Here is a 57,671-nt window from a genome sequence, read left to right as displayed (position 1 = left end):
CCGGAACTGGAGCGGGAAGCCTATCGCGATATTATCGGCCTGGGCATGATTGAAGCTCTGGAAAAGCTATATCCCGGTATAACGCGGGAGGAAATGACGGCGATTCGCGAAGGTTATGCCCGTTATTTTTTCTCCAAGGTGACTACGCCCCAGAATGTGTTTGCGGGCATGGCGGACGTACTGGCTGACCTTCGTACAGCGGGGCGCGGCTGCTCGGTGGCCACCGGCAAGAGCCGCCGCGGCCTGGAAGGTGCTTTGGTGTCCAGCGGGCTTGGGCCGCATTTTGATATCACTCGCTGCGCGGATGAAACCCGCTCCAAGCCCGACCCGGCAATGCTCGGAGAGATCATCCGCTTTTACGGCATTGAGCCGGCGGAAGCGGTTATGATCGGCGATACCCGGTACGATCTTGAGATGGCCCAGCGTATCGGGATGCCGTCTATTGGTGTGGAGTGGGGTGTGCATAAACGTGATGTGCTGGGGCATTACGCACCGCACGCGGTCGTCGATTCGGTAAAAGACCTGCGCGACGTACTCGGCCTCTGAGCCGCAACAGTAACAGGAAGTAGCAATGAGCGATTGGGAATCAGACAGGCATCCTGGCTGGGGGAGCGAACCAGAAAACCCGGAAAGCGGGGCGAAAAGGCCTGAGGGAAGTCGCCGCAAGCCGGCGATGCCGCCGGAGTCGGCTCGTGATTGGAAATTGATCGAAAAGTTGGTGATGTCTCTGCAGTCAGAGCAGCGAAAAAGCCGTCGCTGGGGGATATTTTTCAAGCTGCTGACGTTCGGGTATCTCTTTGCCTTGCTGCTGATGATCCAGTTCCCGCTAAGCGGTGCGCTGGAATCCGCTGCCAAGGGAAAGCATACGGCACTCGTTGAGATCGAGGGCACTATTGCGGCAGATGAGCTCGCCAGCGCCGACAACATCGTAGGTTCCCTGCGCGAAGCGTTTGAGGCAGAAAATTCGGTGGGGGTGATCCTGCGCATCAACAGTCCGGGCGGCAGTCCGGTCCAGTCCGGTTACGTCTATGACGAAATCGTTCGGTTGAGGGGTGAGTATCCGGAGAAAAAAGTGTACGCGGTGATTTCCGATATTGGTGCCTCTGGCGCCTACTATATTGCTGCGGCTGCTGATGAAATATACGCCGACAAGGCGAGTCTCGTGGGTTCCATCGGTGTGGTGGCCGGAGGTTTCGGATTTACGGGAATCATGGACAAACTGGGGGTCGACCGCCGTCTGTACACGGCGGGTGAGAACAAGGCGTTCCTGGATCCGTTCTCACCGGAGGAAGAAGAAGAGGTGCAATTCTGGCAAGACGTTCTGGAAACCACTCACAGTCAGTTTATCGAGAGTGTGCGGAAGGGGCGGGGTGATCGGCTTGCGGATGACGAGCAACTGTTCTCAGGGCTGGTCTGGAGTGGTGAGCAGGCGCTTGAGCTTGGCCTGATTGATGGTCTTGGCAGTTCTTCGCATGTGGCGAGACAGGTGATAGGCCAGGAGGATCTTGTGGACTACAGCCGCCGAGAATCGCCGTTCCAGGAAATTGTTGACCAGTTCGGCGTTTCTGTGGGCAGTGGTATTGCCCGCTACTTCGCTGAATCGCGGCTGGAGCTGCGCTGAGGGTCGTGGGGCTGATGCAGTGGATTCAGCCCCCAATTTAGCAGCATTCTGGTGAGTGCGATCAACGGCAGCCCGATCAGGCTGTTCGGATCGTCCCCTTCCAGTCGCTTGAACAGGGTGATGCCCAAGCCTTCCATTTTGAAGCTGCCTGCGCAGTCGTAGGGTGTCTCAGTGTGTAGGTAGTTGTCGATTTCGTCCGCGTCTAGCTCCCGGAAATAGGCATGGAAGTGTTCGCAGTGGCTCTGCCGTTCGTTGGTGCCGGAATCCAGCAGTACCAGGCCCGTCAGGAATGAGACTCTCTGGCCGCTGCTGCGCTTCAGCTGCTGCACGGCGCGCTCATGGTTTCCCGGCTTGTTCAGCACGGTGCCATCCTCGAGGCAGGCAATCTGGTCAGAGCCGATGATCCAGTGGTCAGGATAATCCCCGGCGAGCGCTTCGGCTTTCTTTAGCGCCAGTCGCACGGCCAGCTGTTCCGGGCCTTCACTTATCTCTGGTGATTCATCGACGTTCGGTGATGCGGCCTGGAAGGGCAGTCCCAGCCGTTCCATCAGCTGTCGCCGGTAAGGTGATGATGAGGCAAGCAGAAGTGGGCGGTGTTGCATTGGGTTCCTTATGTCATTGCTTGGTATTATCGTAGAATACACCTATCCGCAGTGTAACCCTTGCCCAAAAGCGCATGAAGTCTTTGACAGCGGGCGGTCAGGTCCCTAAAATTGCGCGCCTATGTCAAAAGCCTCAAGCACCGAGCTGCCCAAAACTGTCGATCCTTACCGATTGGCAGAGCAACAAATAGTGTTGGAGGGAGAAATTCCTCTGCAGGCATTGTCTCGTTTTGGTGATTCTGTATTTGGTTTTGAGGACGGCGCAGTGTGCCGGGTGAGCCTGTCATTCTCCATGGACGGCGAACGCCGACGCATGGTGACAGGTGAGCTGGAAGCACCGGTTACCCTGGAGTGTCAGCGCTGCATGGGGCCCATGCAAAAGACACTGGTCTCCCACTTTACATTGGGGTTGGTGACCAGCGATGAGCAGGCCCAGCAGTTGCCAAAAGAGCTTGAACCGTTTCTGACGAACGATTTCAGCGCGGATTTGTGGTCCTTGACTGAGGACGAACTGTTGCTGGTTCTGCCGCCGTTTCCGCTTCATGAGCGTGACGAATGTCCCGCCCGAGAAGAGCTGGAAGCCTTTGAACCGGATGAATCCGGGGACGAGCCGGTCAGGAAGTCTGAAGACAACCCGTTCAGCGTACTGGCGGATCTCAAGACAAAGAAACATTAATCAGGCGTCGTTTTCCCTGGAAACCGTCGCGAATTTAACGAACACACGTTTATCAGGTCAGGAGCATAATCATGGCTGTACAGAAAAATCGAAAAACCCGCTCAAAGCGCGGTATGCGTCGTTCACACGATGCTCTGAGCACGGCAGCTCTGTCCACTGACACCACGACTGGTGAAGTGCATCGTCGTCACCACGTGTCGCCGGACGGTTTTTACCGTGGCAAGCAGGTAATTGAGGCTCGCGACGAGTAAACCGTCGCGAGCAATCCACCCGCCAGTGCGAGATGGAGGAACGGTGAAGCCGGTCACCATCGCAATTGACGCCATGAGTGGTGATCGCGGAGCCGATGTTGTGGCCTCCGCTGCACTGGATGCGGTGAAAGAAAACGAAGCCTTGAGTCTCGTTCTGGTAGGAATCCGGAGTGAGCTAGAGGCTTTGTTGCATCCTGGGCACTCGCGAATTCGTATCGTCGAAGCTGCCGATGTCGTGCGGATGAATGAGCGGCCCTCCCATGCGCTTCGCCACAAACGCAATTCGTCCATGGCCGTGGCGCTGGGGCTTGTTCGCGATGGCGTTGCTCAAGGTTGTGTCAGTGCTGGCAATACCGGCGCGCTCATGGCGTTCGGCCGTTCTGTTATCCGTATGTACCCGGGTATTGAGCGCCCTGCAATCGCCAAACTGATTCCGTCGCTTCGGGGGCGTTGCCACGTGCTCGATCTGGGCGCCAACGTGGACTCCACTGCGGAAAACCTCTATCAGTACTCACTGATGGGCTCACTGATGGCATCGGCCATCTGCAATCAGCCAGAACCTCGAGTCGCTCTGCTTAATGTTGGCGAAGAGGAGATCAAGGGCAATGAGCAAGTGCGGCTTGCCTCTCACATGCTGGCCCAGTGCGATACCATCAACTACATCGGATACATCGAGGGCAGTGATCTGTTCCGCGACGTGGCGGATGTGGTGGTGTGCGACGGTTTCGTCGGGAATATTGCCCTGAAGACGGGTGAGGGCGTTGCCGGTCTGCTGATTGAGTTGCTGGAACAAGCCTTTACGAAAACGTTTTACGGCAAGTGCGTCGGCTTCTTCGCGCGGCCGATCATCGGACGGCTGCTCCGGCTTATGGACCCCTCAAGGCATAACGGTGCCAGTCTCCTTGGCCTTCAAGGGGTGGTGATAAAGAGCCATGGCAACGCCAACGAGCGCGCCATGCTGGCCGCCATACGTCAGGCGGTTCGTGAAGTTGAGCTGGAAGTGCCCAGCCGCATAAACGACCGTCTCGATGACCTGATGATCTGAGCGCTCAAGCCTTAACCTGTCCCTGAGACTAAAGTCTCTCCCCATTTTTGCTAGATTGGCTGGATCGGCCCCCAGGTTGTACTATTGGCTAATCTCCCGTAACCCCTCATTGACGGTAAGATTCCCACTATGAAATCAGCCTTTATTTTTCCCGGACAAGGATCGCAGTCTGTCGGTATGCTGGGAGCAGCAGCCGAGAACTGGCCGATCATAGAAAAAACGTTTTCCGAAGCCTCCGATGTACTGGGGTATGATCTCTGGCACCTGTGCCAGCATGGCCCTGCGGAAGAGCTTAATCAGACCACGGTTACCCAGCCAGCGCTGTTGGCGGCGAGCGTCGCGCTCTGGCGGCAGTGGTTTGTAGCAGGAGGTCAGGCGCCTGACTTTGTCGCCGGGCACAGCCTGGGTGAGTACAGTGCGCTGGTTGCAGCGGAAAGCCTGAACTTTTTTGATGCCATTAAACTGGTGCAACTGCGTGGCGAGCTCATGCAGGCCGCCGTGCCAGCCGGCGAAGGCAAGATGGCAGCCATTCTTGGTCTCGAAGACGACGACGTAACCGCCGCCTGTGCCGAGGCGGCGAATGGTGACGTGGTTGCCGCCGTCAATTTCAATGCCCCTGGGCAAGTAGTGATTGCTGGTGCTGCTGGAGCGGTTGAACGCGCCATCGAAGCCTGCAAGGCCCGAGGTGCCCGCAAGGCCATGCCATTGCCGGTGAGTGTGCCTTCCCACTGTGCCCTGATGAAGGGAGCCGCGGAGGAACTGGCAACCGCGTTGGACGAAGTAACGTTTAACGATGCTGTCATCCCGGTAGTTCAGAATGTTACCGCTTCCGTCGCCCAGGACAGTGAATCCCTCAAGGCTAATCTGGTCAAGCAGCTATACTCTCCGGTGTTGTGGACCGATACCGTTCGTAAACTGGTGGCAAATGATGTGCGGATCGCTGTAGAGTGCGGCGCCGGTAAAGTCCTTGCAGGGCTGGCGAAGCGCATTGACCGTGAATTGTCGGTTTACGGCATTGACGAGCCGGATGCGCTGGCAAAGGCGTCAGAGGCATTTGGACAGTAATAAATAGGAGCAACACATGTCTCTTGAAGGCAAAACAGCGCTGGTAACGGGTGCAACTCGCGGGATCGGAAAGGCCATTGCAAAGGCGCTGGCAGATCAGGGCGCCATGGTGGTCGGTACGGCAACCAGTGAGAATGGCGCCGAGTCGATTTCCGCTGACCTGAAAGCAGCAGGCGCGAAGGGTTTCGGTATCGTAATGAACGTCGCCGACCCAGACAGCATCGAGGCTGGCCTGAAGGAAATCAACGAGAAAGCCGGTGCGCCGGCGATCCTGGTCAACAACGCAGGGATCACTCGTGATAATCTGCTGATGCGGCTGAAGGACGATGACTGGGCGTCGGTGGTGGAAACCAACTTGTCCAGCGTCTACCGGACCAGCAAGGCCGTATTGCGGGGAATGGCCAAGGCGCGATGGGGTCGGGTGATCAATATCAGCTCGGTTGTGGCTGGTATGGGTAACCCCGGACAGGCCAACTATTGCGCTGCCAAGGCCGGAGTTGAGGGTTTTACCCGCAGCCTGGCGAAAGAAATGTCGAACCGGGGCATTACCGCCAATTGCGTAGCGCCCGGATTTATCGATACGGATATGACCCGAAAACTGGACGACAAGCAACGCGAGGCTATGATGGAAGTCATACCTGCCGGTCGTCTGGGTGAGCCGGAAGAAGTGGCTGCGGTGGTTGCCTTCCTGGCGTCGGAGGCCGCTGGTTACGTGACGGGCGAAACGATCCACGTGAACGGCGGTATGTACATGGGATAGTCCCTGCGGGGACGTGTGCGCAAACCCTTGTCGCACAACATGTTTGAATGGAACCCCTGCTTGTTTGCAGGTATGGTTTAAACTAAACTGGCAGCACTTAAGTTGCTTGGTTGACACAAAAGTGAGGACATTATGAGTACAGTTGAAGAGCGCGTGAAGAAGATCGTTTGTGAGCAGTTGGGCGTTAAAGAGTCCGAAGTTCAGAACACATCTTCTTTTGTAGAGGACCTTGGCGCTGACTCACTGGACACCGTTGAGCTGGTCATGGCACTCGAAGAAGAGTTCGAGACCGAGATTCCCGACGAGGAAGCGGAAAAGCTGGCGAGTGTCCAGGACGCGATCGACTACATCGTCGCGCACACCTGATACTCTGCACGCTTTATCGCCAGGCAAAAAGCCGTCCATGTGACTAGACATCGGACGGCTTTTTTATTGGCAGGAATTCCAGTCCATGATCAGCAAGGAACTCAGGTGAAGGGGTATGGCTAAACGACGTGTTGTAATCACAGGCATGGGAATGCTCTCGCCACTGGGTAACGATGTGGATTCGTCCTGGGACGGCATTTGTTCCGGTCGCAGCGGCATTGCCGGAATCGACCGTTTTGATACCACCGGATACAACACACGAATCGGCGGTGGCATCAAGAACCTGGATATTGAACCGTACCTGTCCACGAAGGACGCCAGAAAACTGGATGCCTTCATTCATTACGGCCTGATCGCCGCTCAACAGGCGGTAGATGCCAGTGGTCTTGATGACTACACCGATCTTGATCGTGAAAGGGTAGGGGTTGCCATCGGCTCAGGCATAGGCGGTCTTGAATACATCGAGAAGAACGTGATCACGATGGAGAAGTCCGGGCCGCGAAAAGTGTCTCCCTTCTTTGTGCCAGCCTCCGTAATCAACATGATTTCAGGAAACGTGGCTATCCGCTTTGGCTATAAGGGCCCAAACATCGCCATCGTGACAGCCTGCACGACCGGCACCCATAACATTGGCTATGCAGCGCGCACCATTGCTTACGGTGATGCCGATGTGATGTTGGCCGGCGGTTCGGAAATGGCCACCACCCGAAGCTCAATTGCCGCGTTTTCGGCAGCGCGTGCGCTGTCCACCCGCAATGACGACCCGGAAAAGGCCAGCCGGCCGTGGGATCGTGGCCGGGACGGCTTTGTGCTCAGCGACGGCGCCGGCGTGCTGGTGCTGGAGGATCTCGAGCACGCGAAACGCCGTGGTGCCACCATTCATGGCGAAGTGATCGGTTTCGGTATGAGCGACGATGCGTTCCATATAACTGCTCCCCCAGAGAACGGTGAGGGTGCCGCGCGCTCCATGAAGAATGCGATTCGCGATGCCGGGCTCGGCGCCGACGACATCGACTACATCAATGCCCATGGCACTTCGACGCTCGTGGGAGACCTGGCAGAAGTGTCTGCCGTGAAATCGGTATTTGCCGACCACGCTTACAAGTTGGCTGTCAGCAGCACCAAATCCATGACCGGGCACTTGCTTGGCGCTGCCGGGGCCGTTGAGGCGATTTTCTCGGTATTGGCGATCCGGGAAGGTATGCTGCCGCCGACCGTCAACCTTGACGATCCCGATGATGGTTGTGACCTGGATTTTGTGGCCGGTAAGAGCCGCAAAGCTGATGTCCGGGTTGCGTTGTCCAACTCTTTTGGCTTTGGTGGTACAAACGGCACCCTAATTTTCCGTCGTTACGAGGATTGACCGGGTTGTGTTGAACGTTATTCGCCCCGACGGCAATGGAGTTTCAGCGACAGACCGGGGGTTGGCCTACGGTGATGGGTTGTTTGAAACCATCCGTATGCGTGGCCGGCAAGCCGTGCTGCGCTCATACCATCTGGATCGTATGGTGGCCGATGCCGGCCGCTTGGGCATTCCGGTTGAGCGCAGTGACCTGGATGCTGAAATTAGCCGCTCGGGTTGCGATTTGGCGTCCCAATACGGCGACGACTGGGTGCTGAAGCTCGTCCTCACTCGAGGGAGTGGCGGGCGAGGTTATCGGTCTCCTGTCGAGTGTGAGCCAAGCCTGATTGTCACCTCCTCTCCGATGCCCATACTTCCCCCGCCGGGAGGAGTGGTTGCAGCGCTGTCCAAGTTTCCACTCACCGTGAATCCGAGGCTGGCGGGTATCAAGACCCTGAACCGGCTGGAGCAGGTGATGGCAAGCCGTGAGTTCAGTGGCGAGGAATTCGAACTGATCATGGCGAACGCCGACGGGCAGTTGCTTGAGGGGACGCGAACCAACCTCATTATCAGGATGGAGGGAGAGTGGGTAACCCCTCCGGTTGAGAGCCTTGCAGTGGCCGGCGTCATGCGGCAGTTCGCCCTTGAGTGTCTGCACGCATCCGGCCATACCATCCGGGAGCAGATCATCCCGCCCGAATTGCTGTCGTCGCCGGGGCTGCGCGGAGTGTATCTCGTCAACAGCGTTGTCGGTATTGTCGCGGTTCGCAGATTGGGCAGCGTTGATTTGCCAGTTGATGATGAGCTTGAGACAATCTGCGACCCTCTGAAAACTTTGGAATAAAAGCTTGTTCAAGAAGTTACTCATCTGTGTGTTGTGTCTCTCCGTCCTAGCGCTTGCCGGGGGTGGTCTCTGGTTATGGCAGGGGCTTCAGACCCTTGAGCAACCTGTAGCGTTGGATGAGCCGGTTCTGTTCAGCGTGCCCTCCGGGAGCGGTTACGGTCAGGTTGCGCGTAAACTCGAAGCGGAAGGCCTTGTGGGCGACAGTCTGTGGCTGAAGATTCATGGTCGTCTTTACCCGGAGCAGGCGCTATTAAAGGCTGGCGAATATGAGTTCACCGATGGCATGACCAGTCTCGACATGATCAATGCGATGGTCGCCGGTGACACCAAACACTGGCAGATTCAGTTTATTGAAGGCTGGACCTTCCGTGACATGCGCGCCGCGCTCGCCAGCAGTGAGCGTCTTGGGCAGGTGACCGCCGACTGGACCGACGACCGGATCATGGAAGAGATGGGTGCCAACGGGTCGCATCCTGAAGGCCGCTTCTTTCCGGATACCTATCTGTTTACCAGCAGTGAAACCGACCTTGATCTGTTACGCAGGGCCTTTGAGCGAATGGAAGAGGTGCTTGCGACGGAATGGCAGGCCAAGGCTGAAAACCTGCCTTACGATTCTCCCTATGACGCTCTGATTATGGCGTCGATCGTTGAGCGCGAAACCGGTGCGGTTCATGAGCGGGAGGAAGTGGCCGGCGTCTTTGTCCGGCGCCTGGAGAAAGGTATGAGGTTGCAGACCGATCCTACGGTCATCTATGGGATGGGAGAGAAATACCAGGGGCGTATCACTCGCAAGGATCTGCGAACCCACACTGACTACAATACCTATCGGATCGACGGACTTCCGCCCACGCCCATCGCGTTGCCCGGCCGGGAAGCGATTCATGCGGCGCTGAATCCGGCTGAAGGCGATACGCTCTACTTTGTGGCGCGTGGCGATGGTACCCACAAGTTTTCGAAAACCCTGGCGGAGCACCAGAAGGCCGTGAGGGCGTTTCAGCTCAACCGCCGTTCAGACTACCGTTCCTCTCCAGCTCCGTCTCCGGATACAACAGCGGAAGAGGGTGGCCAATGACCCGCAGAGGGCAGTTTATTACCTTTGAAGGTACGGAAGGGGTTGGTAAGTCCACTCAACTGGCGAACGCCGCAAGTACGCTGGACGCGCTTGGCGTTGAATGCGTTGTAACCCGAGAGCCCGGCGGCACCCCGATGGCGGAGTCCATCCGCGAGCTGTTGCTGGCGCCGCGTGATGAGCCCGTGAACGAAACCACCGAGCTGCTGCTGATGTTCGCCGCCAGGGCGCAACACCTTCATACGCGTATTCTTCCTGAATTGGAGGCTGGTCGCTGGGTTCTGTGTGACCGGTTCACCGACGCCACCTTTGCCTATCAGGGGGGAGGGCGTGGTGTGCCCGCCGATCGCATAGCGTTACTGGAAAGCCTGGTGCAGGGCACGGTGCGCCCGGATCACGTTATCCTGCTGGACGCACCGGTGGAAACCGGTATGACCCGTGCCCGCCATCGGGGGGATCTGGACAGGTTCGAACAGGAAGCGGTAGCGTTTTTTGAGCGAATACGCGAGACCTATCTTGCTCGCGCCGCCAGCGCGCCGGGCCGTTATCACATCGTGGACGCCTCCCAGCCGGTTGAGGCGGTTAGCGACGAGGTCGCGGGCCTGCTTCGGAGTCTGGTGAATCGGGCGTAGTCGTGCAAGTTTGCCGATGATCTGCTTTAATTGAGCTACATTCTCAGGAAATTTCCGGATCGCGGGCATGTTGGACGCACGTTTGCTCAAGCTTCCCACCGCTTCACACCATCATCGTCACGAGCATCATCAGATTGTTGTCGGTGTTCGTGGAGAGGCCGACCTGAGTGTGGATGGAACAGGTTCACACCTGGACACCTGGCGAGCCTGCCTGGTGCCCACTGAAGCGCGCCACGATTACTGTGGTGATCTGCAGAACCATGTTCTGGTTATCAACCTCGATCCCTACATGCCGGCCATCAATAGTCCTGGGCACAGTGAGTATGAAACACTCGCGCCTCTGTTTGAGCGGCCGCGCACACTGGTTCTGGACAATAAGCTGCAAGGGCTGGTTCAGTTCGTGGCGGGAGAGTTCGATCGCTCGCCGGATAATCAGGATATGCAGCGGCACATGGGGGCAAGCATCCTGCACTGCATGGCCGGGCGCATGAACGAAGGCAGGGAGGTTCGCCAGAACCGCCATGCCATCAGCCCCGACACGATCCGCCGTTACATCATGGAGAATATCCAGCGAAAGATAACGGTGAGCGATCTTGCCGGTGTGGCCTGCCTCAGTGTCAGCCGCTTCCACGAGATGTTTCGTAATGTGACGGGTATTACCCCCCACCAGTTTCTGCTCCAGACCCGGCTTGACCAGGCCGTGCAATTCCTGACCATGACATCCCTTTCGGTCTCCGAAATCAGTTACCGGACTGGATTTTCCTCCCAGAGTGCCCTCACCAACGCGCTCAGAAAACACAAGGGTACGACGCCCTCCAGGTTGCGTTTTGGTGACAAAGTCGCCTGATTTGTTAAAAAAGCCTCATTTTCGGACGAATTTACAAAAGAATCGTAGGATTTTGTAAGCCTGAAGTCCGTAGTAATACTAACTTAACAGGGTAGCTGATCACGTCACAGCGCAGTACGGTACGTACGCGTTGCCTGACCCAACCATAATAAAAGTTCGAGGGGCCCGGCCATAGACGGGAACCGTCGGCGAGGCGCTCAGATGTTCAATGCAAGCAAGGTGCTCGAGCCTGCATTTCAGGAACAGCCAAAGTCGTTCTTCTGGCAAGCGATTACTGCCAACTACGCCGTCGACGAAACACGTTACCTCAACGAACTGATCCCCCTTGCCCAAAGCGATGCTTCTGAACATCGAGACGTCACTGAAACGGCAACGAGCCTGATCAGAAAGGTCCGCGAGCAGGACGACTCCGTCCATATGGTCGACGCACTGCTGCAGGAATACAGCCTGGATACCGAAGAAGGCATTCTGCTGATGTGTCTGGCCGAGGCGTTGATGCGTATCCCCGACAAATACACCGCCGATGCGTTGATTCAGGACAAGCTGTCGGACGCTGACTGGAAGAAGCACGTGGGCCGCAGTGAGTCGACCCTGGTCAATGCCTCCACCTGGGGGCTGCTGCTGACTGGTCGTGTGGTCAAGATGGATAAACGACTGGACGGTTCCCCGTCCAGTATCTGGAAGCGTCTTATCAAGCGTAGTGGCGAGCCGGTCATTCGGAGCGCGATGTACCAGGCCATGGCCATTATGGGCAAACAGTTCGTGCTCGGACGGGATATCGACGAAGCATTGAGGAACGCCCGCGAGTACCGGGATTTGGGCTACACCTACTCCTTCGACATGCTCGGCGAAGCGGCAATGACCAGGGGCGACGCTGACCGTTACCTGAAGGACTACATGGATGCCATTGAGTCCGTGGGAACCGATACCTACCCGGACAGCCGGGCACCAGCGCCCTCAATTTCCATCAAGCTATCAGCCCTGCACCCTCGATACGAGGCGTCCCAGGAAGAGCGGGTTCTGGAAGAGCTTTACGCAACAGTCATTGACCTGCTGACGTTTGCGCGGGAAAAGAAGGTATCCATTACCATCGATGCCGAGGAAATGGATCGGCTGGAAATCTCGCTAAAGCTGTTTGAGAAGGCATTTACATCACCGGTTGCAAAGGGGTGGGGTGGTTTTGGCCTGGTTATCCAGGCCTATTCCAAGCGTGCTTTGCCGGTATTGTGCTGGTTGACCAAACTGGCGAAACAGCAGGGTGACGAGATCCCCATTCGCCTGGTCAAAGGGGCCTACTGGGACACCGAGATCAAAATCTGCCAGCAGTTGGGCCTGGAGGGCTACCCCGTATTTACGCGCAAAGAGGCTACCGACACCTCCTATCTGGCGTGTCTGCGTTATTTGCTGAGTGACTACACCGAAGGAGCGTTGTATCCGCAGCTTGCGAGCCACAACGCCCATACGGTTTCCTCGGTTCTGACCATGGCGAGGAACAAAGGGCGCAGGATCGAGTTCCAGCGCCTGCACGGTATGGGAGACGCCCTCTACAACAGCATCCTTGAGGACAACAATCTTCCGGTTCGCATCTACGCCCCTGTGGGAGCTCACAAGGATCTGTTGCCGTATCTGGTACGACGGCTGCTGGAGAATGGGGCAAATTCCTCATTTGTTCACCGGTTGGTGGACGCGGCAACGCCCATAGAGGCTCTGGTGCAGAATCCGGTTCAGGAACTGCAGGGATACGACTCACTGCCCAACGACCGAATTCCATTGCCCGTCGATATCTTTGGCAACGAGCGGCGCAACTCCAAAGGGATGAATATCCATGTAGCGGCTCATCTGGATCCGTTGCTGAATCATCTTGGCCAATGGGCAAAGAAACGCTGGGAAGCTGCACCGGTCATTGGCGGCGAAAAGCGCCGGGACGGAGCGCGGAGTGATATCCATGCGCCCTACGATCGCTCCCAACACGTTGGTCAGGTGTACTGGACGACCGAAGCCCAGGCGGAAGAAGCCCTGGTCGTTGCAACGGAAGGTTTTGTTTCCTGGCGGGAGCGTCCGGTGGAGGATCGTGCCGCCTGTCTCGAGCGATACGCCGAGCTGATGGAAGCAAATATGCAGGAGCTGATGGCGATCTGCTGCCGTGAAGCCGGGAAAACCATACAGGATGGTATCGACGAGGTGCGCGAAGCCGTCGATTTCTGTCGCTATTATGCCCTCCAGGGCAGATCCCGCTTTGGCAAGGCCTTGGCTCTACCTGGCCCCACGGGCGAGAGCAATGAGCTTTACATGGAAGGGCGGGGCGTCTTCCTCTGCATCAGCCCCTGGAATTTCCCCCTGGCTATTTTTACTGGCCAGGTGATGGCGGCGTTGGTGGCAGGAAATGCTGTTATCGCCAAGCCTGCGGAGCAGACAAGTCTGGTTGCTCAACGGGCTTTTGAGCTGATGTTGGAAGCTGGCTTCCCACCCGACGTGATTCAATTTTTACCCGGTGATGGCGCAACAATCGGCGGCAAACTGACCCCGGACCCCAGAATTGCCGGCGTCGCCTTCACCGGCTCTACACAGGTAGCGCACATACTCAATCGCACTCTGGCGCAGCGTGAGGGGGCAATTGTGCCCCTCATCGCCGAGACCGGCGGACAGAATGCCATGATTGTGGACAGCAGTGCGCTGCCGGAGCAAGTGGTCAGAGATGTCATCCAGTCCGCTTTCGCCAGTGCCGGGCAGCGTTGCTCGGCACTGCGTGTGCTCTATATCCAGAAAGAGGTCGCTGAGCGCACAGAAAGCCTGCTGGCAGGCGCCATGCAGGAACTGACGGTCGGCAACCCTGAGCGTCACAGCACCGATGTCGGACCGGTGATTGATCAAGAAGCGCGGGATGGTCTGAAAGCCCATCTGACCGAGCTTGGTAAACATGCCAGGTTGGTATCGCAGGCGCCAATACCGGAGGCCTGCCGCGACGGCTACTTTGTTCCACCGTCCGCCTACGCCATTTCAAGTATCAACGAGTTGAAAGACGAACACTTCGGCCCTGTTCTCCATATAGTCCGCTACACTGCAGAGAAGCTGGACGATGTGATCGATGAAATTAATGCGGCGGGTTATGGACTTACCCTGGGTATTCACAGCAGAAGTGAGTCCACAGCGGCCTATATCGAGCGGCGGGTAAAAGTGGGCAATACCTACGTTAACCGAAACCAGATTGGCGCGGTTGTTGGTGTTCAGCCTTTCGGGGGGCGGGGACTTTCCGGTACCGGTCCCAAAGCTGGCGGGCCGCACTACCTGCTACGGTTTGCGACGGAGAGAACCCGCACCATCAACACCACAGCGGTGGGTGGAAACGCGTCACTGTTGTCGCTTGGCATTGAAAAGGTTTGATAGGGCGCTTTGCTCACAAGGCAGTGCGGAACGAAAACCTGAACGATAGGAGGTAAGTATTGAGATGGGGAGGCAGGCGTTGTAAGCCGTAGCGCCTTAATGACGTGAGTAGTTTAGCGAGTCAAAAAAACAAAGGGTGCGACTACCGGGTTCACCGTGGTAAGCGCGCTAAACGGTCGGAGTTGATTCCGTCCATTTGAACTGGAGGAGTTTCATGGCTATTGGAGTTTGGATCAGTCTATTTGCTTACTTTGCGCTCATGATCGCCATCGGCGTTTATGCCATGCGCAGAGCTACGTCTTCATCCGAAGATTACATGTTGGGTGGGCGAGCCCTCAGTCCAAAGGTGGCGGCCCTGTCGGCTGGTGCTTCGGACATGAGTGGCTGGTTGCTTCTCGGGTTGCCCGGGGCGCTGTTTGCATCGGGCCTGGGTTCGGCCTGGATCGGTATCGGCCTGCTTGTGGGCGCGTTCTTTAACTGGACCCTGGTAGCGCCACGTCTTCGAGAACAAACGGTTCACTATGGCAATGCGATTACCATCCCGTCCTTCCTGGCCAACCGGTTCCCGACACAGGCGCTTTCCTTGCGTACCGTGTCAGCCATCGTCATCGTTGTCTTCTTCGCGGTTTACACGGCATCCGGCCTGGTTGCGGGCGGCAAGCTGTTTGAGAGTGCGTTCTCCGGCATCTTCAATTTCGGTGGTTTGAGCGACTATGCGGTTGGTATCGTCATCACGCTGGGTGTGGTGTTGGCCTACACCGTGGTCGGCGGGTTCCTGGCAGTAAGCATGACGGACTTCGTACAGGGCTGCATCATGATGCTGGCACTGGTCATCATGCCGGCGGTTGTCCTCTTTGGTGAAGGCGGCGGTGGTTTCGCCCAGGCGTCCCAAACCCTGAACGAAGTCGACCCTACGCTACTGTCGTGGACGGAAGGCCTGACGCTCATCGGTTGGTTGTCTGCGGTAACCTGGGGTTTGGGCTATTTCGGCCAGCCACACATCATTGTGCGTTTCATGGCGATCCGTACGCTGGATGAAGTACCGACTGCCCGCAACATCGGCATGTCCTGGATGCTTATCTCCCTGATTGGCGCCGTCTCCCTCGGTGTGTTTGGCCGGGCGTACGCGATTCGCAATGGTATGAATATCGAAGATCCGGAAACGATCTTTATCCTGCTCTCGGACCTGCTGTTCCATCCGCTGATCACAGGCTTCCTCTACGCGGCACTGCTTGCTGCAGTCATGAGTACCATTTCCAGCCAGCTGCTGGTGTCGTCTTCTTCACTGACCGAAGACTTCTATCGCCTGTTCCTGCGTAAAGAAGCGACCGACAAAGAATGCGTCGGCGTAGGCCGTGTGTGTGTTGTACTGGTAGGCCTGGTAGCTGCGGTTATTGCCTCCGACCCGAACTCTCAGGTTCTGGCCCTGGTCAGTAACGCCTGGGCAGGCTTCGGCGCCGCATTTGGCCCGCTGATTATCCTGTCACTGATGTGGCCGCGCACAAACGGCGCTGGCGCCATCGCAGGCATGGTTGTGGGTGCTGCGACTGTCATGATCTGGATCTCTCTGGGCTGGAACGGTGAGTTCATGGGTGGTCCTGGCGTGTACGAGATCATTCCTGGCTTCATTGCTGCTTTCATTGCCATTATGGTGGTGAGCTCGGTTACTGAAGATGCCGGTGAGTATCAGCACATCACCCGGTAAACAGGCGCGTTTTCAACGCTCTGAGTAAGAACAGGGGCTCCTTCGGGAGCCCCTTTTTTGTAGGTCTGTTTACAAGGGGCTGGGCCCGCCGCGGGGTACCTTTTCTTCTGGGAAAAAGAACTCGCTGCGCTCAGACACCTTTTCCCCGGCAGAAAAGGCACCCCACACCGTGCCCGATCTGACTCGTAACGTTTACTTCAAACAAAAAAACGCCAGCCCGAAGGCTGGCGTTTCCATGGAGCTAAACCAGAAGGTCAGGTTTTAAGCAACGTTCGCTTCAGACGCCTTCTTGGTGTAGTTCTCCATCTGGTCGAAGTTGAGATACTTGTAGATCTCTTTCGACATGCTGTTCAGGTCCTTGGCGTACTCCATGTACTCCGCCGGAGACGGGAGTTTGCCCAGTACCGCACCAACCGCTGCCAGTTCCGCAGAGGTCAGGTACACATTGGCACCATCGCCCAGACGGTTCGGGAAGTTACGGGTGGAGGTGGACAGCACCGTGCTCTTGGCTGCCACGCGGGCCTGGTTACCCATGCACAGGGAGCAGCCCGGCATTTCGGTGCGAACACCGGCGGTGCCGTAGGTGTTGAAGTAGCCTTCTTCCATCAGCTGCGCCTGGTCCATCTTGGTAGGCGGAGACATCCACAGGCGGGTCTTCAGCGGCTCCTTGTTCATCTCCAGCAGCTTGCCAGCAGCGCGGAAGTGGCCGATGTTGGTCATGCAGGAACCGATGAACACTTCGTCGACCTTGTCGCCGGCGACTTCGGACAGGAACTTGGCGTCGTCCGGGTCGTTCGGGCAGCACACGATCGGCTCTTTGATGTCAGCCAGATCGATTTCCACAACGTGGGAGTACTCGGCGTCTTTGTCGGCACGCATCAGCTTGGGATCGGCAATCCACTCTTCCATCTGCTGGGCGCGACGCTCCAGGGTGCGCGGGTCGCCATAACCTTCGGCGATCATCCAGCGCAGCATGGTGATGTTCGAACGCAGGTACTCAGCCACGGACTCTTCAGACAGGTTGATCGTACAACCGGCTGCGGAACGCTCAGCGGAAGCGTCAGACAGCTCGAACGCCTGCTCAACGGTCAGGTGCTCAAGGCCTTCGATTTCAAGGATGCGACCGGAGAACTCGTTGATCTTGCCTTTCTTCTCAACGGTCAACATGCCTTGCTTGATGCCGTACAGTGGGATCGCATGTACCAGATCGCGCAGCGTGATGCCTGGCTGCATTTCGCCCTTGAAGCGAACCAGGACGGATTCCGGCATATCCAGGGGCATAACGCCCGTCGCTGCAGCAAACGCCACCAGACCGGAACCGGCCGGGAAGGAGATGCCCATTGGGAAGCGGGTGTGAGAGTCGCCGCCGGTACCGACAGTGTCCGGCAACAGCATGCGGTTCAACCAGGAGTGGATGATGCCATCGCCCGGGCGCAGGGAAACACCGCCGCGGGTGCGGATGAAGTCCGGCATGGTGTGCTGCATTTCCACGTCAACCGGCTTCGGATAGGCGGCGGTGTGACAGAATGACTGCATCACCAGGTCGGCCTGGAAGCCCAGACAGGCCAGGTCTTTCAGTTCATCACGGGTCATCGGACCAGTGGTGTCCTGGGAGCCGACCGTAGTCATGTGCGGTTCGCAGTAAGTGCCGGGGCGAACGCCTTTGTCTTCTTCCAGACCGCAGGCCTTGCCGACCATCTTCTGACCCAGGGTAAAGCCTTTGGTGCCTTCTTCCGGATCATTCGGCAGACGGAAGATGTCTGTGGCGCCCATGCCCAGTGCTGCGCGCGCCTTGGCGGTCAGGCCACGGCCGATGATCAGCGGAATACGGCCGCCGGCCTGAACTTCGTCCAGGATAACCTCTGACTTGAAGCCGAACTCCGAGATGGTTTCACCCGCCTCGTTCAGGATCTTGCCTTCGTAGGGACGGATGTCGATAACGTCGCCCATGTTCAGGTCGTCAACCGGTGCTTCGAAAACCAGGGCGCCAGCATCTTCCATGGTGTTGAAGAAGATCGGGGCTACTTTGTTACCAATGCACACGCCACCGGCGCGCTTGTTCGGAACACCCGGAACGTCGTCACCGAAGAACCACAGTACTGAGTTGGTGGCAGACTTACGTGAGGAGCCGGTACCAACAACGTCGCCTACGAAGGCAACGGGCAGGCCCTTGGCTTTGATGTCGTCGATCTGACTCATTGGGCCAGTAACACCGGGCTCTTCCGGCTTCAGGCCATCACGCTCCATTTTATAGGCAGCGCGGGCGTGCAGCGGGATGTCCGGACGGGACCAGGCATCGGGAGCCGGTGACAGGTCGTCGGTGTTGGTTTCGCCGGTAACCTTGAAAACCACCATCTTGGTGCTTTCGGGAACCTTCTTCTTGTTGGTGAACCACTCGGCGTTGGCCCAGGATTCAACCACAGCCTTGGCGACCGCGTTGCCGGCGTCCATCTTTTCCTTCACATCGTTGAAGGCATCGAACATCAGCAGGGTGCGCTTGAGCTTTTCGCCGGCCTGTTCGGCCAGTTCAGAATCGTCCAGCAGGTCGACCAGGGTCGCGATGTTATAACCGCCCTGCATCATGCCCAGCAGATCAACGGCCTTTGGCTTGTCCAGCAGGGGAGACGTTGCTTCACCCTTAACAATGGCGGTCAGGAAAGCGGCTTTTACATAAGCGGCTTCGTCCACACCCGGCGGAACGCGGTTTTCAAGCAGATAGACCAGCGTCTCTTCCTCGCCGGCTGGCGGGTTTTTAAGGAGATCGACCAGTGCGGCGGTCTGCTCAGCGTTCAGAGGCTTCGGGGGAATGCCCAGAGCCTCGCGTTCTGCAACGTGTTCACGATAGGCTTCTAACACGATATGGACCCTCATCAGTTGGAATGTCCCGCGCCTTGGGCGTCGTTGCCTGGCGGGAGTTTTATGGCGAAAAGGCGCTAAGTTGGCGCTGCATTCTATAGGAAACCCCTTATAAAGTTAAGTTGGACTGTGGTCGGATATTGTGGTTTGTTGCGGTATACTGCCGTGCCCGAGAAGCCGACCTGCTGTAAACAATGACCGATTCCCTCGACCAGATTCACGATTTCCTGCCCTGCAAAACGCCACAGCGATGGATTGAAAACGCCCTGGCCAATCAGGACCTGATGCTGATTGATCATGCCCATTGTGAGAAAAAAGCAGCGTCCACGGCGCTGAGTTTGATGTATCGCTATGTGGATAACACCGACCTGCTCAACAGGATGTCGCGTCTTGCGCGGGAAGAGTTGCGTCATTTCGAGCAGGTGCTGGCTATCATGAAAAAGCGGGGGGTGAGTTATGGTCACCTGAGCCCGGCTCGATATGCAGCCGGGTTGCGGCAGGAAGTACGCACAGAAGATCCCGGTCGGCTGGTGGATGTGCTGATCGTGGGTGCCATTATCGAGGCCCGTTCCTGCGAGCGGTTCGCGGCGCTGGCACCGCATCTGGATGCAACACTGTCAGATTTCTACACCGGGCTGCTGAAGTCCGAAGCCCGACACTACCGTGACTACCTGACATTAGCCGAGCAGGCCGCAGGAAACTCGGTGGAGGATCGGGTTGCGACCTTCCTCGCGCTGGAGCAACAACTGATTGAGACACCGGACACCGAGTTCCGGTTCCATAGCGGGCCAGTCTGACTTTAGAGCGGAATCAAGAAGATTTCCTGTCGTACAACAGGCCGCGCTCCTCAGGAAGCGGTGGATCCTGAAGCTGTTCGCACAGGTCAATCCAGCGGTCGATGCCGGCGCTCCGATACTTCTGTTTGTGCAGTATGAAATAGAAGGTTCGGTCGAACTGTCGTTCCTCCGGAACCTTCAACGGTACGAGGCTGCCCCGCCTGAACGCATCGGCAAGGCACACCCGTGATAGGCAGCCGATCCCAAGGTTGGCTTCCACCGCGCGTTTAATCGCCTCGGTATGCTCGAGTTCCAGCAGTATGTCCAGGTCTGGCAGCAGGCCGTGCATGCCACGCTCAAAGGTCTGCCGGGTGCCGGACCCCTGCTCACGCATCACCCAGGTTGCCGAGCGAAGGTCCGCATCCGAAAGCCTACCCTTCCGGGCAAAGGGGTGGTCCGGGGAACAGAAGACCACCAGCTCGTCTCCTCGCCAGGGTATAACCTCCAGCTCAGAGGATTGCAGTTCACCTTCAATCAGCCCGATGTCGAGTTCAAAATCCTTGACGCGCTGGGCTATGGTGCGGGTGTTGGCCACTTCAAGCGCCACTTTCGGGTGGGTAGGGGTATTCATGTATTGGGCCATGACGCCAACAGCCAGATAGTTACCAATAGTGAGGGTAGCGCCGACTTTCAGGGCGCCGACTTCAGTATGCTTGCTGAACGCCTGTTCCAGTTCCCCGGCCTGGGCCAGCAAAGCCTCGACCTTTGGCCGATAGAGACGGCCGAGCTCATTGAGCTGCAGTCGTTTTCCGACCCGGTCGAAGAGCTGGATATCGAACTGGCTCTCCAGTTCTTTCAGGGCGCTACTGGCCGCGGACTGAGACATGGCCAGGGAATCCGCCGCACGGGTGATGTTCTGGAAGTGCGCCGCAGCCAGGAAGACCTCGAGTTGGCGGAAGCTAAACTTCATAATCGATAATTCCGAATAAGGTTATGAAAATATCCCATTTTGTCGATAGGTTACCCTTGGGTTACTATTTACACAATGATTTTTACTTATTTGCTAACGGCTAACGAACGGGCGATACCATGAGCAACCTGAATAAAGAGCGTGTAACAAGTGTTCGTCACTGGAACGACACACTCTTCAGCTTCACCACCACCCGTGATCCGGGGTTCCGGTTCAAGAATGGCCACTTCACAATGATTGGCCTGGAAACCGATGGTAAGCCGCTGATGCGTGCCTACAGCATCGCCAGTGCCAACTATGAAGAGGAGTTGGAGTTCTTCTCAATCAAGGTTCAGGACGGCCCGCTGACGTCACGTCTGCAGAAAATTGAGGTTGGTGACGAGATCATGGTCAGCCGCAAGCCCACCGGTACCCTGATTATGGACAACCTGCTGCCGGGCAAGAATCTCTGGCTGATCAGCACGGGCACCGGTCTGGCACCTTTTATCAGCATCATCAAGGACCCGGAAGTCTATGAGGCCTTTGATAAAGTCATCGTGACCCATGGCGTTCGCTACAAGTCCGAGCTGGCGTACCAGTCCGAGATCGAGGAGCTGCCGAATAACGAGTTCTTCGGTGAAATGGTGGATGGCAAGCTGCTTTATTATCCTACGGTCACCCGTGAGGATTTCCGTAACACTGGGCGTCTGACCGACGCTATGGAAAACGGCAAGCTGACGAAGGACCTGGACCTTCCGGAATTTGACCTGGAAAATGACCGGTTCATGGTGTGCGGCAGTCCCAGCATGTTGAAAGACACCTGCTCCATCCTCAATAACATGGGGTTCAAGGAAGCACGCCATGGTAACCTCGGCCACTATGTGATCGAGAGGGCCTTCGTGGAGCAGTAAATCCTCCGCGTCGCCAGGGTTGATCCCAATGTCCGCAAAACCCCGAAGTGAGAGCTTCGGGGTTTTTGCATTTTGCGCCAGTCTGAAAGGTGAATTGTGGAATGATTCAGTGGTTATATTTGTCGGTGGCTATCGTTGCGGAGGTCATCGGAACCTCCTTTCTAAAAAGTTCTGAGGGTTTCACCCGTCTGTGGCCGTCGCTGGTTGTGGTGGTGTCCTACATCCTGGCGTTCTACTTCCTGGCGTTGACCCTGAAAACCTTGCCAGTGGGAGTGGCATATGCGGTGTGGGCCGGTGCCGGCGTGGCCTTGATTGCGCTGGCGGGCTACCTGTTCTTTGGGCAGACGCTGGACCTTCCCGCCATCCTCGGCATCGGCCTCATCGTTGCCGGCGTTATGGTAATCAACGTATTCTCAGGCAGTATAGGGTCAACGCATTGAGGCAGAGGTGGATGTTTGAAGAAGGCCATGGTGATTCTGGGTATCGCGCTGCTGGTTGCCGCAATTGCCAGTGTCGCCTCCGATCCGGTACCCATTGAGCAGAAACTGATTTCGATTCAGGCCCGGGAGGCATTGCCCGGTTTTGACGGTATCGGGGACGAGCCTGTTGACGTCCAGGCCGCCATTCTGGACCTGGGGGACGATCCTCTTCTGCTCCTCAAGGCCCAGGCAGCTTTGATGGCACACCCTGACATGGCCCGCGCCGTTTTTCCGCTTTATGCGTCCGAGCCGGAATTCCAGGAGGTGTTGCGCACCTATGGAGAAAACGCCCTGCCGCCGATTCACTACTTCCTTCGCCAGCCCATCAGCTCCATTGAATGGATGAACAAGGCTGCCCGTCAGTATGAACGCGCCCGGGACTATATTGCTGAGCTCCGCGGCAAGGACCAGAGCGAACGGACGCCGGAAAAAACGGAGTCTTTGACGCCCGAACAGCGAGGCTGGTACGCAGTGAACTTCATCCGCAACGAGGGCCACGATTTTCTCGGGCAATTCGTGGTGGACGGGAATGGTCAGACCCAATGGGTACAGACCGAGAGGATAACGGAAGGGGTTGCCCAGTTCTTCACCAGCGGCGTGCGACAGTTGGAGGCGGATTATCGAACTGGAGAAGACATCTCCGCCAGTGACATAGGCTGGGCATCGGTGGATGTGTTGGTGTTTGCCAGTGCCGTAAAGGTACTTCGGGCCGGTCGCACGGCGGCAAAGGCGACCCAGGGGGCCAGGTTTTCAACACGCTCGGCGGCATTGGCTGCCCGTATTACCGGTAGCGGGCGGCTGATTCTCCGTAGCGCCCGCTATGCGAAGTGGCCCCTGATCATTGGCGCTGGCTACCTGGTGGTCGGCCACCCCAGCATCATCAACGACTTTTTTGCCGGGGTGGCCGATGTACTGGGTGTCTCCCCAATGATGGTCCAGCTCGCGGGCTGGTTGCTGATCCTAGTGCCGCTGTTCTATCTGGCAAGCTGGTTACTTTGGCCGGCCATCGCGCTGTTGAAGGGGCTGCTTGCGCTGCTCTACCGGCTTGCTGGCCGCAGGCCCGGTTATTTTTCCGGCCTTCAGTAGAGGGTTCCCACCAAAAGCCCCCCGACCATCAAAACGGCGCCGGTAATCCGGCTAAACGTTTGCGGCCAGGGCACCAGTTTCTCCGCCAGGAAATAGAGCGCAAGCACTGCCATCCAGGCCAGGTTCATCACTCCGCCGACGAACATTAGCAGCATCAGCGCCCAGCAGCAGCCGGTGCAGAAGGCGCCATGGCGGGCTCCCATTGTAAAGGCACCGATTGCGCCGTCGCGCCATTCCGTCATCAGGAAGGTTATGGGTGACTGGCATCTGCTCAAGCAAGCTTGTTTTAGAGAGCTGAACTGGAAAGCCCCAGCGACAACCAGCAGGCAGCCCCCGAGAAGTGGTTCCAGATGCCCCATTGCCGAGGTCATCAGGGTGTTGGCGTGCAATGCCCATTGAGCCACGGCTGCGACCGCGCCGAAGGCGGCCCAGACGGCAAGGTACCCGGCCATGAAAAGCCAGGTTGGTACCGCGGCCTTCTCGAGCTGGCGCCGGCGCTGGTGAACCCGGATATAGGTCATGATCATCGGGGCCGCACCCGGAAGCATCATGGCGGCCATCATCACCATCCACATGACGGTGCCAAGACCGAGGAATGACAGACCTGAACCGGCCGCCATAGTCATTGGCATGGCCATATAGGCCCATGCCAATGCGGTCAGAATCCCCAGGGAGGCGCCAATGGCTGCACGCTCCCACCAATGAATCTTAGCCATTGTCAATTCCATCGAAATCACCTCAGGTGTCTCTCCGTTGTCAGGGGCCGGCGTATTCGAATGGAGAGTAGAGCGCTGTCCGCGCGCTCACATCCAGATCGATGCCGTGATTCCGATGGCGCAAACTCCGTGACTTCGCAACGACCAGTGAGTGGCCCGGAGCGACGGCCAGTGGGTGGTTGTCGATCGTGACCTTGCGTCCATTCTGGCCTGCGATCGCTTTGACATCGGCTTCATAGGATGAGCCGATGGTCAGGTGCCGCCCGCCGTCATCAACGGAAAACCCGATGGGCTGTCTCTCGACAGCAAGAACGTCTCCGATCATGGAGGCCAGCAGTTCCGGGTGGCCGCCGGCCTTGCCGCCGAAGATATTGCCAAGCGCTTCCTGCTGGTGCTCATCGGCGCGTTGGTCGAGGTACAACACAACTTTCCAGTTGCCTTCTGCCATGGGCCCCGGGGCGTTGAGCGCAAGCGCTATATTCAGATCATCAAGCGCCACCTCGCCGTAAGCTCCTTTCTTGATGTGCCAGCCGACCAGGGCCGAGCAGTCGCCTTCTGTCGGTGGCTCCAGGTAAATGCATGGGCAAGCGCCTTTGCATGTGCAACTTTCAAGATAGTCACCCTGAATTTGCCATTGGGTGCTCATCGTCGACTCCTTACTCAAATTGAGGGTTGGTGTGCGGTTACTGCTATTGTCAGTTATAGCCCTGAATAGGTGTTTTGAGGTGATGAGGGGATGAGAATATCGTGAGAATGTAGCGGAGGGAGACGATCATGCCGCAACGGATGTCCGACATACTGGCGGCCCGGGCTCACCGGACGTTTGTAGGGCGCGATACAGAGCTTGGCACCCTGGAAACCATGTTGATGCCAAAGGGGCCGAGGGTGTTACACGTTCACGGTATCGCCGGCATTGGTAAGTCCGCGTTGCTGGCGCGTTTCGCAACGATCGCCCGGGCCGGGGGAGCAGCGGTTGTCCTGCTTGATTGTCGCCATGTGGAGCCCACAGAGCAGGGTGTGCTCGGGGCGCTCGCGGAGGCCATTGGTGACACAGGATCGCGTGCAAGGGACATCGCTGATCGGTTGGGAGAGCTGGGCGGCGCTGTTGTACTGGCCTTCGATACCTTTGAAGTATTCAGGCTTCTGGATACCTGGTTGAGGCAGGCGTTCATTCCGCTATTGCCCGAAAACGTAAGGGTGGTTCTGGTGGGGCGCCAGCCGCCTACCTCAGCCTGGTACGCGAGCCCGGGATGGGGGTGGTTAATGCGGGCTGTCCCGGTTTCCTCGTTGACCGACACAGAGGCGGAGAACTTCCTGCAGGGCCTGGGCCTGGAGCAGGCGGACATATCCCTGATCGCCCGCTGTACTCATGGCCATCCGTTGGCGTTGAAGCTCGCTGCAGCCGCAGTGAGGGAGGCCTCGCCGGAGCAATGGCCCACCGGTGCGCCTTTGCAGCGCGCCCTTGATGAACTCACACGGATTTTTCTTGAGGATGTTGGTGATGAGGTTACCCGGCGGGTGCTTGAGGGGGCGGCCGTTGTCCGCCGGGTAACCCTGTCGCTACTGCAAGCGCTGTTTCCGGATGTGCCGCCCGAGGATGCCTGGGAGAGGCTGCGTCGCTTGCCCATTGTGGTTGGCGCCAGCGATGGTCTGTTGATCCACGATGCAGTGCGAGAGGCCATTGCGCGTTCCCTGCATGCGAGTGATCCGGCGCGCTATCTCGAATACCGCCGTACAGCCTGGCGGCAATTGGCGACAGAGGCGGGCGTTGCCGGTGGCGGTGATCTCTGGCGATACACCGCCGACATGTTGTTCATGATTGAAAACCCCGTGGTGCGGGAAGCGTTCTTCCCGAGTGGTTCCCCCACGTTCGCCGTAGAGCCGGCCCAGGCAGACGATGGACCTGCGCTGGAGGATATTACCCATACCTGGGAGGGAAGTGAGGCCGCCGGAGCTTTGATGGCGTGGTGGCGTCGTTTGCCCCAGGCATTCTCATCGGTCCGGGACGGTGAGGGCCGCATGGTAGGTTTCTACGGCAAGCTCCGTTCGGACGAGCTCCAGCCGGCCTGGCTGCTGGACGACCCGATAGCTGGCCAGTGGTATTCCCATCTCAAACAACATCCCATGCCCCGGGATGCCATTGCCCTGTTTTGCCGCCGCTGGTTGAGCATTGATGACGGAGACTCTCCGGGTGACGTACAGGCAGCGGTTTGGCTGGACCTGAAACGTGCCTACATGGAGCTCAGGCCCAGACTTCGCCGTGTTTACCTGACGGTCCGGGATATGGGCGCCTACGCTGCTGTCGCCAGACGGTTGGGTTTTGAAGTGCTGGAAGATCACACCGTTGTGTTGGATGGCCGACGCTACCATTCTGCCGTGCTCGATTTTGGCCCCGCCTCGGTGGACGGCTGGCTGGCGGACCTTGCAGCTGCGGAGCTTGGCGTTCGGCGTGGGAACGAACTGTTGGACCCGGACGCCCGGGAACTGGTACTCGAAACGGGCAGGGTAGCCCTGACGCCACTGGAATTCGGTGTCATGCGTTACCTGAATGCTCGTGAGGGCAAGGCCGTGTCGCGCAGTGAACTGTTGCGGGATGTATGGGGGACGCGATACGAGGGTGGCAGCAACGTGGTTGACGCGGTGGTTCGCACTTTGCGCAAGAAACTGGGGGATCAGGCTGCCCGGGTCGAAACCGTGTCTGGCGTCGGGTATCGGCTACGGCCAGGTGGGCAGACTAGCGCAGCCAGTTCCGGAGCTTGATCACCAGAAGTTCTGCGTCGGTCAGTGCCTGCCGGCGTTGCAGCAGTTGCGCCAACACAGCCGGTCGGTCGGTAATGATATTGTCCACCCCCATGTCGATGAAACGTGACATCGCCTGCGGCGTATTGACCGTCCAGACATGCAGTTCGTTGCCAGCACGGTGGGTGCGAGCCACTGTGGCGGGAGTGACACGGTTCTGTCGCAGGCCCAGTATGTCAAAGTGTTGCTCCCACAGCGGACCAACGATGAATTGTGCCAGCAGGCTGGTTTTCAGCGAAGGCTCCAGTTGTCGCGCTTCGGCCAGGACCCGCCATTCGGCGGCTGCAATCACCGTGTTCTCCACGGCATCCATGCGCTGCAGCATATGGACCACCTCCCTGGTCAGGTCGGGCGTCTCCGGAGCGGGCTTCAGATCGAGGTATAGATGGGCTTGTCCTCTGGTGGTTTCAATGACCTGTTCCAGGGTGGCGATTCGCTCATCGCTGAACGCAGGGCCGAACCACGAACCAGCGTCCCGGGCACGGGCCTCTTCCAGGGTGATATCGGAGATCTTGGCGTTCAGGCCGAAGACACGTCGCATGTCGGTATCGTGCCAAAGCACCGGCACGCCGTCTGCGGTCATGCGGATATCCACTTCAACGTAGTCGGCGCCATCCTCAATGGCTTGTCTTATGGCGCTCATGGTGTTTTCCGGCGCCTTGAAAGCACTGCCACGATGGGCAGTGATGGAAACATCGTCCTGGTGGTCGAAGGATTGCAGGACAAACCAGGCCTGGGTGGCGGCCAGGATGATGATTAAAAGCTCGGCCGACCACGCCAGTGGTGAGGCCCGCCGGGGCAGGGTTTGGGCAGTGCTGTGACGGTGGTGCCCCGTTGCCTGCCTATACACGCTGTATATCAGCATGCTGTAGGCCGCCATGCCAGCAAAGGCGGCGGTGAGGGTGAACAGGATATAGAGCGCGATCAGGCCCAGGGTGACGGGCATCAGCACGCCCATTCGCTCCGGCAGGCTCGTTATGATCTCGCCCCCCACTGCCTGGAACAGCCATGTAACCACGATGGGGATCAGCGCCAGGCCGACCAGGCCTGCGATGATTGCGCCCATCACAGGCAGGCGCTGGCCGTGGATATAGCGGCTACTTTGTCTGAGAGCGTCGCGCGCACCTCTGCGCTCCAGCAGGAGCAGGGGAACCGATAGTACCCAGCGCAGATAAAGCCAGCCGTTACATACGGCGATTCCCAGCGCTGCGACACCAGATATGCCCAGGAACCACCAGACTTCGGGTGGCCGTTCCAGCTTCAGATAGTAGATGTCGTGGGGTGAGATCAGCCACTGGTAACTCACCACTATGGCCAGCAGGAAAGGCACAGCGATCAGCGCATGGCCGCCCAATTGCAGCAGGGTGAGGGTGAGTAGTTGTTTGAAACGTCGCGCAAGAGCCCACAGCGTCGCAATGGCTATCCGGTATTCGCGGCCTCCGCCGGAGGCGGCAATCCAGGTCATGCCCGCCTGTTGCAGGATTACCAGGAGAGCGGTCAGGGTCGCCGTTGTGCTGATCCATAGTAAGCCGCCAGGGGACACCACAAACTGCACCAGCCCACCAGTGCTGATGGCGGCGTGACCGGTTATCGGCCGAAGCGCTGCCAGGGCGCTGGAAAAGAGCGGCGCAATGGCGGCCAGAACGAGGCCGGTGAAAAACAGATAAAAGACCAACAGCGCCCGGCGATGAACGTGCAGGAATGCCAGAGTGTGCAGTGCAAGAATCTTCATTCAGGTAGCCGTTCCCATATCGAAGTTTCAAGCTCAGGGGTCCTCAGCGGGCTTCATGAGGGCTGCCCTGTTGAACAATGCCGTGCGCTCATCGAACGTCAGGAATGGTTCGGCATTCGTCGCCTCAAGCGTGCCAAACAGCCGCTCCGGATTAAAGCGCCAAGTGGTGCAGTCGGTCATCAGTTCGCTGCAGCTCAGAAGCTGCCCCGATTCCCTCAGGAAATACTTGAGCCCTGTATAGGTGTCCGCCAACAGCAGGTCGCGTTGCTGTTTCGGTTGCTTGACCATCAGGCTCCGGCCAATCATGTCGCCGGCCTCTGTTCCGAGCCCCGTTGCATCCAGGATGGTGGGTGGAATATCGATTTGCGCCACGATCTGGTCGCGATTGGCGTAATCTTCGAGTGAATCGCTGTCCGGAGGACGTATCGCCAGCACACCAACGTTGCTGTTCAGAGGTACGGATTCATGATCCTTGCGAATGAATCCGCCGGACTCATCCGATGTGATAATGACTAAAGTGTCGTCAAGAATGCCGTCGGACGCCAGGTCGTCAAGAAACCGATTCAAGGCATCTTCCATGGTTCTCATGGCCTTCTTACGCGCCTCCTGAGGCTCCGGTGTGATGTCCTCGGTGCTCAATTCGTCATCCAGTGGTTGTTGCTCCGGCTCTTTTCCGATTTTAAACGGGTGATGGGTCCCCACGTTCAGCAGGGTGACCATCCACGGGCCGGGCTTCTCATCAAGCTGTCGCAGACGCTTTGCAACGTTGCTGAAATAGATCGGATCAGGTGGCCCCCAACCTTCCACTTCTTCTTCGGGGCCGTTGAAGATCGTTGCGCCGGTGACGTCGATAAATCCGGCCTGCGGCATGAACTCACCCTTTTGCATGTAATCCAACGGCGCGGCCTGCCAGTAGGCCGTGTGGTAGCCATGTTCCTTCAGGTGTTTGGGCATGCAGTCCACCACAACCCGGCCTTCAGCTACATCAACCATTTTCCGCGATTGCCGGCGGAAGTCCGGGTATTCGCCACACAAGATGGCAAAGGTGCCGCGATCTGTCTGGCGCTCCATGCTCAGCGAATTCCGGTAGATACGAAATCCATGACGGCGCAGGTTTTCTTCAAGGCTGGCCAGGGTAACGGTTGGGTCGAGATCGTGATAGCGGCTCAGGCTTGGGAAATAGCCGCCGGACATACCCTCAATCATGACCAGCAGCACGTTGGGGTGGTCCCTCACAATGGGGGCGGCAACCTGGTGACGAAAAAAACTCGCCGTCTGCAATGTTTTCAGGGCCTTTTCAGACCCGTTGAGCTCCTCGTCTTCCGTGGATAGTGCTGGGGCGAGTGGCCCGATGATCGCCCCTGGTATCTGGGCGAAGAAGCTGGCGACAACGTTGTTTGCGGGCGTTGTAAGGCTCTGGAACGACACGCCATAGACCGCGGCCACGAGCACCGCGACCACCACCTGCCCGGTCCTGCCCGCCGGCAGTGCTTCTGTGTCGATACGACGGTGCTGCCAATGAAGAATCCAGGCAAGGGAAAGGTAGACGGGAAGCCAAAGCGCGTGAATGTTGATCAGGCTGCCAGTCACAAAGGTCGGATCAACGCCCTTGCCAATCAGTGACAGCTGGAACAGGGTTCCGTGAACGGTAAGGTGCATACCGGCAACAAACGTTGCGCATCCCAGAACCACGACCAGAATAACCCTGGAAATGCCTCTGGTGATGCACAGCAAAACTGCGAGAACAAACGCACCGGCCAGGTCGCCGGCAATCATTGCCAGCGGATCGGGAACGACACCGCTTTGCAGCACATAGCTCGCCCTGACAACAACCAGCCAGCAGAAAGCCAAAACCAGTGTCTGGCGGAAATGTCTGGCCATGAGTCCAGAGAAAAATGTCATAGTGTGGTCCGGTATCGAGCGGCGGTTGAGGTCGTCAGCATTGGCGTGAATGGCCGGGCGCCAAACAAACAGGTTATCGCTACCGGCTGGAGGCTGGCAATGTCGCGGAACGTTTATGAATCACTGGTAATCGGATGGCTGATCATTTTTACCCTGTCAGGGTGCTCCGATGAAAAGGATCCCCCGCCTGCGGGAGCAGAATCGACAAGCGTGCAGGACGTAAGCGCACCTACGATTACGCTAAGTGACGCTGAACTCGACTGGGTAGGGCAGCAGATTTTTCGTAACGAATGTTCTGCGAAGAAAGCCTGCCTTGTGCACTGGAACAAAGGGGAAGCCTTTCCGTCGCTCGGTATCGGGCATTTTATCTGGTATCCGTCGGCAGTGGAGGGGCGGTTCGTAGAAAGCTTTCCCGCACTGATTCGGTACATGGCCAAGCGTGACGCACCATTGCCCCGCTGGCTTGCACGGTTGGATCCATTTGACGCGCCATGGCCCGACAGAGCCGCTTTTCTCGAGGTAGCAGATTCTGCCCGTGTTGCTGAACTGAGGGAGTTTCTGCTGGCGACCCGGGATCTCCAGGCCGGCTTTATTGTCCAGCGGGCAAGTAGCTCCCTGTTACGCGTCATCCAGGCAACTCCTGACGCCCAACGAGCACGTGTAAAGCGGCATCTTGAGGAACTGATCAGCACGTCCGGCGGGGTTTATGCCGTCATTGACTATGTGAACTTCAAGGGGGAGGGGTTGTCCGCCACGGAGCAATACAACGGTGAAGGATGGGGGTTGTTACAGGTCCTTCTTGCCATGAAAGGTGATGCCCGGCCGACCCTTGACCGATTCCGAAGCGCAGCCGCTGAAGTATTGACCCGTCGGGCCGGTAATGCCGACGCTCCGATCGAACGAGAGCGCTGGCTGGCGGGCTGGCTCAGTCGTTTGGAAAGCTATCGGGAGCCGGATCATACTTTGGTCGCACCAAAATAATTCGTGAAAACTGGTCCAATTGGCGAACGCCTTCTACTTTATAGGGAAGTGGTTGAGAAATTGCCTGCCCTATGGTCTGTCAGCGCGTGCTGATGTGAGGCATTCGCTGCACAAAGTTGTGGCCTGTAGAGGTTGAAGACAGTATTCGAGGCTGCTTGTTTGATAAAACAAATACTATAAATCAACACGTTGGTATATCTGGCTCGTAAATTGCTCATATTCAGTGCACCTCTAACCAACGGAATTTTGGAGATAAGATAATGAAGAACGCCAAGTCGATTGCCGTCGGCGCAGCCATGCTGTGTGGAGTTTTTACCGCTTCGGTTGCTAGTGCGGCTACGACGCTTGAAAGCGTCAAGGAAAAAGGGCATTTGCAGTGTGGTGTAACAAGTGGTCTTCCGGGGTTTTCACAGCCGGACGACAAAGGTAACTGGACCGGTATAGACGTCGACACCTGTCGTGCCGTAGCCGCAGCGATTTTTGGGGACGCTAAGGCGGTCGAGTTCACGCCTTTGACCGCGAAAGAGCGTTTTACCGCACTCCAGTCGGGTGAAATAGACATGTTGTCCCGTAATACCACGTGGACGCTTACCCGGGATGCATCGCTGGGTCTCAACTTTGCCGGTGTTAACTACTACGACGGTCAGGGCTTCCTGGTGAACAAGGGCATTGGCGTGGACGATGCCACCCAACTGGACGGTGCGACTGTCTGTATCCAGGCCGGTACAACCACCGAGCTCAACCTGTCGGATTACTTCCGCGCCAAGGGCATGGAATACAAGCCCATTGTATTTGACACCTCTGAACAGACGGTCCAGGGCTTTGCGTCCGGTCGTTGTGACGTGCTGACCTCAGACCGTTCACAGCTTGCGGCACTTCGCTCCAAATTGTCCGACCCCGATTCCGCCAAGATCCTTCCCAACACCATCTCCAAGGAGCCCCTTGGACCGGTCGTACGCCAGGGCGATGACCAGTGGTTCAATATCGTGAAGTGGGTGTTGTCGGTACAGATCAACGCTGAAGAGCTGGGCGTTACCAGCGCCAACGTTGATGACATGCTGAAGTCTGACAACCCGAACATCCAGCGTCTGCTGGGCACTGACGGTGATATGGGAGCCAAGCTCGGTCTGCCGGATGATTTTGGTGCCAAGGCCATCAAACAGGTCGGCAACTACGGCGAGATGTACGATCGTAACGTAGGCCCGGACACTCCGCTTGGTCTGGAGCGGGGCATCAACGCCCTGTGGACCGAAGGCGGTGTTATGTACGCGCCTCCGGTACGTTAATACCTGAAAGCACCCAGTGGGCGCGCTCCCGTTGGAGCCGCCCACTGACATCTGTGATTCGTTTCGTCGCGGGCTAGCTTTCCGGGAACATGCATGAAAAAACAAACCTTTGATTCCAAACCTGCGGGGCCAAAGCCCTGGTACGACCCGCGGGTTCGCGCTATTTTTTTCCAGGTAGTAGCCATTGCCCTCGTCTTCTGGGGTGGCTGGATTCTTATCGACAATACGCTTTCCAATATGGAAAGCCGTGGCATTAGCACCGGTTTCGGGTTCCTTGATGAATCAGCCGGGTTCGGCATCATCATGAGCCTGGTCCCTTACGACGCCACCATGTCGTACGGTCGAACCTTTTGGGTCGGCCTGACCAATACCCTTCTGGTATCGGCAATGGGTGTGGTGACCGCCACTATCCTCGGTTTCATCATCGGTGTCGCCAGGCTTTCAAGTAACTGGCTGGTTGCCAAAGTCTCTCTGGCTTATATCGAAGTGATCCGCAACATCCCCCTGCTGCTGCAGATTTTCTTCTGGTACTTTGCGGTGCTCAGCAGCCTGCCTTCACCGCGCCAGAGCGTGGACGTCGGCGGAGCTTTTTTCCTCAACAATCGTGGCCTGTATGTGCCGGAGCCGGTGACTCAGGATGGCTTTGGTCTGGTGTGGGGAGGCGTTCTCGCGGCCATTGCAGCCGTCATTGGCATTCGTATATGGGCCAAGAGGCGCCAACTGGCGACCGGAGCGATTTTCCCAACGTTCAAGGTGGGCGTGGGCATTCTGGTTCTGGTTCCGATAGTGTCGTACCTCCTCGCCGGTCAGCCCCTGGAATGGGATTTGCCAGCACTGAAGGGCTTCAATTTCGGTGGTGGCATTTCCATCATTCCGGAACTGGCGGCGCTATGGATTGCCTTGTCCCTGTACACCGCCAGCTTCATCGCGGAAATCGTTCGGTCCGGCATCCTGTCGGTCAGCAAGGGGCAGACTGAGGCATCGAAGGCTCTGGGCCTTCCGAATGGTCTAACGCTCAGATTGGTGGTGATTCCCCAGGCGATGCGGGTGATTATCCCGCCGTTGACGAGCCAATATCTCAACCTGGTGAAGAACTCCTCGCTCGCTACGGCCATCGGTTATCCCGATCTGGTCGCGGTGTTCATGGGAACCACGCTGAACCAGACCGGCCAGGCCGTGGAAGTTGTGGCCATTACCATGGCCGTTTATCTCACCATCAGCCTGTTGATCTCCCTGTTTATGAATATCTATAACCGGGCTGTAGCGATTAAGGAGCGATGATGGCTGAGTCAACCATGAAAGCGCCAAAAAGGCGCATTGATCCGGTCCGGTGGGCGCGGGAAAACCTGTTTTCAAGCTGGCACAACACGATCCTGACCCTGTTGGTGGGCTATCTGATTGTGACCAGCGTGGGTCCCTTGCTCAATTGGGTATTGCTGGATGCGAACTTCCAGGGCACCGACCCGAGTGACTGTACCGGAGCGGGAGCCTGCTGGCTGTTTATCAACCAGCGGATTAATTTCTTTATCTACGGGTTTTACCCCGAGGAATTCCAGTGGCGCGTGGACATCATGTTCGGCCTGCTGGCACTGTCTTTCGCGCCTCAGTTCATTGAACGCTTTCCTGGCCGTAAATGGCTGGGATTGTTCGGACTGACCGGGCTGCCGATTGTCGGCTACTTCCTGATTCCGGGTGGCGTGTTTGGCCTGGAGGAGGTTCAGAGTTCGAAGTGGGGTGGGCTGATGCTGACGCTGATTCTGGCGTATATCGGCATCATTGCCTCGCTGCCAATCGGCACCTTGCTGGCACTGGGGCGTCGCTCCGAGATGCCGATCATCCGTGGGCTCTGTGTGGTTTTCATCGAAGTGTGGCGAGCAGTCCCGTTGATTACGGTTCTGTTTATGGCCTCGGTGATGCTGCCGTTGTTCCTCCCGGAGGGCATGAACTTCGAGAAACTGGCGCGGGCACTCATCGGTATCACGCTCTGGCAATCGGCTTATATGGCGGAGGTCATTCGTGGCGGCCTGCAGGCGATTCCCCGTGGGCAGTACGAAGCCGCCAGTGCGTTGGGCCTTGGATACTGGAAGAAAATGGGACTGATTATCCTGCCCCAGGCGCTCAAGCTTGTTATTCCCGGCATCGTTAATACGTTTATCTCGTTGTTCAAGGACACAACGCTGGTGCTGATTATCGGGCTATTCGATATTCTCGGCACCGTTCAATCGACGGTTACGGACCCCGCCTGGCAGAACGTGGCCGTGGAGGGGTATGTCTTTGTGGCGTTCTGTTTCTGGGTGTTTTGCTTCGGCATCTCCCGATACAGCCAGAACCTTGAGCGCAAACTAGATACCGGTCACAGAACCTGATGGGTAAACCAATGACAGAACAAACGCAAACTCCTGATACGCAATCGTCACCGTCCTCGGACGTTGGCAAGTCCGACATTATTCGGGTGGAGGGCATGCACAAGTGGTACGGCGATTTCCACGTGTTGCAGGACCTCAACCTGACAGTCCGCCACGGTGAGCGGATCGTTATATGTGGCCCCTCCGGTTCGGGTAAATCCACGTTCATTCGCTGCATTAACCGATTGGAAGAGCATCAGCAGGGCAAGATCATTGTCGACGACGTGGAACTGACGGACGATGTGCGCCAGATCGACAGCGTCCGACGCGAGGTTGGCATGGTGTTTCAGCATTTCAACCTGTTCCCGCATTTGACGGTGCTCGAGAACTGCTGCCTGTCACCGATCTGGGTGCGGAAAACGCCGCGCAAGGAAGCCGAGGCCACGGCGATGGAATACCTGGAGCGAGTAAAGATTCCGGACCAGGCCAACAAATTCCCAGGTCAGCTTTCCGGCGGTCAGCAACAGCGGGTGGCTATCGCCAGGGCGCTGTGTATGAAGCCGAAAATCATGCTGTTTGACGAGCCGACGTCCGCGCTGGACCCTGAGATGATCAAGGAGGTGCTGGACGTCATGATTGAACTGGCGGGCAGTGGCATGACCATGTTGTGCGTCACCCATGAAATGGGCTTCGCCAAGACGGTGGCTGACCGGGTGATTTTCATGGACGGTGGTGAAATCGTTGAAGAGGCGCCGCCCCACGATTTCTTCACCAACCCGCAGGAGCCCAGGACCCAGAAGTTCCTGAAGCAGATCCTGCAGCATTGAACGGCCTGCAACACCTAACGGAAAGAGCCGGGCGTCGCCCGGCTCTTTTTACAGTGGTTGTTTGGTAAGAACCGGTTCCTTGTCCGGTTCTACCTCCAGCCACCAGACGTTCTCGTCCCAGTCGCCCAGCACAATCCGCTTTGCCGGCTTACCGCCTGCCTCCAGCTCGTGAACAGCCGGACGATGGGTGTGGCCGTGGATCAGTCGTTGCACCCCGTGCGCCTCCATTTCCTTCACCACCTCATCCGCGGTGACGTCCATAATGAACTCTTCCTTGCCCTGGTTCTTGGCCATGCTGATTTCCCGTAATTGACGGGCCATCTGCTGACGTTCGGCCAGGGGTCGTTGGAGAATCATCTGCTGCCATTGCGGGTTGCGCATGTTGGCGCGGAATTTTTGGTACTCCACATCCGCGGTACACAGGCTGTCACCGTGCATTAGCAGGGTAGGCGTGCCGTAAAGATCCACCACCGTTGGGTCATCCAGTAGAGTGGCGCCGATTCGGTTGCAGTAATCTTCGCCAATCAGAAAGTCCCGGTTTCCGTGCATCAGGTACAACCTGGTGCCCGAGTCACTGACCGCGCGCAGTGCCGCCGCAATCTGCTCCTGCAGGGGCGTTCGCTCGTCATCGCCAATCCAGGCTTCGAAAAAGTCGCCGAGAATGTAGAGTTGCTCCACCCCTCGGGCCTTGTCTTCAAGGAATCCCAAAAACGCGTTGGTGATGTCCGGGCGGGACTCTTCCAGGTGTAAATCTGAGATGAACAGCGTGGTCACGCCGCGCCTCCGTCCCCTGTGATTTCGGCTTTCTCGATCACCACATCTTCTGCAGGCACATCCTGATGGCCTGCACGCATAGTGGTACGCACCGCGCGAATGGCATTAACGGTTTCCATGCCTTCCACAACCTTGCCGAAAACGCAGTAGCCCCAGCCTTCGGCATTCTCGGCGGTGTGGTCGAGGAAGCCGTTGTTCTCGACGTTGATGAAGAACTGCGCAGTGGCGGAGTGCGGGTCCATGGTGCGGGCCATGGCAACGGTGCCCTGCATATTGCTGAGGCCGTTGTTGGCTTCGTTTTGAATGGGCTCGCGGGTCTTTCGCGGGGTCATCCCCGGTTCAAAGCCGCCACCCTGAATCATGAAGTTGCTGATGACACGGTGGAAAATCAGCCCGTCATAGAAACCGTCGCGAACGTACTGTTCGAAGTTTTTGGCAGTCTCGGGGGCCTTGTCGTAATCCAGTTCCAGAGTGATGTCACCGTGGGAGGTTTTCAGCAGAATCATCAGGGTTTCCTGTTCAAGTAGGTATTAAAAGCAACGTGGCTGTTATTGTACTGAAGAGTTTGTACGCGTGCATGAGTTAGGCAATGATTTGTGAGTATAATACGCGGTTTCAGATACACACCCTACGATTGAGATTGTATGAGCGCCGAGTCCAAGAAAGCCCATAACTTCATCCAGAGCCTGATCGAAGACGCTGTTGCCAAAGGCGAACACACGGGTAAGGTTGTGACCCGTTTTCCGCCCGAGCCGAACGGTTACCTGCACATCGGCCACGCCAAATCCATTTGCCTGAATTTCGGCATTGCGGAAACCTTTGGCGGTGAATGCACGTTGCGGTTTGATGATACTAATCCGGAAAAGGAATCCCAGGAGTACATTGACTCCATCAAGAAGGATGTTCATTGGCTGGGTTGTGAATGGAGCGGAGAGGTTCGCTACGCTTCGGACTATTTTGACGCCATTTACGACTTTGCCGTTGAGTTGATTGAAAAGGGCAAAGCCTATGTGTGCGCGCTGACTGCCGATCAGATGGCCGAGTACCGGGGTACGCTTAAAGAACCGGGCCAGAACAGCCCCTATCGTGACCGGCCGGTGGAAGAAAACCTTCAGCTGTTCCGCGATATGCGCGCCGGTAAGTATCAGAACGGTGAGCTGGTGCTGCGCGCCAAAATCGATATGGCCTCCCCGAACATCAATCTGCGGGACCCGATTCTGTACCGGATTCGTTATGCCGACCATCACCAGACTGGCGATAAATGGTGCATCTATCCGATGTATGACTTCACCCACCCGATTTCCGACGCCATGGAGGGGATTACGCACTCCCTGTGCACATTGGAATTCGAGGATCATCGCCCGCTCTATGATTGGGTGCTGGACAACATCTCCGCTCCCTGCCAGCCACGGCAGATCGAATTTGCCCGGCTGAATCTCAATTACACCATCACCAGCAAGCGCAAACTCAAGCGTTTGGTGGACGAAGGCTTTGTGGATAGCTGGAATGACCCACGCATGCCCACCATCTCCGGCATGCGCCGCCGTGGTTATACCCCGGAGTCCGTCCGTACCTTCTGTGACATGATCGGTGTCAACAAGGCCGGCGGCACTGTGGATATGGGGATGCTGGAGCACGCAATCCGCGAAGACCTGAACACCCGTTCGCCCCGCGCCATGTGCGTAATGCGGCCGTTGAAGGTGACACTGACCAATTACCCGGAAGACAAGACCGAAACCCTGGTGTTGCCGGTTCACCCTCAGAACCCGGACATGGGCGAGCGTGAAGTGACCTGGAGCCAGACCCTCTACATCGACCGGGAAGATTTCGCGGAAGAACCGCCCCGTAAATGGAAACGTCTTGCTCCGGATCAGGCGGTGCGTCTGCGTGGCGGATACGTCATGACCTGCCGTGAGGTTATCCGTGACGACAGCGGTGAAATTGTTGAACTGAAATGCGAGTACGATCCCAACACTCTCGGCGTTAACCCCGAAGGCTACAAACCGAACGGTGTCGTTCATTGGGTGTCGGCCACTGACAGCGTTGAGACGGATATCAATCAATACGACCGCCTGTTCAACCATGAGTCGCCGGACAGTGATAAAGAGACTGACTTTGTGGACCTGATCAACCCGGAATCTCTGGTGGTCCTCAAAGGCGCCAGAGTAGAGAAGAGTTTGGCCCAGCCCCGTACTGATTTGCCATATCAGTTCGAGCGTGAGGGGTATTTCTTCTGCGATCAGGAACTGACTGAGGCAGCAGGCCGTCCGGTGTTTAACCGTACCGTGACCCTCAGGGATTCCTGGGGCAAGGGCAAGTAAGTTCGGTGATACATTCATTCAATTATTTAACGAGCGTAGCGTGATTAGAATCTACAACACCCTTAGTCAGCAAAAGGAAGAGTTCCAGCCGATCGAACCAGGAAAGGTTCGCATGTATGTCTGCGGCATGACGGTATATGACTACTGTCATTTGGGGCATGCGCGGGTGTTGGTGGCGTTTGACGTGATCACGCGGTACCTGCGTCACAGCGGCTACGATGTCCAATACGTGCGCAATATCACCGACATCGACGACAAGATCCTGCGCCGGGCTGACGAGAATGGCGAAGTTTATAGCGACCTCACCAAGCGCATGATCAAGGCCATGCACGAGGATGAGGCCAAGCTGGGTGTTTTGTCGCCTACAGAGGAGCCGTGTGCGACCGAATACATTAATGACATTGTGGCCATGATCCACAAGCTCGTTTCAGGCGGTCATGCCTATGCTGCCGATAACGGCGACGTCTACTTCTCCGTAGAGTCGTACTCCGATTACGGCAAACTCAGCAAGAAAAAGCTTGAAGACCTTGTGGCTGGCGCAAGGGTGGATGTTCAGGAAGCCAAGCGCAGCCCGGCGGATTTCGTGCTTTGGAAAGCCGCCAAAGAGGGTGAGGTAAGTTGGCCTTCGCCTTGGGGAGATGGCCGTCCAGGCTGGCATATCGAATGTTCCGCCATGTCTAACCGCTGCCTCGGCGAAACCTTCGACATCCACGGCGGCGGGCCGGATTTGTTGTTCCCGCACCATGAGAACGAAATTGCCCAGTCCGAGTGTGCCAATGGTCACACATTCGTGAACACCTGGATGCACGCCGGCGCTATTCGGGTGAACAAGGAGAAAATGTCCAAGTCCCTGGGCAATTTCTTCACCATCCGTGAGATCTTTGAGAAGTATGCGCCGGAGGTGGTGCGTTACTTCCTGGTGTCCAGTCATTACCGCAGTCAGGTGGATTACTCGGAAGAAAATCTCGCGGAAGCAGGGCGTACGCTCACCCGGCTCTATCATGCCCTGCGTGGTCTGGTGCCGGCCAAGAACGTGGCGGAAACGGAACACGACCAGCGTTTTGCCGAGGCCATGAATGACGACTTCAACACCGCAGGAGCCATTGCGGTTCTTCATGCTGTCGCTAATGAAATCAACCTGGACCGCAGGGAAGGGCGCGACGAAAAGGCTAACCAGCAAGCGGCAGTGCTTGTAAGGCTCGGGGGTATTCTGGGTTTGTTGCAGCAGGACCCGGAAGCCTACTTCCAGGCCGACACTGGCGGCGAGCTCAGTGCAGACGACATTGAGGCGATGATCCAGGCCCGAGCCGATGCGCGGAAGCAGAAAGATTTCGCCGAGGCGGACCGTATAAGGGATGAGTTGGCCGATAAAGGCATTATCCTGGACGACAGTCGCGAAGGCACCAGCTGGCGCAGGGGATGATGTCAACCAAAGGTCGTGTTGTTGGCGCGGGAATGACCTTGTAGGGAAATTCCCGTACAATACCGCCCTCGAATTATAACGGCCCTGACGGGTAAACCCGTAAAAAGGGCAGGGAATACAGTAACCCACTGAGGCAAACAACGATGACAGAACGCGTACAAGTCGGCGACCTTCAGGTCGCAAAGAACCTGTTCGATTTCGTTAATAACGAAGCAATTCCGGGCACGGGTGTCGACGCTGACAAATTCTGGGCCGAGTTCGACAAGATTGTTCACGAATTGGCTCCCCGCAACAAAGAGCTGCTTGCCAAGCGCGACGACATCCAGGAGAAAATGGACACCTGGAATCGTGACCACAAGGGCCAGAAGCTCGACATGGCCGAGTACAAGTCGTTCCTGAAGGATATCGGCTACCTGGTTGATGAGCCTGGCGACTTCAAAATTTCCACCTCAAATGTGGATCCGGAAGTGGCCACCATGGCAGGTCCCCAGCTTGTGGTTCCGGTGATGAACGCCCGTTTTGCACTGAACGCTGCCAACGCCCGTTGGGGTAGCCTTTACGACGCGCTGTACGGCACCGATGCGATCTCCGAGGAAAACGGCGCCGAAAAAGGCCGTGGCTATAACCCGGTTCGTGGTGCCAAGGTCATTGAATTTGCGCGCAACCTTCTGGACAGTTCCGCTCCGCTGGCTTCTGGCAGCCACAAAGACGCAGCCCAGTATCTGGTTGAGGGTGGCAAGCTGGTGGTCAAGTTGCAGAACGGTGAGTCTACCGGCCTGAAAGACGAGTCCGGCTTTGTGGGTTACACCGGCGCCGCCGATGCACCCACGGGCGTGCTGTTGGTCAAGAATGGCATGCATTTCGAGATTCAGGTCGATGCCAGCCACCCGATCGGGAAGGATGACGGGGCGCATGTAAAAGATGTGCTGATGGAGTCGGCTCTGACCACCATCATGGACTGTGAGGATTCTGTCGCTGCCGTGGATGCGGATGACAAGGCTCTGGCCTACCGCAACTGGTTGGGGCTGATGAAGGGCGATCTGGAAGAAACCTTCGAGAAAGGCGGCCAGCAAACCACCCGCAAGATGCACGGTGATCGTGCCTACACCAAGCCGGAAGGTGGAGAGCTGGTGCTGAAAGGCCGCAGCCTGATGTTTGTGCGTAACGTGGGTCACCTGATGACCAACCCGGCCATCCTGCTGAAAGACGGCAGTGAAGTGCCTGAGGGGCTGATGGACGGCCTCATGACCTCACTGATCGCGATTCACGACCTCAAGGGAGCTGGAAAGCTGCAGAACAGCACCACCGGCTCGGTTTACATTGTTAAGCCGAAGATGCACGGGCCTGAAGAAGTGGCGTTTACCAATGAGTTCTTCGGTCGTGTTGAAGATGCGCTTGGTCTGCCGGCCTTCACCCTGAAAGTTGGCATCATGGACGAAGAGCGGCGCACCACCGTTAACCTCAAGTCCTGTATCCATGCCGCCAGGGAGCGTGCCGTATTCATCAATACCGGCTTCCTTGACCGCACTGGTGACGAAATCCACACGTCCATGGAGTTGGGGCCGTTTATCCGCAAGGGGCCGATGAAGCAGGCTGCCTGGATTCAGGCCTACGAGCAGTGGAACGTGGACGTCGGGCTGGAAACCGGTTTCCGTGGTGTTGCCCAGATCGGTAAAGGTATGTGGGCGATGCCGGACCTGATGGCAGGTATGCTGGAAACCAAGATTGGCCACCCGAAAGCCGGCGCCAATACCGCGTGGGTTCCATCACCAACAGCGGCTACGTTGCACGCCACCCATTATCATCAGGTGAGCGTTGCGGATATCCAGCAAGAGCTGGAAAGCCGCACCCGTGCCAACCTGGATGACATCCTGACCGTGCCTGTAATGGACGACCCGAAATCCCTGTCGGCGGAAGAAATTCAGCAGGAGCTGGACAACAACGCCCAGGGTATTCTTGGTTACGTGGTGCGCTGGATCGACAGCGGTGTCGGTTGCTCCAAGGTTCCCGATATCAATGACGTGGGCCTGATGGAAGACCGCGCTACCCTGCGTATCGCTTCGCAGTTGCTGACTAACTGGCTCTACCATGGCATCTGCACCGAAGAGCAGATCAATGAAACCATGAAGCGTATGGCAGCGGTGGTTGATCGCCAGAATGCGAACGACCCGTCCTACCGTGACATGGCGCCGGAGTTTGAGGGCAGCATTGCCTTCCAGGCCGCCATGGATCTGGTTCTCAAGGGCCGTGAACAGCCAAATGGCTATACCGAGCCGCTTCTGCACGCCTATCGTCTGAAGGCGAAAGAGAAGTACGGTCAGTAATCCGGGCCGGTGATAAAAAACCCCGCGAATGCGGGGTTTTTTTATGAGGCCAGATTAATCCTTGTGTAGCTCGTTCGCTGCATAGAGCGTGTTCTGTAGTAGCGTGGCAATGGTCATCGGCCCTACGCCTCCCGGAACCGGGGTGATGTAAGCAGCCCGCTCCGACGCCGCTGCGAAATCCACATCGCCACGCAGTTTGCCGTCTTCCATCCGGTTGATTCCCACATCAATCACCGTTGCTCCGGGCTTGACCCACTCGCCCTTGATCAGTCCTGGCTTTCCGACCGCGGCAATCAGAATGTCCGCTTCCCGCACAAATTTCTCGAGATTGTCGGTAAACCGGTGGCATATTGTGACTGTGGCGCCTTTGAGCAGCAGCTCCATGGTCATCGGGCGGCCGACGATGTTGGATGCGCCGACGATAACCGCGTGCTGGCCCTTGTAAGGGGTGTCTACGCTGTCCAGCAGGGTGATGACGCCTGCGGGCGTGCAGGGTCTCAGGGCCGGTTTGCGCTGCATCAGGCGGCCGATGTTGTAGGGGTGGAAGCCGTCCACATCCTTGTCAGGGCGGATCTTTACCAGAATGGGGTCTGGGTCCATATGGTCGGGCAGGGGAAGCTGCACCAGGATGCCGTCTACGTCAGGGTTCTCGTTGAGCTCGTCAACCAGTGCCTCCAGGGCCTCCTGTGACGTGTCTTCCGGAAGGTCGTAGGAGAGCGACATGATGCCCGCCTCGTCACAGGCTCTGCGTTTGTTGCCTACGTATACGTGCGAGGCCGGGTCATTGCCCACCAGCACCACAGCCAGCCCAGGCGCACGAAGCCCCTGCTGTTTACGGGCCTCGGTTCCTGCCGCAACCTGTTGTCGCACAGAGGCGGCGATATCTTTTCCGTTGATCAGTTTGGCGCTCATGTCTTTGTCTTGTCGGTTGTGCGAAAATAAAGGCGCAGCATTGTCTCATGCTTGGGCTCCGTCGCCAATCGATGGGCGAAAACCCCAAATGCGTGTTGACGGACCGGTTCGGCGCCGGTAATATGCGCGCCAACTTTGCTGAGGTATCTGTTGTTCAGTTTAGACGGGGTATAGCGCAGTCTGGTAGCGCGCCTGCTTTGGGAGCAGGATGTCGGGAGTTCGAATCTCTCTACCCCGACCACTTTCTGGCCAGTCCAGGATATTGAACAGTCAGGTGGGCGAACGGTTTATGCGCTCGTAGCTCAGCTGGATAGAGCATCGGCCTTCTAAGCCGGTGGTCGCAGGTTCGAGTCCTGCCGGGCGCGCCATACCGCAGACGGTTTGATCCGTCCCGGAGACACCGAATCAGCAAAGTTAACCTGAAGTACCTGTTGGGGTCTGCCCGGCGGTAGTCTGGATGTGGTGGACGTAGCTCAGTTGGTAGAGCTCAGGATTGTGACTCCTGCGGTCGAGGGTTCGAACCCCTTCGTCCACCCCACTTTCCCGCTTACAGTGATGCGCAGCTCCTTTAGATTGAGAATTCCGATTTTTTTGCCTCGGTGGTGGAATTGGTAGACACGATAGGTTTAGGTCCTATTGCCGCAAGGCGTGGGGGTTCAAGTCCCTCCCGAGGTACCAAATCAGAAACCCTCTCAGAAACTCTGAGGGGGTTTTTTTATGGGTTACAGAAGTGGCTGGAGAGTGATTCCTGTCACATTGATGTTTATAGCCCCCTTTCTTTTTTGGTTTTAATCCCCAACTCTCGTTTCAGATAAAAGAGCGGGGCGCCCATATTCCCGGAAGTTGCCTGTAACAGGTGGATTCTCTCGGCACGGCAAACCGTGATAAACTACCCGCTTTTAAATTTGCGTCCTTTTCAGGAAATTCGTCCTGAAATCGATTTTAGCTTTTATTTTCATTCACATACCGAACCTGTAATTTGAGGATCTTCCATGCAAGTGTCTGTTGAAACGACCTCCAACATCGAACGTCGGATGACAATCGGTGTGCCCGCCCAGGAAATCGACCAGGCGGTTCAGAAACGCCTGCAGGAAACCGCTCGCACGGTAAAGATGAACGGTTTCCGCCCGGGCAAGGTGCCCATGCGTGTGGTGAAGCGTCGTTTTGGTGACAGTGTCCGTCAGGAGATTGTCGGCGAGGTTATGCGCGACAACTACATCAAGGCGCTGCAGGAGCAGGACATCAACCCGGCGGGTTGGCCGAAGTTCGAGCCGAAAACCATGGAAGAGGGCAAGGACCTGGAGTTCGTCGCCATTTTCGAAGTACTGCCGGAAGTGGAGCTGGGTGACTTCAGCAAGATCTCCGTTGAGAAGCCGAAAGCTGAGATTGCCGATAAAGACGTTGACACCATGATCGACAACCTGCGTCGCCAGCAGGCCACCATGAAGTCGGTCAAGCGTAAGTCCAAGAACAAGGATGTGGTGCTGATTGATTTTAAAGGCACTGTTGATGGTGAAGAGTTCGAGGGTGGTGCTGCCGAGAATCACAAGCTGACCCTTGGCTCAGGCCAGATGATTCCCGGTTTCGAAAAGGGCATCGTCGGCGGCAAGGCCGGTGAAGAGCTTGAAATCGAAGTGACCTTCCCCGAGGACTACCAGAACGAAGAGCTGGCGGGCAAGCCGGCTAAGTTCGATATCAAGATTCACGAGGTTCAGGAGCCGCAGCTTCCGGAGCTGGATGCTGAATTCTTCAAGAAATTTGGTATCGACGCTGAAGACGAAGCCACGTTCCGTGAAGAAGTGCAGAAGAACATGGAGCGTGAGCTCAAGCAGGCGGTCTCCAACAAGGTTAAGAATGACGTGGTTGAGGGGCTTCTGGAAAGCACCGAGCTTGATGTGCCCACGGCCCTGGTGGATCAGGAGATTGATCGCCTGCGCCAGGATGCGGTACAGCGGTTCGGCGGCCAGGTAGACTTCCAACAGCTGCCTAAGGAAATCTTCGAAGAGCAGGCCCGTCGCCGTGTGAAAACAGGCCTTCTGTTCCAGGAAGTCGTCAAGCAGAACGACCTGAAGGCAGATCCTGCTAAAGTGGATGAAAAGATCCAGGAAATTGCGTCAACGTATGAACAACCTGAAGAGGTTGTGGCGCATTTCAACAGCAGCCCTGAACAGAAGCAGCAGATCGAGTCATCTGTTCTTGAAGATGCGGTTGTTGATCTGATTCTTGACCAGGCCAAGGTCAAGGAGAAGAAGCTGAAGTACGAAGAGGCTATCCAGGCCGGTCAGCAGCAGCGCTAAAGACGGCAGGGCTATTACAGATTGGCCCTGCATGCCTGGGAAGTAGAACAGCCGGTACGTCCGGCTGTTTTCATCTTGGCCCGGTGCTGGCACAGTAATAGCGATAAGAAAAACGAGGCGTAGCTGATTTATAAGCGGTGGCGATAAAACGCCACTCCATTGTCCAGAAGGAGTTCACGCGCATCATGACGCAGACACCAATTGATGGTCCCGCAATGGTTACCAATTCCGGCCTGGTACCAATCGTTATCGAGCAGACCGCACGAGGCGAACGTTCTTTTGACATCTTTTCCCGTCTGTTAAAGGAGCGGGTAATCTTCCTGGTGGGCCCGGTTGAAGACCATATGGCCAACCTGATTGTGGCTCAGTTGCTGTTCCTTGAGTCCGAGAACCCGGACAAGGACATTCATCTGTACATCAACAGCCCGGGTGGCTCCGTTACTGCGGGTATGTCTATCTATGACACCATGCAGTTCATCAAGCCCGATGTGGCCACGCTGTGCGTGGGTCAAGCTGCCAGCATGGGCGCTTTTCTGCTGGCGGGCGGTGCAGAGGGCAAGCGTGCCTGTCTGCCGAATTCGCGGGTTATGATTCATCAGCCGTTAGGCGGTTACCAGGGGCAGGCTACGGATATTGAGATCCACACACGTGAGATTCTGAAGATCCGTCACACCCTGAATTCTATCCTGGCCCATCATACCGGCCAGAAGCTGGACACCATCGCCAAGGATACTGACCGTGATAATTTCATGGATCCTCAGCAGGCGAAGGACTACGGGCTGATTGATTCTATACTTGATAAGCGTGTACCGAATAAATAATACTGAAGGTAATCGCAACATTCCCTGCCGGCGTATTGAGGTGAGTGCGCCGGCAAACCAAGCTCAGAGGTATTTCAATGGCAGATGAAAGAAACGGCAGGGGCGACGATAACGGCAAGTTGCTGTACTGCTCGTTTTGTGGAAAGAGCCAGCATGAAGTCCGTAAGCTCATTGCAGGGCCCTCGGTGTTCATCTGCGACGAGTGCGTCGATCTGTGCAACGATATTATCCGGGAGGAAATCCAGGAAAATGCACAGGAAGAGGCCAGTGATCGTCTTCCGACACCCGCTGAAATCCGCGACACGCTGAATGAATACGTGATCGGCCAGGACCGGGCCAAGGTGGTGCTGTCTGTAGCGGTTTATAACCACTACAAGCGCCTCCGCTACGGTGAGGGCAAGGCCGAGGTAGAACTTGGCAAGAGTAATATCCTGCTGATCGGCCCGACGGGTAGTGGTAAGACCCTGCTTGCCGAAACGCTGGCTCGGATGCTGAATGTTCCCTTCACTATTGCCGACGCAACCACGTTGACCGAGGCGGGCTACGTCGGTGAAGACGTCGAGAACATCATCCAGAAACTTCTGCAGAAATGCGACTACGATGTCGACAAGGCCCAGCGAGGCATTGTGTACATCGATGAAATTGACAAGATTTCCCGCAAGTCTGATAACCCGTCCATTACCCGGGATGTGTCCGGTGAGGGCGTTCAGCAGGCCCTGCTCAAGCTGATTGAGGGCACCGTGGCGTCCGTTCCTCCCCAGGGCGGCCGCAAACACCCGCAGCAGGAATTCCTGCAGGTGGACACCGGTAACATGCTGTTTATCTGCGGCGGCGCCTTTGCCGGCCTGGATAAGGTGATTCAGGAGCGCTCAGAGCGTAGCAGTATTGGTTTCTCTGCGCTGGTGAAGAGCCCGGACGATACCAAGAACACGGGCGATATCATTAAGGATGTCGAAACCGAGGATTTGGTCAAATATGGCCTGATTCCGGAGTTCGTCGGTCGTTTGCCGGTGGTGGCGACTCTGACGGAACTGGATGAAGAGGCGCTTGTCCAGATACTGACTGAGCCCAAGAACGCTCTGACCAAACAGTACCAGAAGCTGTTTGACATGGAAGGCGTGGAACTGGATTTTCGTGAAGACGCGTTGCGGGCTGTTGCTCGCAAAGCCATGGAGCGCAAAACCGGCGCCCGTGGTCTTCGTTCCATCATGGAGGCGACATTGCTGGACACCATGTATCAGATACCGTCTGAACATGATGTCTCCAAGGTGGTGATTGACGAGAGCGTCATCAGCGGCCAATCCGAGCCCTTCAAGATTTATGCGAGCAGCGACCACGCCAAGGCGGTGCCGGAAGATTAATGCTCCGGTCAGTCGGCGTTTAAAAAAGGGCGGAAACGCCCTTTTTTTATGCCCGCACCGTGCCGGGAAATGGTGCCTGGGCGCGTAAAAAGATTGCAATTTTTGCTGTCGCCCCAATGAAGGGTGATATGCTGAATCAAACATCGTCAGAGGATTTTCTATGACCCTGATACCTGAAGAGTCCGTGCAAGAATACCCGCTGTTGCCGCTGAGAGATGTGGTGGTGTTCCCGCACATGGTGGTGCCGCTGTTTGTGGGCCGAGAGAAGTCCATACAGGCACTGGAAGCGGCCATGGAGGGCAACAAGGAAATCCTGCTGGTGGCTCAGAGAGATGCGTCGACGGACGAACCAGGCCCGGATGATGTGTTTGCCATGGGTACTGTAGCCACAGTATTGCAAATGCTCAGGTTGCCGGATGGCACCGTCAAGGTCCTGGTTGAGGGCAACGCCCGTGCAACCGTTACCGGCATCGCTGAAGGCGAGTATCTCGCCGGTACGGCCATGCTGATGGATGAGGACTCGCTGCCAGCCAGGGAAGAGGAAGTACTGGTCAAAACCCTGATGGACGAGTTCGAGAAGTACGTGAAGCTCTCCAGGAAGGTGCCCTCGGAAGTCTCCAATGCGCTGACCGGCATCAATGAGCTTGAGCGCCTTGCAGATACCATGGCAGCCCATCTGGAGCTGAAGATTCCCGAGAAGCAGGAGCTTCTTGAAGCCCTCGAGATTCGCCAGCGCGTTGACTTGCTGCTAGGCAAGCTGGACGGTGAAATTGACCTGATCGAAGTTGAAAAACGCATCCGCGGCCGCGTCAAGAAACAGATGGAGCGGAGTCAGCGGGAGTACTATCTCAACGAGCAGATGAAAGCCATCCAGAAGGAGATGGGCAGCCTCGGTGAGGGCAACAACGATTTTGAAGAGCTTGAGCAAAAGCTGGAGGAAGCCGGCCTGCCCGAAGAGGCCCGCAAGAAAACCGAAGCGGAACTGAACAAGCTCAAGATGATGTCGCCGATGTCTGCAGAGGCAACGGTGGTGCGTGGTTACATCGACTGGATGCTGGCCATTCCCTGGAAAAAACGCAGCCGTGTTCGCCACGATATAGAGAAGGCCCGCGATATCCTGGATGAGGATCACTACGGGCTGGACGAGGTGAAGAAGCGGATTCTTGAGTATCTGGCGGTTCAGAGCCGGGTGAAAAAAGTGAAGGGCCCGGTTCTCTGTCTGGTAGGTCCTCCCGGTGTTGGTAAGACCTCCCTTGGCCAATCGATCGCTCGCGCGACCAATCGCAAGTATACACGTATGGCGTTGGGCGGCGTCCGTGATGAAGCGGAGATTCGTGGCCACCGCAAAACCTACATTGGTGCCTTGCCCGGCAAGTTGCTTCAGAAGCTGTCCAAGGTGGGTGTGAAGAACCCGTTGTTCCTGTTCGACGAGATCGACAAGATGGGCATGGACCATCGTGGCGACCCGGCATCAGCGTTGCTGGAAGTGCTCGACCCGGAACAGAACCACACCTTCAACGACCATTACCTGGAGGTCGATTACGATCTCTCCGACGTGATGTTCGTGTGCACCTCGAACTCCATGGACATTCCGCCGGCGCTGCTGGACCGCATGGAGATTATTCGTATCCCCGGGTACACCGAGGACGAGAAGGTCAACATTGCGCTGAAGTATCTGCTGCCCAAGCAGGTCAAGGCCAATGGTCTGCGCAAGAACGAACTCGACATGCCGGAGCAAACGCTTCGTGACCTGATTCGCTACTATACCCGTGAGGCCGGCGTACGCGGCCTTGAGCGTGAGATCGCCAAGATCTGCCGCAAAGTGGTGCGGGATCACGTTGAAAGCGGTGACAAGGCCTCTGTGACGCTCTCGCCCGAGATGCTTGAGGACTATTCCGGCGTCAAGAAGTTCAAGTATGGCCTGGCCGAGGAGAAGAATCAGGTCGGGCAGGTAACAGGCCTTGCCTGGACCCAGGTCGGTGGTGAGCTGCTGACTCTCGAATGCGCGTTGACCAAAGGCAAGGGACGGGTGGTCAAGACCGGCTCCCTGGGTGATGTGATGCAGGAGTCTATCCAGGCCGCCCTGACAGTGGTCAGAAGTCGCGCACTGGGGTTGGGTATCAGTGACGATTTCCATGAAAAGCACGATCTGCACGTTCACGTTCCTGAGGGCGCAACGCCAAAAGATGGTCCTAGCGCCGGTATCGGCATGTGCACGGCACTGGTTTCTTCATTGACCCAGATTCCGGTTCGGGCCGATGTGGCGATGACCGGCGAGATCACCCTGAGGGGCCGCGTGCTGGCCATCGGCGGCCTCAAGGAAAAGCTTCTGGCGGCACACCGGGGTGGCATCAAGACGGTGATTATCCCGGATGAAAATGTTCGTGATCTCAAAGAGATACCGGAGAACATCAAGGAATCACTGGAGATCCGTCCGGTCAAATGGATTGACGAGGTTCTGGACATTGCGCTGGCCTATCCGCCCGAACCGCGCGCCGAAGATTCGTCCTCGAAACCGGGTGCAGGTAAGCCCCGTGACGAAGACGGCGACGCTGCAGAGCGCATAAATACACATTAAACCCGCGTTGAATTGTTGACATGCGAGAGAGCCCATTGGTATAACTGTTTCGCCGTGAAGCAGCCAATATCAAGGGCTCCCGCGCAGTTAATGCCTATTCCGAACACCGGTTAGTAACCGAAAGGAATAAAAATAGTGAAGAATGGAATTCTCTGACCGCTTATGCGATAGTCGGGAACGTCCAGGAAACAACAAACCAACCTATAACATCTTCAACCTGAAATCGAAGGGGTTTAGTGTGAACAAGTCCGAACTGATCGATGCAATTGCAGAATCCGCAGATATCTCCAAAGCCGCTGCTGGCCGTGCTCTGGATGCCATGACCACCTCTATCACCGGTGCCCTTAAAAAAGGCGATCAGGTAACCCTGATTGGTTTTGGTACTTTCTCTGTTAAAGAGCGTGCCGCTCGTACTGGCCGTAACCCGCAGACGGGTGCCGAGATCAAGATCCCGGCCTCCAAAGTGCCTGGGTTCAAGGCAGGTAAGGCCCTGAAAGACTCCGTTAAGTAACGGACTCTTTCATCTGGCAATGTCCGGGATTCCCGGTCATTGTCGGAGCGGTTGGCCCGGTGGCGATACCGCTGCCAGCCTGCTCCAGATGAATTCAAGGCGCATTCCTGAAAGAATGCGCCTTTTTACGTTAAGAGACCCTCACAGACTTTGATCAGGGATCCGGGAGAGACATGCTTCAAGATATTCGGGAAAATGCCCAGGGCACCATTGCCAAAATCATCATTGGCCTTCTGATTGTTTCACTTTCTATCTGGGGAATGGACGCGATTGTCGGTGGTTTTTCCGGCGAGCCTGAAGTGGCGACGGTCAATGGGGAAGACATTACCGAGAGGGAATTCCTCCGGGTTGTACAGATTGAGAGTCAACGCCGCCTGTCCGAGATGGAGAATCCAGATCCGTCGTTGCTGGATGAGGATCAGGTTCGTCAGGATGTTCTCGATGCCCTGATCCAGCAGAAAGTGATGACCCTGAACGCCGAAGACCAGGGGCTGGAACTCTCTGATGCCGATATTGACTCCCTGATCACCCAGATGCCCCAGTTCCAGGTAGACGGTACCTTTAACCGCGACCGGTTTGTCTCTGCGGTCAGGAATATGGGAATGGGCGTTGCCGAGTTTCGCGAAACCATGCGCAAGCAGTATGTGGTGAACCAGATCCGTGCCGGTATCTCTCAGAGTGGCGTAGTGACGGATGAAAATGTGGTCCAGTTGCTGCGCATCCAGAACCAGACCCGTGACTTCCGTGTGACGACGCTTTCTGCAGACGCTGTGAGCGATCAGGTGGAGGTGACCGAGGCCGATGTGGAAGCGTACTACGATGAGAACCAGGACGCCTTCAAGCTGCCTGAGAGCGTGGATGCCAGTTACATCGTTCTGTCACTGGCAGCACTTGCCGAAACCATCGATGTCAGTGATGACCAACTGCGTGACTATTATGAACAGCGGTCCTCTGAGCTGGCCCGCGAAGAACGACGTGCCTCACACATCCTGATTGAGGATGGAGAGAACGCTGAAGAGACCATGGCGACAATTCAGGAGCGTCTGGCAGCCGGTGAGTCGTTTGCAACGCTGGCTGAAGAGTTCTCCGTGGATACGGTCTCCGCAGAGCAGGGGGGCGATCTGGGCTTTGCTGAGCGTGGTGTCTACGATCCGGCCTTTGAAGAAGCCCTGTTTGCACTTGAAGAAGGGGAAGTATCCGATCCGGTGTCCACCAGCTTCGGTGTTCATCTCATCAAGCTTGAGGACGTGCAGAAAACCGAAGCACCCCCATTGGCAGAATTGGAAGATCAACTCCGCCGTGAGCTTGCCCAGCGTGAAGCCACCGAGCGTTTTGCCGAAGTTCGCTCAGAGCTTGCTGACCTGGCTTATGCGGCTGATGATCTGGCCGGTCCAGCAGAAGAACTGGGTCTTGAAGTGCGGGAAAAGAGTGGTATCACCCGGAACGGGGGTGAAGCGCCCTTTGATCACGCGGGTCTGATCCGCCAGTTGTTTTCCGAGGATGTACTGACCGAAGGCTTTAACACCGAGCTGATTGACGTCGGCGATAATATGTCCGTCGTGGCTCGGGTCAGTGAGTACCAGGAGGCACAGCAGCAGCCGCTTGAAGAAGTGGCCGATGAAATTCGTGCGGCGCTGACCCGTCAGAAGACTCGTGAAGCGCTCAGCGAGCGTGCTGACGCGATCATCGCTGACCTTGAATCCGGCAAGAACATTGAAGAGCTGGGGCTTGAGGAGTGGCAATCCTATGAGGATCAGCCCAGGAGCAACCCATCGCTCGGTGGTGCTGTCATGTCCCAGGTGTTTTCACTTCAGCGCCCTGGTGACGGTGACAATGTCTACGGCTCGGTGGTGTCCAATGACAGCGCGACCATCGTGGCCCTCGATGCGGTTAACGAGGGTGACGTGAACCGGGATGGTGGTGAATTCCGGCAGCTTCGCGGTTTCCTGGCATCGCTTGAGGGGCAGCGCGAGTATCAGGCGTATCAGCAGTTCCTCAGAGAGAACGCCGAAGTAGAACGGCCGTAACAACAAGGCACCCGGTATCGGGTGCCTTGTTGCATTGCACGAGAGGCCCGGGCAACGTCCCGGGCTTTTTTAGTTGGCTTCGTCGATGTAGATTTCGGGGGTCTCCCCGCGGACATCGAAGTAAAACCCATAGGTACCAGTCTCGGGCGGGGTAAAGCGGAAGTTTTCGAAGACCGCGGAGCAATTAGTCTTTACCGGTTTGTTCAACTGAACATCCTTGTCTTCTTCCGACAGATAGCCGCAATTGGTGCCTGACGTCCAGTTGGCATCACCAAACTTGAACTCGTAGGGTTGCCCGTCAGCCTTGAGTTCCACTTCCGTGCGATAGAGCCCGTTGTCCACTTTCTTGACCTTGTATTCCGGCAGTGCATCCCACCAGGCAAATTGCCCACGTAGATACAGGGATTTGCTGTAATCGCGTTCACCACCGGTGGTGGCGCAACCGGCTGTGATGGCCATAACCGAGGCCAAAGCCAATGTTGTGAGTTTCCTGTTCATGATTGTCTCCTTTATGGTTGCTGGCCCCATGGGATCTGTTCCTCCATGGGGCCGCCAGGGCCGTTGTCAGCGGCCTTATCGATTGAATACAGCCACTGACAGGGCCGGTACCGTGAAGGTGCCGTTCGCTGCTGCAGCGGTCTGTTCCGGGGAGGTGTCCGCCATCACGGAAAAGGCCTCATTTAGGCTGGTGTCCAGTGCCTGTTGGGTCCCTGTGCTGTTGATCACCACGACGACCTGATCCACGTCGCTGTCCAGATCGGTCAGGCCGTTGTCGGGGCCATCGTCCAGACTGAAGGCAATCACGCCGGGTACCTGGCTGGGTCCGGTGTTGTGGAACGACAGTCGTTCACTGACCTGTTCAGCGGTGCGTAGACGGAAAAGCTCGCTTTCGTTACGAACGATCAGCAACTTCTCGACCTGCTCGCGGGTGTAGTCGATCTCGCTTGGCGTTGGGCCGGCCTGGAACTGGCCGATGATCTCGGTGATCAGGTCCCAGTTCGCGCCGTCCTTGTCCTGACGGGGCAGGCCACTATTCCAGGCGGTTTCCTGGTAACTGAAGTCGACTTCATTAAACCAGTCGCCGGAATCGTAACTGTCCCTTTCCATGGATTTGGAACGCAGCAATTCCGAGCCCATATGGATGAAGGGAATGCCCTGGCTGAGGATGGGGACGGAAAGTCCCACCACCTGCATCTGGGCACGTTCCTGAAGCGTGGCGGCGAAATCCGCCTTGTACTGGTTGTTGTCCCAGAGCGTCTGGTTGTCGTGCTTGGAGACGTAGTTGATGATTTCCTGGGGATCGCTGGTATACCCGGCACTCTGACCGTTGTAATCGATCTCCGCGCCGGTTCTGGTGGTGCCATCGGCGGTGATCAACGAATAGTCGCTCAGGCTGCCGGCAATGCCAACGCGGATCCAGTCGCTGATCTGCAGCAGGCGGGTTTTCTCAGCGTCGCTGCCGCTGTTTCGGTCGTTGGGGATGCTGAACAGACCATTGCTGAAGCCCTGGTTGGCGCGCAGTGCGTCACCGCCATCGAAGGGGCCGCCACCACGTACGGCGTCACGCAGGCGATCGTTGAAGGAGCCGATGCCCGTTCCGGCCATGTTTGGCTGGATGGCGTTGACGCCACGCGCATTATTGGCGACTTCACCGAAGTTCCAGCCCTCACCGTAGAAGTAGGTGTCTGGATCGACCGCAGTTACGGCATCCAGCGCCTTTTCCATATTCGACAGCATGTGATGCCCCATCAGGTCAAAGCGGAACCCGGAAATGCCGTACTCCGACGCCCAGGTGACCAGGGAGTCGATCATCAGCTTTTCCATCATCCGGTGCTCGGACGCGGTGTTTTCACAGCAGGTTGACTGCTCAACAACGCCGGTTTCGGGGTTCTGGCGGTGGTAGTAGCCGGGGACCAGTTTGTCGAGAACCGACTTGTCGGCAAGCCCGGAGGCGTTGGTGTGGTTGTAGACCACATCCAGGACCACGTTCAGACCCAGATTGGTGGCAGACTGCACCATTTCACGGAATTCCCGTATCCGGGTCACCCCGTTGGCATCGGAGGCGTAGCTGCCCTCGGGAACGGTGTGGTGCACCGGGTCATAGCCCCAGTTGAAGCTGTCGAGGCCACGAAAAGTGCCATACAGCGCCTGGGCATCGCCGGTTGCAGGGTCGAAGGATGCCAGGACCGTGCGGATGGTGTCGCCACTGCCGCAGAGGTCCGCATAGTTCGCTGCGGCTTCGTCAGACAGGTCGCACAGTTTGCTGAAGTCGTCGTCGATATTGACCACCTCGTCCGGGTTTTCGTTGATCGTTGCGATATCGAAAGACGGCAGCAGGTGGAGATGGGTGATGCCGGCGTTCGCCAGGCTTTCCAGGTGAGTGACGCCATCGCTGATGGATTCCGTAAAGGCGGCGTACTTGCCCCGGTTGGCAGCTGCAACGGTTTCGTCGGTGGCGCTGAAATCGCGAATATGGGTCTCATACACCACGACATCCTCGGGGGCCTGCACTGTCGGTGGGGTCAGGCTGTCCCAGTTGGCCGGTTTCAGGTCGCTGTCAGCCAAATCGACGACCTGCGCATACACGCCATTTTCAGAAAGGCTCAGGGCATAGGGGTCCGATGTCATGGTGGTTTCGATGGCATCGGTACGGGGGTGGTAGACCGTCACCTCATACTGGTAGAACTTACGGTCGACATCGGCGGTGTTGCCGGTATGCCTCCAGACACCGTTATCCCGGGTCATGTCTACCGGATAGCCGCTCACCATGCTGCCGTCGGCATTGAACACGTGCAGGCGCAGGCTCTGGGCCGTTGGGGCCCAAACCGCAAACCCGGTATCGGCACCGCTAACGGTTGCACCCAGAGTGCCGTCATAGGCATAGAGATCGTCGAGCACACCCGGGATCTGAAGGCGGGTAGCCGACATCAGCTCATCATTGCCATTGTAAGCGCCGGCAATCAGTTGGCCGCGCAAAGCGTCCATTTTGGTCTGACTGTCGGTGTCCACGCTATAGGCGGGCCAGTCTGCAAGATGGGGGAAGGCCTCTTCCAGCTCTGGCGAGAGGGTGGTTGCGCTCAGCTCAATAACGGTGCCCCCGTTCAGGGTTTTATCGGTGTTATCGACAGTGATGCCGGCGCCAGCGTCATATCGAAGTTCGACTCGGGTCGCCGCGGCGGTGTCGGCAAAGACGAGCGTATTGGCGTCCAGCCAGTGAGCCTTGGCGCCGTCGACCGCCAGTTCCTCGGCTTCGATCGGGTCGGGGGAGAGCAGCTGACTGCCGCTGATCGTGAAAATACGATTGCCCAGGGCGCCGAAGTGCCAGCGTTTATCATTATCACCCAGGTCTTTTTCATCGCCCTTGTGCATGATGAAGTTCATGCAGTCGCCGCCGTCGCGCATGGGAATGATGTAATAGGCGCCGTAGGTGTCGTTCACGCCACTGGCGGTGTGTGGGTCGGTCCACTCGGTCGGCACGCCTTCCGCCAGGCCATCGCAACCGGCTGCGGCGTCGTTCCAGAGATGGAGCCCCCAGCCGTCATAGTCGCCGGCGGGGCGTTTGTAATAGAGGATGGCTTCGTTGTCGCCGGGTTCCAGCAGGGCGGTGGAGTCCCCGCCTCCGCCGTCGCCGGAGTCTGAAGATGAGCTGTTGCTACCGGAGTTGCAACCGACAAGAGCCAGGGACAAAGCCAAGGCCCAGCCGCCTGCAACCAGTTTATGGTCAGGCATAACGCGTATCCTTTTTCCATTGTTGTTGTTTGGGATGTTGCTTGCGAACCGGCAGAACCTGTACGCAAACGTTGCAGGATCATGGTTGCGCGAAGAGCTCGGCCACACATCCTTCGGCAACGGACTTTTGCGGGCGTAGTCTGAGGGGCGTATGGGGAGTAGAGAATAGAGGAGTGGTGCGTACAAAAAAGGGCCGGCTGAAAAGCCGGCCCAAGGAGGTCCAACGAGAGTGTGTGGTGTTTAGAGCCTTACCACCAGGCTTCGATCTGGGCACCGATCTGGATGTCGCCATCGATGCCTTCACTACGAGCGGCTTCCGCCTGATCGCCGAAGAACGCTGCCGCGTAGGCACGAATCACCGGGCGCGCCCAGTAACCGGGGCCTGCGCTCCACTGTTGCGCAATGGCAACTTTCTGCAGGTCGGTTTCTTCGTCGTTGTAGGGGTGGTGCACATCCTCATAGCCGATTTCCAGAGCTGTGCTGGTCACGGAGTTCCAGTTGTAGATCGGGCGAGCAACAACACTCAGGCGGGTGGGTTCCTCTTCGTTGATCGGGCCGTAGGTTTCACCTTTGGAGTACAGGGCGGAGTAGCCAAGCTCCCAAGGGCCTCCGAGCTTGACCACGCCGTGGTTCAACACGCGCCAGCTCTTCTCGAGCGTGCCGTCGTAGTAAGGGGCGTTGAGGCTCGCGTTGCCGCCCTGGTTGGCAAAGGCGGCTTCGCCCAGGGAGTCGGTCGCATACT

At 57.1% G+C, this 57,671-nt stretch carries 47 protein-coding genes and 4 tRNA genes (2 of these 51 only partly in view); 38 read left to right on the top strand and 13 right to left on the bottom strand.

Features of this window, described 5'->3' with window-relative positions; all coding sequences use genetic code 11:
* Positions 1–546 carry the 3' portion of an HAD family hydrolase gene (locus AAGD24_RS13040; RefSeq protein ID WP_085680086.1) on the top strand. Its footprint begins 102 nt before the window's first position, so the window shows 546 of its 648 coding nt (coding positions 103–648); its start codon lies beyond the left edge, outside the window; it ends in the stop codon at positions 544–546.
* 25 nt (positions 547–571) lie between these two features.
* Positions 572–1,621, top strand: coding sequence for a S49 family peptidase (locus AAGD24_RS13035; RefSeq protein WP_036205005.1), 1,050 nt, complete (start codon positions 572–574; stop codon positions 1,619–1,621).
* Here the strand turns inward: AAGD24_RS13035 and AAGD24_RS13030 are convergent.
* Positions 1,588–2,223 (bottom strand): nucleoside triphosphate pyrophosphatase, encoded by a 636-nt coding sequence (locus AAGD24_RS13030; protein WP_036205007.1) that lies wholly within the window; start codon positions 2,221–2,223, stop codon positions 1,588–1,590. The genes AAGD24_RS13035 and AAGD24_RS13030 overlap by 34 nt on opposite strands.
* Positions 2,224–2,344: 121 nt before the next feature.
* Here AAGD24_RS13030 and AAGD24_RS13025 point away from each other — a divergent pair, with 121 nt between their 5' ends.
* The 13 genes from AAGD24_RS13025 to putP all read left to right on the top strand — a co-directional run bounded on the left by AAGD24_RS13025 (position 2,345) and on the right by putP (position 16,206).
* On the top strand, positions 2,345–2,899 hold the full coding sequence (locus AAGD24_RS13025; RefSeq protein ID WP_085680088.1) for a YceD family protein: 555 nt from the start codon (positions 2,345–2,347) through the stop codon (positions 2,897–2,899).
* A gap of 71 nt (positions 2,900–2,970) precedes the next feature.
* The gene (gene rpmF / locus AAGD24_RS13020; RefSeq protein WP_036205010.1) at positions 2,971–3,150 is read left to right on the top strand and encodes a 50S ribosomal protein L32; all 180 of its coding nucleotides are present in this window, start codon (positions 2,971–2,973) and stop codon (positions 3,148–3,150) included.
* Positions 3,151–3,193: 43 nt separating this feature from the next.
* The gene (gene plsX / locus AAGD24_RS13015) at positions 3,194–4,195 is read left to right on the top strand and encodes a phosphate acyltransferase PlsX (RefSeq protein WP_227517892.1); all 1,002 of its coding nucleotides are present in this window, start codon (positions 3,194–3,196) and stop codon (positions 4,193–4,195) included.
* Between the two features lie 129 nt (positions 4,196–4,324).
* Positions 4,325–5,260 (top strand): ACP S-malonyltransferase, encoded by a 936-nt coding sequence (gene fabD / locus AAGD24_RS13010; RefSeq protein WP_075194783.1) that lies wholly within the window; start codon positions 4,325–4,327, stop codon positions 5,258–5,260.
* A gap of 16 nt (positions 5,261–5,276) precedes the next feature.
* Positions 5,277–6,020: a 3-oxoacyl-ACP reductase FabG gene (gene fabG / locus AAGD24_RS13005; protein ID WP_007154070.1), complete on the top strand. Its 744-nt coding sequence runs from the start codon at positions 5,277–5,279 to the stop codon at positions 6,018–6,020.
* Positions 6,021–6,152: 132 nt separating this feature from the next.
* A complete protein-coding gene (acpP, locus tag AAGD24_RS13000) occupies positions 6,153–6,386 on the top strand; it encodes an acyl carrier protein (RefSeq protein WP_007154069.1) in 234 nt (77 codons plus the stop codon).
* Positions 6,387–6,501: 115 nt separating this feature from the next.
* Positions 6,502–7,749 carry a beta-ketoacyl-ACP synthase II gene (fabF, locus tag AAGD24_RS12995; protein WP_085680092.1) on the top strand — a complete coding sequence of 416 codons (1,248 nt, stop codon included), beginning with the start codon at positions 6,502–6,504 and terminating at the stop codon, positions 7,747–7,749.
* A gap of 7 nt (positions 7,750–7,756) precedes the next feature.
* Positions 7,757–8,572 (top strand): aminodeoxychorismate lyase, encoded by an 816-nt coding sequence (gene pabC, locus AAGD24_RS12990; RefSeq protein ID WP_085680094.1) that lies wholly within the window; start codon positions 7,757–7,759, stop codon positions 8,570–8,572.
* A gap of 4 nt (positions 8,573–8,576) precedes the next feature.
* Positions 8,577–9,644 carry an endolytic transglycosylase MltG gene (gene mltG, locus AAGD24_RS12985; RefSeq protein ID WP_085680096.1) on the top strand — a complete coding sequence of 356 codons (1,068 nt, stop codon included), beginning with the start codon at positions 8,577–8,579 and terminating at the stop codon, positions 9,642–9,644.
* Positions 9,641–10,273 carry a dTMP kinase gene (tmk, locus tag AAGD24_RS12980; protein ID WP_085680098.1) on the top strand — a complete coding sequence of 211 codons (633 nt, stop codon included), beginning with the start codon at positions 9,641–9,643 and terminating at the stop codon, positions 10,271–10,273. Before mltG ends, tmk begins: the two co-directional genes overlap by 4 nt.
* A gap of 67 nt (positions 10,274–10,340) precedes the next feature.
* On the top strand, positions 10,341–11,120 hold the full coding sequence (locus tag AAGD24_RS12975; protein ID WP_085680100.1) for an AraC family transcriptional regulator: 780 nt from the start codon (positions 10,341–10,343) through the stop codon (positions 11,118–11,120).
* Positions 11,121–11,321: 201 nt separating this feature from the next.
* Positions 11,322–14,501: a bifunctional proline dehydrogenase/L-glutamate gamma-semialdehyde dehydrogenase PutA gene (putA, locus tag AAGD24_RS12970; protein ID WP_085680102.1), complete on the top strand. Its 3,180-nt coding sequence runs from the start codon at positions 11,322–11,324 to the stop codon at positions 14,499–14,501.
* 214 nt (positions 14,502–14,715) lie between these two features.
* Entirely contained in the window at positions 14,716–16,206 is a 1,491-nt protein-coding gene (gene putP / locus AAGD24_RS12965) for a sodium/proline symporter PutP (RefSeq protein ID WP_085680104.1), read from the top strand.
* A gap of 261 nt (positions 16,207–16,467) precedes the next feature.
* Here putP and acnB read toward each other — a convergent pair whose 3' ends face one another.
* Entirely contained in the window at positions 16,468–19,062 is a 2,595-nt protein-coding gene (acnB, locus tag AAGD24_RS12960) for a bifunctional aconitate hydratase 2/2-methylisocitrate dehydratase (RefSeq protein ID WP_036205853.1), read from the bottom strand.
* 194 nt (positions 19,063–19,256) lie between these two features.
* Here acnB and AAGD24_RS12955 point away from each other — a divergent pair, with 194 nt between their 5' ends.
* Positions 19,257–19,859: a tRNA-(ms[2]io[6]A)-hydroxylase gene (locus AAGD24_RS12955; RefSeq protein WP_036205028.1), complete on the top strand. Its 603-nt coding sequence runs from the start codon at positions 19,257–19,259 to the stop codon at positions 19,857–19,859.
* Between the two features lie 13 nt (positions 19,860–19,872).
* Here AAGD24_RS12955 and AAGD24_RS12950 read toward each other — a convergent pair whose 3' ends face one another.
* Entirely contained in the window at positions 19,873–20,808 is a 936-nt protein-coding gene (locus AAGD24_RS12950) for a LysR family transcriptional regulator (protein ID WP_041333775.1), read from the bottom strand.
* A gap of 119 nt (positions 20,809–20,927) precedes the next feature.
* Here AAGD24_RS12950 and AAGD24_RS12945 point away from each other — a divergent pair, with 119 nt between their 5' ends.
* From AAGD24_RS12945 to AAGD24_RS12935, 3 genes are all read left to right on the top strand, one after another.
* A complete protein-coding gene (locus tag AAGD24_RS12945; protein WP_007154058.1) occupies positions 20,928–21,698 on the top strand; it encodes a ferredoxin--NADP reductase in 771 nt (256 codons plus the stop codon).
* Between the two features lie 101 nt (positions 21,699–21,799).
* Positions 21,800–22,138, top strand: coding sequence for a multidrug efflux SMR transporter (locus AAGD24_RS12940; RefSeq protein ID WP_087148974.1), 339 nt, complete (start codon positions 21,800–21,802; stop codon positions 22,136–22,138).
* A gap of 15 nt (positions 22,139–22,153) precedes the next feature.
* On the top strand, positions 22,154–23,263 hold the full coding sequence (locus tag AAGD24_RS12935; RefSeq protein ID WP_227663865.1) for a hypothetical protein: 1,110 nt from the start codon (positions 22,154–22,156) through the stop codon (positions 23,261–23,263).
* On the opposite strand, the gene AAGD24_RS12930 is transcribed toward AAGD24_RS12935, so the two are convergent.
* Both AAGD24_RS12930 and AAGD24_RS12925 read right to left on the bottom strand, forming a co-directional pair.
* The gene (locus AAGD24_RS12930) at positions 23,257–23,979 is read right to left on the bottom strand and encodes a DUF2182 domain-containing protein (RefSeq protein ID WP_199447509.1); all 723 of its coding nucleotides are present in this window, start codon (positions 23,977–23,979) and stop codon (positions 23,257–23,259) included. The genes AAGD24_RS12935 and AAGD24_RS12930 overlap by 7 nt on opposite strands.
* Positions 23,980–24,019: 40 nt before the next feature.
* Complete coding sequence (locus AAGD24_RS12925; RefSeq protein ID WP_379865340.1) at positions 24,020–24,625, bottom strand: DUF1326 domain-containing protein; 606 nt, start codon at positions 24,623–24,625, stop codon at positions 24,020–24,022.
* Positions 24,626–24,753: 128 nt separating this feature from the next.
* Between AAGD24_RS12925 and AAGD24_RS12920 the strand changes: the two genes are divergently transcribed.
* Entirely contained in the window at positions 24,754–26,739 is a 1,986-nt protein-coding gene (locus AAGD24_RS12920; protein ID WP_379865338.1) for a winged helix-turn-helix domain-containing protein, read from the top strand.
* Here the strand turns inward: AAGD24_RS12920 and AAGD24_RS12915 are convergent.
* Positions 26,714–28,510: a glycerophosphodiester phosphodiesterase family protein gene (locus AAGD24_RS12915; protein WP_085680111.1), complete on the bottom strand. Its 1,797-nt coding sequence runs from the start codon at positions 28,508–28,510 to the stop codon at positions 26,714–26,716. The two genes, AAGD24_RS12920 and AAGD24_RS12915, sit on opposite strands and share 26 nt — an antisense overlap.
* A 33-nt stretch (positions 28,511–28,543) precedes the next feature.
* Positions 28,544–30,412, bottom strand: coding sequence for an LTA synthase family protein (locus AAGD24_RS12910; protein ID WP_136633814.1), 1,869 nt, complete (start codon positions 30,410–30,412; stop codon positions 28,544–28,546).
* 99 nt (positions 30,413–30,511) lie between these two features.
* Between AAGD24_RS12910 and AAGD24_RS12905 the strand changes: the two genes are divergently transcribed.
* The 5 genes from AAGD24_RS12905 to AAGD24_RS12885 all read left to right on the top strand — a co-directional run bounded on the left by AAGD24_RS12905 (position 30,512) and on the right by AAGD24_RS12885 (position 35,851).
* The gene (locus tag AAGD24_RS12905; RefSeq protein ID WP_379865336.1) at positions 30,512–31,393 is read left to right on the top strand and encodes a hypothetical protein; all 882 of its coding nucleotides are present in this window, start codon (positions 30,512–30,514) and stop codon (positions 31,391–31,393) included.
* Between the two features lie 260 nt (positions 31,394–31,653).
* Positions 31,654–32,679 (top strand): amino acid ABC transporter substrate-binding protein, encoded by a 1,026-nt coding sequence (locus AAGD24_RS12900; protein ID WP_126812256.1) that lies wholly within the window; start codon positions 31,654–31,656, stop codon positions 32,677–32,679.
* Between the two features lie 93 nt (positions 32,680–32,772).
* Positions 32,773–33,960 carry an amino acid ABC transporter permease gene (locus tag AAGD24_RS12895; protein WP_085680117.1) on the top strand — a complete coding sequence of 396 codons (1,188 nt, stop codon included), beginning with the start codon at positions 32,773–32,775 and terminating at the stop codon, positions 33,958–33,960.
* Positions 33,960–35,045 carry an amino acid ABC transporter permease gene (locus AAGD24_RS12890; protein WP_379865333.1) on the top strand — a complete coding sequence of 362 codons (1,086 nt, stop codon included), beginning with the start codon at positions 33,960–33,962 and terminating at the stop codon, positions 35,043–35,045. The genes AAGD24_RS12895 and AAGD24_RS12890 overlap by 1 nt, the downstream gene beginning before the upstream one ends.
* 95 nt (positions 35,046–35,140) lie before the next feature.
* On the top strand, positions 35,141–35,851 hold the full coding sequence (locus AAGD24_RS12885) for an amino acid ABC transporter ATP-binding protein (RefSeq protein ID WP_199447520.1): 711 nt from the start codon (positions 35,141–35,143) through the stop codon (positions 35,849–35,851).
* Between the two features lie 48 nt (positions 35,852–35,899).
* On the opposite strand, the gene AAGD24_RS12880 is transcribed toward AAGD24_RS12885, so the two are convergent.
* Positions 35,900–36,625: a UDP-2,3-diacylglucosamine diphosphatase gene (locus tag AAGD24_RS12880; protein WP_199447514.1), complete on the bottom strand. Its 726-nt coding sequence runs from the start codon at positions 36,623–36,625 to the stop codon at positions 35,900–35,902.
* Positions 36,622–37,131, bottom strand: coding sequence for a peptidylprolyl isomerase (locus AAGD24_RS12875; protein WP_041333789.1), 510 nt, complete (start codon positions 37,129–37,131; stop codon positions 36,622–36,624). Before AAGD24_RS12875 ends, AAGD24_RS12880 begins: the two co-directional genes overlap by 4 nt.
* Before the next feature lie 138 nt (positions 37,132–37,269).
* Between AAGD24_RS12875 and AAGD24_RS12870 the strand changes: the two genes are divergently transcribed.
* From AAGD24_RS12870 to AAGD24_RS12860, 3 genes are all read left to right on the top strand, one after another.
* Entirely contained in the window at positions 37,270–38,946 is a 1,677-nt protein-coding gene (locus tag AAGD24_RS12870; RefSeq protein ID WP_075196091.1) for a glutamine--tRNA ligase/YqeY domain fusion protein, read from the top strand.
* A gap of 40 nt (positions 38,947–38,986) precedes the next feature.
* Positions 38,987–40,369 carry a cysteine--tRNA ligase gene (gene cysS / locus AAGD24_RS12865; protein ID WP_151982499.1) on the top strand — a complete coding sequence of 461 codons (1,383 nt, stop codon included), beginning with the start codon at positions 38,987–38,989 and terminating at the stop codon, positions 40,367–40,369.
* Positions 40,370–40,512: 143 nt separating this feature from the next.
* Positions 40,513–42,693 (top strand): malate synthase G, encoded by a 2,181-nt coding sequence (locus AAGD24_RS12860; RefSeq protein ID WP_379865330.1) that lies wholly within the window; start codon positions 40,513–40,515, stop codon positions 42,691–42,693.
* Positions 42,694–42,747: 54 nt separating this feature from the next.
* Here AAGD24_RS12860 and folD read toward each other — a convergent pair whose 3' ends face one another.
* Entirely contained in the window at positions 42,748–43,605 is an 858-nt protein-coding gene (folD, locus tag AAGD24_RS12855) for a bifunctional methylenetetrahydrofolate dehydrogenase/methenyltetrahydrofolate cyclohydrolase FolD (protein WP_075196075.1), read from the bottom strand.
* Between the two features lie 164 nt (positions 43,606–43,769).
* On the opposite strand from folD, the gene AAGD24_RS12850 reads away from it, so the two are divergent.
* From AAGD24_RS12850 to AAGD24_RS12805, 10 genes are all read left to right on the top strand, one after another.
* Positions 43,770–43,846: transfer RNA gene (locus AAGD24_RS12850), tRNA-Pro, on the top strand.
* Positions 43,847–43,896: 50 nt separating this feature from the next.
* Positions 43,897–43,973 (top strand) — tRNA-Arg (locus AAGD24_RS12845).
* 94 nt (positions 43,974–44,067) lie between these two features.
* Positions 44,068–44,143 (top strand) — tRNA-His (locus AAGD24_RS12840).
* Between the two features lie 55 nt (positions 44,144–44,198).
* Positions 44,199–44,283, top strand: a tRNA-Leu gene (locus AAGD24_RS12835).
* Between the two features lie 314 nt (positions 44,284–44,597).
* Positions 44,598–45,902 carry a trigger factor gene (gene tig, locus AAGD24_RS12830; protein WP_036205090.1) on the top strand — a complete coding sequence of 435 codons (1,305 nt, stop codon included), beginning with the start codon at positions 44,598–44,600 and terminating at the stop codon, positions 45,900–45,902.
* A 185-nt stretch (positions 45,903–46,087) separates the two neighbouring features.
* Entirely contained in the window at positions 46,088–46,723 is a 636-nt protein-coding gene (gene clpP / locus AAGD24_RS12825; protein WP_036205091.1) for an ATP-dependent Clp endopeptidase proteolytic subunit ClpP, read from the top strand.
* Between the two features lie 77 nt (positions 46,724–46,800).
* Positions 46,801–48,084 (top strand): ATP-dependent Clp protease ATP-binding subunit ClpX, encoded by a 1,284-nt coding sequence (gene clpX / locus AAGD24_RS12820; protein ID WP_007154039.1) that lies wholly within the window; start codon positions 46,801–46,803, stop codon positions 48,082–48,084.
* Between the two features lie 160 nt (positions 48,085–48,244).
* A complete protein-coding gene (lon, locus tag AAGD24_RS12815) occupies positions 48,245–50,662 on the top strand; it encodes an endopeptidase La (protein WP_036205093.1) in 2,418 nt (805 codons plus the stop codon).
* 238 nt (positions 50,663–50,900) lie between these two features.
* Positions 50,901–51,173 carry an HU family DNA-binding protein gene (locus tag AAGD24_RS12810; protein ID WP_036205867.1) on the top strand — a complete coding sequence of 91 codons (273 nt, stop codon included), beginning with the start codon at positions 50,901–50,903 and terminating at the stop codon, positions 51,171–51,173.
* Positions 51,174–51,346: 173 nt separating this feature from the next.
* Positions 51,347–53,200 carry a SurA N-terminal domain-containing protein gene (locus tag AAGD24_RS12805; protein ID WP_379865327.1) on the top strand — a complete coding sequence of 618 codons (1,854 nt, stop codon included), beginning with the start codon at positions 51,347–51,349 and terminating at the stop codon, positions 53,198–53,200.
* A 69-nt stretch (positions 53,201–53,269) separates the two neighbouring features.
* Here AAGD24_RS12805 and AAGD24_RS12800 read toward each other — a convergent pair whose 3' ends face one another.
* The 3 genes from AAGD24_RS12800 to AAGD24_RS12790 all read right to left on the bottom strand — a co-directional run.
* Positions 53,270–53,698: a hypothetical protein gene (locus AAGD24_RS12800; RefSeq protein WP_085680126.1), complete on the bottom strand. Its 429-nt coding sequence runs from the start codon at positions 53,696–53,698 to the stop codon at positions 53,270–53,272.
* Positions 53,699–53,773: 75 nt separating this feature from the next.
* Positions 53,774–56,929, bottom strand: coding sequence for a pullulanase-type alpha-1,6-glucosidase (gene pulA / locus AAGD24_RS12795; RefSeq protein ID WP_379865325.1), 3,156 nt, complete (start codon positions 56,927–56,929; stop codon positions 53,774–53,776).
* Positions 56,930–57,177: 248 nt separating this feature from the next.
* Positions 57,178–57,671: the 3' portion of a carbohydrate porin gene (locus AAGD24_RS12790; protein ID WP_085680128.1), read on the bottom strand. Its footprint extends 832 nt past the window's final position; only the last 494 of its 1,326 coding nucleotides appear in the window; the start codon falls outside the window, past its right edge — the gene reads right to left on this strand; its stop codon occupies positions 57,178–57,180.

It is taken from the genome of Marinobacter sp. M5B (genome assembly GCF_042604615.1).
GTDB lineage: Bacteria > Pseudomonadota > Gammaproteobacteria > Pseudomonadales > Oleiphilaceae > Marinobacter > Marinobacter salarius.
This window is presented reverse-complemented; position numbering and strand designations above follow the sequence as displayed.

What these genes read in the sequence shown, in the direction of transcription:
- AAGD24_RS12910 (WP_136633814.1), bottom strand. Translation starts at nt 30,412, where the DNA reads ATGACATTTTTCTCTGGACTCATGGCCAGACATTTCCGCCAGACACTG.
- tmk (WP_085680098.1), top strand. Translation starts at nt 9,641, where the DNA reads ATGACCCGCAGAGGGCAGTTTATTACCTTTGAAGGTACGGAAGGGGTT.
- AAGD24_RS12950 (WP_041333775.1), bottom strand. Translation starts at nt 20,808, where the DNA reads ATGAAGTTTAGCTTCCGCCAACTCGAGGTCTTCCTGGCTGCGGCGCAC.
- fabD (WP_075194783.1), top strand. Translation starts at nt 4,325, where the DNA reads ATGAAATCAGCCTTTATTTTTCCCGGACAAGGATCGCAGTCTGTCGGT.
- AAGD24_RS12895 (WP_085680117.1), top strand. Translation starts at nt 32,773, where the DNA reads ATGAAAAAACAAACCTTTGATTCCAAACCTGCGGGGCCAAAGCCCTGG.
- clpP (WP_036205091.1), top strand. Translation starts at nt 46,088, where the DNA reads ATGACGCAGACACCAATTGATGGTCCCGCAATGGTTACCAATTCCGGC.
- acpP (WP_007154069.1), top strand. Translation starts at nt 6,153, where the DNA reads ATGAGTACAGTTGAAGAGCGCGTGAAGAAGATCGTTTGTGAGCAGTTG.
- AAGD24_RS13025 (WP_085680088.1), top strand. Translation starts at nt 2,345, where the DNA reads ATGTCAAAAGCCTCAAGCACCGAGCTGCCCAAAACTGTCGATCCTTAC.
- AAGD24_RS12920 (WP_379865338.1), top strand. Translation starts at nt 24,754, where the DNA reads ATGCCGCAACGGATGTCCGACATACTGGCGGCCCGGGCTCACCGGACG.
- tig (WP_036205090.1), top strand. Translation starts at nt 44,598, where the DNA reads ATGCAAGTGTCTGTTGAAACGACCTCCAACATCGAACGTCGGATGACA.
- putA (WP_085680102.1), top strand. Translation starts at nt 11,322, where the DNA reads ATGTTCAATGCAAGCAAGGTGCTCGAGCCTGCATTTCAGGAACAGCCA.
- AAGD24_RS12940 (WP_087148974.1), top strand. Translation starts at nt 21,800, where the DNA reads ATGATTCAGTGGTTATATTTGTCGGTGGCTATCGTTGCGGAGGTCATC.
- AAGD24_RS12955 (WP_036205028.1), top strand. Translation starts at nt 19,257, where the DNA reads ATGACCGATTCCCTCGACCAGATTCACGATTTCCTGCCCTGCAAAACG.
- folD (WP_075196075.1), bottom strand. Translation starts at nt 43,605, where the DNA reads ATGAGCGCCAAACTGATCAACGGAAAAGATATCGCCGCCTCTGTGCGA.
- AAGD24_RS12860 (WP_379865330.1), top strand. Translation starts at nt 40,513, where the DNA reads ATGACAGAACGCGTACAAGTCGGCGACCTTCAGGTCGCAAAGAACCTG.
- pulA (WP_379865325.1), bottom strand. Translation starts at nt 56,929, where the DNA reads ATGCCTGACCATAAACTGGTTGCAGGCGGCTGGGCCTTGGCTTTGTCC.
- AAGD24_RS13035 (WP_036205005.1), top strand. Translation starts at nt 572, where the DNA reads ATGAGCGATTGGGAATCAGACAGGCATCCTGGCTGGGGGAGCGAACCA.
- AAGD24_RS12870 (WP_075196091.1), top strand. Translation starts at nt 37,270, where the DNA reads ATGAGCGCCGAGTCCAAGAAAGCCCATAACTTCATCCAGAGCCTGATC.
- AAGD24_RS12915 (WP_085680111.1), bottom strand. Translation starts at nt 28,510, where the DNA reads ATGAAGATTCTTGCACTGCACACTCTGGCATTCCTGCACGTTCATCGC.
- AAGD24_RS13030 (WP_036205007.1), bottom strand. Translation starts at nt 2,223, where the DNA reads ATGCAACACCGCCCACTTCTGCTTGCCTCATCATCACCTTACCGGCGA.
- AAGD24_RS12900 (WP_126812256.1), top strand. Translation starts at nt 31,654, where the DNA reads ATGAAGAACGCCAAGTCGATTGCCGTCGGCGCAGCCATGCTGTGTGGA.
- AAGD24_RS12905 (WP_379865336.1), top strand. Translation starts at nt 30,512, where the DNA reads ATGTCGCGGAACGTTTATGAATCACTGGTAATCGGATGGCTGATCATT.
- rpmF (WP_036205010.1), top strand. Translation starts at nt 2,971, where the DNA reads ATGGCTGTACAGAAAAATCGAAAAACCCGCTCAAAGCGCGGTATGCGT.
- AAGD24_RS12885 (WP_199447520.1), top strand. Translation starts at nt 35,141, where the DNA reads ATGCACAAGTGGTACGGCGATTTCCACGTGTTGCAGGACCTCAACCTG.
- AAGD24_RS12875 (WP_041333789.1), bottom strand. Translation starts at nt 37,131, where the DNA reads ATGATTCTGCTGAAAACCTCCCACGGTGACATCACTCTGGAACTGGAT.
- fabG (WP_007154070.1), top strand. Translation starts at nt 5,277, where the DNA reads ATGTCTCTTGAAGGCAAAACAGCGCTGGTAACGGGTGCAACTCGCGGG.
- AAGD24_RS12890 (WP_379865333.1), top strand. Translation starts at nt 33,960, where the DNA reads ATGGCTGAGTCAACCATGAAAGCGCCAAAAAGGCGCATTGATCCGGTC.
- AAGD24_RS12805 (WP_379865327.1), top strand. Translation starts at nt 51,347, where the DNA reads ATGCTTCAAGATATTCGGGAAAATGCCCAGGGCACCATTGCCAAAATC.
- putP (WP_085680104.1), top strand. Translation starts at nt 14,716, where the DNA reads ATGGCTATTGGAGTTTGGATCAGTCTATTTGCTTACTTTGCGCTCATG.
- lon (WP_036205093.1), top strand. Translation starts at nt 48,245, where the DNA reads ATGACCCTGATACCTGAAGAGTCCGTGCAAGAATACCCGCTGTTGCCG.
- AAGD24_RS12945 (WP_007154058.1), top strand. Translation starts at nt 20,928, where the DNA reads ATGAGCAACCTGAATAAAGAGCGTGTAACAAGTGTTCGTCACTGGAAC.
- AAGD24_RS12930 (WP_199447509.1), bottom strand. Translation starts at nt 23,979, where the DNA reads ATGGCTAAGATTCATTGGTGGGAGCGTGCAGCCATTGGCGCCTCCCTG.
- AAGD24_RS12800 (WP_085680126.1), bottom strand. Translation starts at nt 53,698, where the DNA reads ATGAACAGGAAACTCACAACATTGGCTTTGGCCTCGGTTATGGCCATC.
- clpX (WP_007154039.1), top strand. Translation starts at nt 46,801, where the DNA reads ATGGCAGATGAAAGAAACGGCAGGGGCGACGATAACGGCAAGTTGCTG.
- AAGD24_RS12975 (WP_085680100.1), top strand. Translation starts at nt 10,341, where the DNA reads ATGTTGGACGCACGTTTGCTCAAGCTTCCCACCGCTTCACACCATCAT.
- fabF (WP_085680092.1), top strand. Translation starts at nt 6,502, where the DNA reads ATGGCTAAACGACGTGTTGTAATCACAGGCATGGGAATGCTCTCGCCA.
- AAGD24_RS12925 (WP_379865340.1), bottom strand. Translation starts at nt 24,625, where the DNA reads ATGAGCACCCAATGGCAAATTCAGGGTGACTATCTTGAAAGTTGCACA.